General features: G+C 71.4%; 34 protein-coding genes, 1 tRNA gene, 1 pseudogene and 2 CRISPR repeat arrays. Of the genes and pseudogenes, 15 read left to right on the top strand and 21 right to left on the bottom strand.

Annotation, left to right across the window (positions count from 1 at the left end):
* Nucleotides 1-90 precede the first annotated feature (90 nt).
* From AB0E05_RS34325 to AB0E05_RS34300, 6 genes are all read right to left on the bottom strand, one after another.
* On the bottom strand, nucleotides 91-1062 hold the full coding sequence (locus tag AB0E05_RS34325) for a thiopeptide-type bacteriocin biosynthesis protein (RefSeq protein ID WP_361971108.1): 972 nt from the start codon (nucleotides 1060-1062) through the stop codon (nucleotides 91-93).
* Between the two features lie 53 nt (nucleotides 1063-1115).
* Complete coding sequence (locus AB0E05_RS34320; RefSeq protein WP_361971106.1) at nucleotides 1116-2282, bottom strand: lanthionine synthetase C family protein; 1167 nt, start codon at nucleotides 2280-2282, stop codon at nucleotides 1116-1118.
* On the bottom strand, nucleotides 2279-5296 hold the full coding sequence (locus tag AB0E05_RS34315; RefSeq protein ID WP_361971104.1) for a lantibiotic dehydratase: 3018 nt from the start codon (nucleotides 5294-5296) through the stop codon (nucleotides 2279-2281). Before AB0E05_RS34315 ends, AB0E05_RS34320 begins: the two co-directional genes overlap by 4 nt.
* A gap of 62 nt (nucleotides 5297-5358) precedes the next feature.
* Nucleotides 5359-5520 carry an FxLD family lanthipeptide gene (locus AB0E05_RS34310; protein WP_361971103.1) on the bottom strand — a complete coding sequence of 54 codons (162 nt, stop codon included), beginning with the start codon at nucleotides 5518-5520 and terminating at the stop codon, nucleotides 5359-5361.
* 75 nt (nucleotides 5521-5595) lie between these two features.
* Nucleotides 5596-6846: a methyltransferase, FxLD system gene (gene fxlM / locus AB0E05_RS34305; protein WP_361971101.1), complete on the bottom strand. Its 1251-nt coding sequence runs from the start codon at nucleotides 6844-6846 to the stop codon at nucleotides 5596-5598.
* A gap of 276 nt (nucleotides 6847-7122) precedes the next feature.
* A complete protein-coding gene (locus AB0E05_RS34300; RefSeq protein WP_361971100.1) occupies nucleotides 7123-7635 on the bottom strand; it encodes an ATP-binding protein in 513 nt (170 codons plus the stop codon).
* Nucleotides 7636-7751: 116 nt separating this feature from the next.
* On the opposite strand from AB0E05_RS34300, the pseudogene AB0E05_RS34295 reads away from it, so the two are divergent.
* Nucleotides 7752-7973, top strand: a pseudogene (locus tag AB0E05_RS34295) (helix-turn-helix transcriptional regulator); the annotation flags it as partial.
* Here the strand turns inward: AB0E05_RS34295 and AB0E05_RS34290 are convergent.
* Nucleotides 7911-8129 (bottom strand): hypothetical protein, encoded by a 219-nt coding sequence (locus AB0E05_RS34290; RefSeq protein WP_361971120.1) that lies wholly within the window; start codon nucleotides 8127-8129, stop codon nucleotides 7911-7913. The pseudogene AB0E05_RS34295 and the gene AB0E05_RS34290 sit on opposite strands and share 63 nt — an antisense overlap.
* Before the next feature lie 75 nt (nucleotides 8130-8204).
* On the opposite strand from AB0E05_RS34290, the gene AB0E05_RS34285 reads away from it, so the two are divergent.
* Together AB0E05_RS34285 and AB0E05_RS34280 are read left to right on the top strand one after the other, a co-directional pair.
* Nucleotides 8205-9218 carry a hypothetical protein gene (locus AB0E05_RS34285; RefSeq protein WP_361971118.1) on the top strand — a complete coding sequence of 338 codons (1014 nt, stop codon included), beginning with the start codon at nucleotides 8205-8207 and terminating at the stop codon, nucleotides 9216-9218.
* Nucleotides 9215-10099 carry an aminoglycoside phosphotransferase family protein gene (locus AB0E05_RS34280; protein WP_361971098.1) on the top strand — a complete coding sequence of 295 codons (885 nt, stop codon included), beginning with the start codon at nucleotides 9215-9217 and terminating at the stop codon, nucleotides 10097-10099. The genes AB0E05_RS34285 and AB0E05_RS34280 overlap by 4 nt, the downstream gene beginning before the upstream one ends.
* 36 nt (nucleotides 10100-10135) lie before the next feature.
* A CRISPR array of direct repeats spans nucleotides 10136-10695; the repeat unit is 29 nt; unit sequence GTTGCGAACCCTCCAGGGCTGATGACGAC.
* Nucleotides 10696-10980: 285 nt separating this feature from the next.
* Here AB0E05_RS34280 and aspS read toward each other — a convergent pair.
* From aspS to AB0E05_RS34255, 5 genes are all read right to left on the bottom strand, one after another.
* Nucleotides 10981-12291 (bottom strand): aspartate--tRNA(Asn) ligase, encoded by a 1311-nt coding sequence (aspS, locus tag AB0E05_RS34275; RefSeq protein WP_361971096.1) that lies wholly within the window; start codon nucleotides 12289-12291, stop codon nucleotides 10981-10983.
* 366 nt (nucleotides 12292-12657) lie between these two features.
* Nucleotides 12658-12852, bottom strand: coding sequence for a hypothetical protein (locus AB0E05_RS34270; protein ID WP_361971094.1), 195 nt, complete (start codon nucleotides 12850-12852; stop codon nucleotides 12658-12660).
* Nucleotides 12853-13137: 285 nt separating this feature from the next.
* Nucleotides 13138-14856, bottom strand: a complete 1719-nt coding sequence (locus AB0E05_RS34265) for a mobilization protein (protein ID WP_361971093.1) — start codon at nucleotides 14854-14856, stop codon at nucleotides 13138-13140.
* A complete protein-coding gene (locus AB0E05_RS34260; RefSeq protein ID WP_361971091.1) occupies nucleotides 14853-15194 on the bottom strand; it encodes a plasmid mobilization relaxosome protein MobC in 342 nt (113 codons plus the stop codon). The genes AB0E05_RS34265 and AB0E05_RS34260 overlap by 4 nt, the downstream gene beginning before the upstream one ends.
* A gap of 702 nt (nucleotides 15195-15896) precedes the next feature.
* A complete protein-coding gene (locus tag AB0E05_RS34255) occupies nucleotides 15897-16952 on the bottom strand; it encodes a hypothetical protein (RefSeq protein WP_361971089.1) in 1056 nt (351 codons plus the stop codon).
* 369 nt (nucleotides 16953-17321) lie between these two features.
* Here AB0E05_RS34255 and AB0E05_RS34250 point away from each other — a divergent pair, with 369 nt between their 5' ends.
* Nucleotides 17322-17522, top strand: coding sequence for a helix-turn-helix domain-containing protein (locus AB0E05_RS34250; protein ID WP_361971087.1), 201 nt, complete (start codon nucleotides 17322-17324; stop codon nucleotides 17520-17522).
* Nucleotides 17519-19030, top strand: a complete 1512-nt coding sequence (locus tag AB0E05_RS34245; RefSeq protein WP_361971085.1) for a tyrosine-type recombinase/integrase — start codon at nucleotides 17519-17521, stop codon at nucleotides 19028-19030. Before AB0E05_RS34250 ends, AB0E05_RS34245 begins: the two co-directional genes overlap by 4 nt.
* A 148-nt stretch (nucleotides 19031-19178) precedes the next feature.
* Nucleotides 19179-20050: direct repeats of the CRISPR family, unit length 29 nt; unit sequence GTTACGAACCCTCCAGGGCTGATGACGAC.
* Between the two features lie 574 nt (nucleotides 20051-20624).
* Here AB0E05_RS34245 and AB0E05_RS34240 read toward each other — a convergent pair.
* Nucleotides 20625-20700, bottom strand: a tRNA-Arg gene (locus AB0E05_RS34240).
* Between the two features lie 310 nt (nucleotides 20701-21010).
* Here AB0E05_RS34240 and AB0E05_RS34235 point away from each other — a divergent pair.
* The 9 genes from AB0E05_RS34235 to solA all read left to right on the top strand — a co-directional run bounded on the left by AB0E05_RS34235 (nucleotide 21011) and on the right by solA (nucleotide 32369).
* Nucleotides 21011-22603: a dynamin family protein gene (locus tag AB0E05_RS34235; protein ID WP_361971116.1), complete on the top strand. Its 1593-nt coding sequence runs from the start codon at nucleotides 21011-21013 to the stop codon at nucleotides 22601-22603.
* A gap of 5 nt (nucleotides 22604-22608) precedes the next feature.
* Nucleotides 22609-24495: a GTP-binding protein gene (locus AB0E05_RS34230; protein ID WP_361971083.1), complete on the top strand. Its 1887-nt coding sequence runs from the start codon at nucleotides 22609-22611 to the stop codon at nucleotides 24493-24495.
* A 164-nt stretch (nucleotides 24496-24659) separates the two neighbouring features.
* A complete protein-coding gene (locus tag AB0E05_RS34225; protein ID WP_361971114.1) occupies nucleotides 24660-25115 on the top strand; it encodes a single-stranded DNA-binding protein in 456 nt (151 codons plus the stop codon).
* Between the two features lie 437 nt (nucleotides 25116-25552).
* Nucleotides 25553-26935, top strand: coding sequence for a Cys-Gln thioester bond-forming surface protein (locus AB0E05_RS34220; RefSeq protein WP_361971081.1), 1383 nt, complete (start codon nucleotides 25553-25555; stop codon nucleotides 26933-26935).
* Nucleotides 26936-27264: 329 nt separating this feature from the next.
* A complete protein-coding gene (gene ettA / locus AB0E05_RS34215; RefSeq protein ID WP_361971079.1) occupies nucleotides 27265-28929 on the top strand; it encodes an energy-dependent translational throttle protein EttA in 1665 nt (554 codons plus the stop codon).
* A gap of 59 nt (nucleotides 28930-28988) precedes the next feature.
* Nucleotides 28989-29435, top strand: a complete 447-nt coding sequence (locus tag AB0E05_RS34210) for a thioesterase family protein (RefSeq protein ID WP_361971077.1) — start codon at nucleotides 28989-28991, stop codon at nucleotides 29433-29435.
* Nucleotides 29432-30145, top strand: a complete 714-nt coding sequence (locus tag AB0E05_RS34205) for a hypothetical protein (RefSeq protein ID WP_361971075.1) — start codon at nucleotides 29432-29434, stop codon at nucleotides 30143-30145. Before AB0E05_RS34210 ends, AB0E05_RS34205 begins: the two co-directional genes overlap by 4 nt.
* A gap of 136 nt (nucleotides 30146-30281) precedes the next feature.
* Entirely contained in the window at nucleotides 30282-31061 is a 780-nt protein-coding gene (locus tag AB0E05_RS34200) for an IclR family transcriptional regulator (protein ID WP_361971073.1), read from the top strand.
* Nucleotides 31062-31232: 171 nt separating this feature from the next.
* On the top strand, nucleotides 31233-32369 hold the full coding sequence (solA, locus tag AB0E05_RS34195; RefSeq protein WP_361971072.1) for an N-methyl-L-tryptophan oxidase: 1137 nt from the start codon (nucleotides 31233-31235) through the stop codon (nucleotides 32367-32369).
* Between the two features lie 34 nt (nucleotides 32370-32403).
* On the opposite strand, the gene AB0E05_RS34190 is transcribed toward solA, so the two are convergent.
* Nucleotides 32404-32808, bottom strand: coding sequence for a globin (locus AB0E05_RS34190; RefSeq protein ID WP_361971070.1), 405 nt, complete (start codon nucleotides 32806-32808; stop codon nucleotides 32404-32406).
* 132 nt (nucleotides 32809-32940) lie between these two features.
* Between AB0E05_RS34190 and AB0E05_RS34185 the strand changes: the two genes are divergently transcribed.
* Nucleotides 32941-33930, top strand: a complete 990-nt coding sequence (locus AB0E05_RS34185; RefSeq protein WP_361971068.1) for a methyltransferase domain-containing protein — start codon at nucleotides 32941-32943, stop codon at nucleotides 33928-33930.
* A 75-nt stretch (nucleotides 33931-34005) separates the two neighbouring features.
* Here the strand turns inward: AB0E05_RS34185 and AB0E05_RS34180 are convergent, their stop codons facing one another.
* From AB0E05_RS34180 to AB0E05_RS34150, 7 genes are all read right to left on the bottom strand, one after another.
* A complete protein-coding gene (locus AB0E05_RS34180) occupies nucleotides 34006-35334 on the bottom strand; it encodes an FHA domain-containing protein (protein ID WP_361971066.1) in 1329 nt (442 codons plus the stop codon).
* Between the two features lie 74 nt (nucleotides 35335-35408).
* Nucleotides 35409-36785 (bottom strand): VWA domain-containing protein, encoded by a 1377-nt coding sequence (locus AB0E05_RS34175; protein ID WP_361971065.1) that lies wholly within the window; start codon nucleotides 36783-36785, stop codon nucleotides 35409-35411.
* A 104-nt stretch (nucleotides 36786-36889) separates the two neighbouring features.
* Nucleotides 36890-38605: a protein phosphatase 2C domain-containing protein gene (locus AB0E05_RS34170; RefSeq protein WP_361971063.1), complete on the bottom strand. Its 1716-nt coding sequence runs from the start codon at nucleotides 38603-38605 to the stop codon at nucleotides 36890-36892.
* Nucleotides 38606-38608: 3 nt separating this feature from the next.
* Entirely contained in the window at nucleotides 38609-41269 is a 2661-nt protein-coding gene (locus AB0E05_RS34165; protein ID WP_361971061.1) for a tetratricopeptide repeat protein, read from the bottom strand.
* The gene (locus tag AB0E05_RS34160) at nucleotides 41266-42549 is read right to left on the bottom strand and encodes a hypothetical protein (protein WP_361971112.1); all 1284 of its coding nucleotides are present in this window, start codon (nucleotides 42547-42549) and stop codon (nucleotides 41266-41268) included. Before AB0E05_RS34160 ends, AB0E05_RS34165 begins: the two co-directional genes overlap by 4 nt.
* Nucleotides 42550-42622: 73 nt before the next feature.
* A complete protein-coding gene (locus tag AB0E05_RS34155; RefSeq protein WP_361971059.1) occupies nucleotides 42623-43654 on the bottom strand; it encodes a glutamate ABC transporter substrate-binding protein in 1032 nt (343 codons plus the stop codon).
* 37 nt (nucleotides 43655-43691) lie between these two features.
* On the bottom strand, nucleotides 43692-45005 hold the full coding sequence (locus tag AB0E05_RS34150; RefSeq protein ID WP_361971110.1) for a hypothetical protein: 1314 nt from the start codon (nucleotides 45003-45005) through the stop codon (nucleotides 43692-43694).
* Nucleotides 45006-45567: the final 562 nt, after the last annotated feature.

Here is a 45567-nt window from a genome sequence, read left to right as displayed (position 1 = left end):
CACAGCCATCTGGCACAACTGGACCACCAACGCCAAGATCAAACGCTCTCTAATCGCTTACGACCACTGACAGCATTCGGACTCATTCATCTAGGTTGTGCAGTCGGCGTCAGAGCTGAGAGTCGCTTCCCTGGCGGCCCTCGCCAGGAGCCCCTGCTGCTCCGACGGCATGCCCATCCTGTTCCAGTGGAAGAGAACCAGTCGTTCCACGACGCTACGTATCCCTCGGGCAAGTTCCCCATCATCCCGCGCAGCCCCAAGGCACTTCCCGCACTCGGAGAAGTCCCTCAACCACCCTTCAACCTCAGCCAGAGGTCCGTTCACCCCCACAAGGCCGCCCGTCGCTCCGGTGTCGAGCAGGAGCAGTCTGCGAACGGCGGGTCGCAGCACCCTGAACTGTTCTCCCAGCGCATCACTCGGAACAGGGCGGCTCTGTTCCACACGCCGCCATACATCGCCTTGCTCCGCCCACTCCAGACCTGCGCCGCGCATCAACGCGCTGAGGAGCAGCAGGGAAAGCTCCCTCCGGCCAAGCGAAGGGTACTTGGGCGCCCCCTCTATGCGTCGACCGGCGTGGTCCAACAATGCGCGGCTGTCCGCGTGGAAGAGACGGTGGGCCACCTCCATGCCGACTGGGCCGCCGAACGCGTACGTCTCGGGCTCGTAGATCGACTCCCGCCACCCAACGGCAGCGTCGGCGGTCACCATGGCGTCGAGCGCCGAGGACATCAGGGCTCTCACCGAATCTGTGGAGGTCGAGGGTCCGGGGCGTACGCGGAAGCGCCAGCAGGGGGACTTCCGGACGAACCACCACGCCGAGATGAGGCCGTCGGACTCTGCCTGGCGAAGGTGGGGCCACAAGCCGGTGACCACAGCGTGCTCGGCCGCGTGCCAGTCGCTGAACTGCACTTGCACCTGGTACCAGTCCGGCCTTTGACAGGCGTCCAGCGCGGCCCACCCCGCGGACCTGTAGAGGGCGACTGCGTCCTTGAGGCACCGCGGGCTCAGACACGCTCGGGCCGCCGCGACGTCGATGGACGTGCCGCCGAGGACTGAGAGCACTGCTCTTTCGACTTCGTGGGGCGACGGCTGCACAGCGCCCTCCTCCGGTGCCGTCAGGTGATCAACAGGCAGGTGTCCCAGTCCGAGGTCGGGACGGCCGTCGGGGCGGTAGCCAGGGCGAGCGCGACCCCGGTCGGGCCACCGAGGAACCCCTCAGTACGTGCTGGCTCCTGCTCCAAGAGCAGGCTGTGCAGCCGAGCGATGGGGGCGGCGAAGGCGCCGGGCGGGGCGTCCTGCGCGGCGCGACGGGCGATCTGGAGCAGGCCCGCCGTGCCGTGACACAGGCCGGCGTCCTGCACTCCGGCCAAATGCGCCGGCTCGGTGAAAGCACGGACGAGCACGCCCTCGGCCATGCGTTGACGTTCGGCGTCACCTACGGCCAGGGCGGCGAGTTGCTGCGCACGGGCCAGGCCGGAGGATCCGTAGCACCACGACGGCGGAGGGGAACCCGAGCCGGCGACGCTGCCTACGCGGTGCTCGGGGAGGGTGAGCCAGCGCGGCCACCAGAAGCCCAGCGCGCCCTCCCCGCGGATGGCGTCCAACCACGCGCAGATCCTGCCGATGGCCTCGGCGTGGCCGTCCACCGTGATTCCCTGGCGCATCGCGAGGGCGAGCAGGGACAGGGGGCCGGCGATGCCGTGGGCCATGCCGACGTTCGCGTGACCGTCGGTGAAGGCGAAGCCGTCCGAAGAACTCACGGTGGGGCCGTGGCCGACCCACCATCCAGGAAGCCGGTCGGGATGGCCGGGCAACGGTCGCGTCAGTCGTACGAGATAGGCCAGGACTTCGGGCAGTCGCGATCCCCGAGGGTCCCGGCGCAGCCAGTAGGCACCGAGCCCCGTCAGGCCGTACAGCACGTCGAACTCCGCCGCCCGCGGCCTCACAGAGCGATCGATCCTGGCGTTCGCCAGAGCCAGGCGTCGGTCCGTCACGGTGGCGACGGCGGCGTCGAGGGTGCTCAGAGCCCTCGCGTAACGATCGGTGCCGCCGGCGGCGGTGTGGAGAGCGAAAGCGACGGCCGGCGCGCCGAAGAACAGGGACGCGTCCTCCCCGGCGAGCAGGCCGTGCGCCGTGACCGTCCGCAGGAGTTCATGGACGGCGGCCCAGTCCTCGGTGCCGTTCTGTGCCCGCTCGATCAGCAGCAGCGCGTCTCCGACCGCTCCCCGGGAGAGGGACTGGGCGCGGGCTGCCGTACCCGCCGCAGCCTCTTCGGTGCTCACGCGCGCCCTCGCGCCCGTTGGGACAACCAGGACAGAGCTGTGGCGCGGGTGAGCCTTCGACACTGCCGTTCGCACTCCTCGTCGATCCCGAAGACCCGGATGTGGTGCATGTGGAGGAGGGAGGCGAGTACGGAATCCGGGTCCAACTCGCAGGCGGATTCGAGCTGGAGCCGATAGCTGCGCAGGGCGCCCCGACGTTCGGCCCACGCCGTGGCGACGTCACCCGGCACCCCACCGGGCACTACGAGTCGACGAGCCTCCATCAGGCCGGCCCTGGAGAGCGCCGGCCCCGTGGCACGGGTCAGATGCCGGGTCAGCCAGTGCATTCCGGACTCGGTGTCGCCGACGAAGGCGGTGGTCAGATCGACCAGACTCGCGGCGGTCGCGGCCTGCCGGTGGAGACCGTGGCCGGGGGCGAGTTCGGCGACGGCGGCCACGGAGTCCGTGGCGAAGGCCGCCTCGGCGGCCGACATGACCGAGCCGGTTCCGTATCGACCGTTCTCCGGGTAGTACGTGTCCCACTGGAGACGGCTGGCGACGCCTTCGCCGCGCAGCGACTCCACCCAGGCGGTCACGTGCTCGACGGTCTCCCCGAAGTTCGACGACGCGTCGAGACGGAAGCGGAGGCGTAAGTGGGGGTCCGGGTCCCGGTAGCGGACGAACCACCACTCGGGCGGCTCGGCCCATGCCTCGAAGAGGCGAGGCAGGTGCGTGACCAGAAGGGACTCGACACGGTCCGGGTGGCCGTACACCTTCGCGTACGCCCAGGTCCCGCGTCCCGGAAGGTGCCCGTCGGTGTTGCTCGCCGTACGGACGGCAGGCGGGGAGGGTGCGGGTGGTCGGGTGGAGGCGAGCGCCAGCGTGATCTCGTGGGGACGCCCGTCGAACCAGCCGTACGCCGTCGCCTCCGGTGCCTCGTGCAGGGTGGCGTGTCCGGCGCGCGCCAGCTCGTCGCGTACGAGCCGGCGGTGGTCGTCCCGGCCCAGGTCCAGGCGGAGGCGCTGGTCGGAGTCGCCGAGGAGGACGTCGTCCGGCACTTGGTACCGAGCCCGCCAGGAACGGAAGCCCGCCCAGCCGGATTGCTCGGACAGATCGGCCGCGGACATGCGCCAGCGCGCGGCGGAGAGCACGGTACGGCCGTGCCGAATCCGGGGGAGATACGGGAGACGGCCGGCCGCTCCCCACGAGAAGGGCGCGAGGACGGCGGCCCTGGAGCGCGGGACCTCGTACAGGAACCGCACCAGAGGGTGGGTCACGTTCGTCAACTGGACGGCGTTGAAGACGGCCGGCTCGACGGCCCGTCCGTGGGCGAGTGACACGAGGGACAAGCCTTCGGCGTCGCCGCGCACCGCCAGGTCGTCCAACGCCATGCCCTCGTGGTGCTCGGCGAGGGAGATGACCTCGGGCAGTACGAGGGGCGCCCGGCTGACGTTCTCGGTACGCGGCCACAGGGGAGGGCTGGAGAGCTGCGCACGCACCGCGTCCCTGCTGATCGTGGGCAGCGTGGCGTACGTGGAGGTGAAACGGTCGTGATCCGTTCGGTCGAGAAGGTCGATGAAGCGTCCCGTCATGGTTCCCGCGGCCAGGGAGAGCCCCTTCGCCACGAGTTGGAACGCTCCCCGGTCGAGCGCGGTCCGGGAGGGGGACCGCAGGTGGAAGCAGAACTCCACGTGGGCGGGCAGCCGTTTCGGAGGGCCGACCGAGAGGCCGTCGAGGTCGTGGTCGGCGAGGACGACCTCGCGGGTTCCCTCGGCGGTCGCCCGCTGGACCAGCGCGAGGACCCGCTCGTCCTGTTCGGTGAGGTGGGCGTCGGGCTTCTCCAACACCGACCCTCGGTACCCGGCCGGGAAGCCGAGCCCTCGGCCCGGGTCGGTGAGCTCCCGTACGGGGACGACCGCACCGGGGCCGTACCGTTCCAGGAACCGACCGTGGTAGTCGCGCCACACGGGCGGGCCGTACGGGAACGGGCTCAGCCGGACGATGGCGCCCATCGCGCGCTCGGCCTCGCGCGCCACCTCTTCGGGTAGTACGAGATCGCAGTCCAGCCGCAGGTCCACGGCAAGGGGTTGTTCGACGACGCGGCTCAGGGAAGCCATCTGCCTGGCTGCCGACGCACGGTGCTCAGCTTGCGCGGAAGAAGCTGCACGGTTGTGGCGCGCGAGCGACTCCTGGATCTCGTGGAGGCGGCGTACCGGTTCCGCCACCGTTGGGATGGTGTCCGCCTGCACGGAGGTCAGTTGCTCTGTGATCGCCCCGAGGGCGTCCGTGACCGTCATGGCCGGTCGCAGTCCAGTGACCAGGACCCGGTGGGCGACGAGTTCAGCGAGCAGCTTCTCGACGACCGACGACGGCACTCCCGGATACTCCGCGGCGATCTTCTCCAGCAGGGCGCCGGCAGGCAGCGGCGTTCGAGCGGCGTCCAGCGCGATGTCGACGGCCCGGGTACGGCGCAGGCACACCTCGGCCGGTCCGTCCCCGTGGGCCGGAGGCCGTTGTTGATGGGGGACGACGAGCTGTCCATCGCGGACGAAGCAGGTGGTGTCGGCCATGACGGACAGGCGGCGCAGCAGCTCGGGGGCCGCCTCCAGAGCGGTGACCACGTCCGACAACCAGACCGCGTCGGCACGGGCGACGGCGTGGTGCTGGCCGCCCCAGCGCAGGGAGGTACGGGGACCGAAGCGCGCCGGGGCGACACCGGCGAACAACCCGAAGGGGGTGGCCCGGTGCCGCGTGCGCAGGAGGTACCGGGCGAGTGCGGCACCGGCCCTTCGGATCTGCCGAGGGCGCTCGACCTCTCCGTCGCATATCGCGTCGACACGGCGGGCGAGGACCGGGCTCGCGAACGCGACGGCATCGGCGAAGGGCCGGTCTCCCCAAGCTGCCTTGAGCCACTCGCGCCACCGTTCCGCAGTCTCCTGCGTGTCGTTGGACAGGGCGAGCGGCGGTGTGGAATCGCCTTCCGGAACGTGGGTCGTCGCGCGGACCAGGAGGGCATCGGTGGATCGGTACACCACGTCTCCTCTCAGGAGGAACGGGGCTGGTGCCCGGGCCGGCCGGCCCGGGCACCAGTCGGGGTTCAGCCGCTCACACAGGTGCTGTTGGAGCAGGCGCTCTCGCAGGTGCTGGTGCAGTTGTCGCTGGTGTCGTTCATCAGCTCGGGGATGATCCGGCCCTGTTCGACGACGCTGATGTCCAGGTCGAAGTCCGACGGGGACAGTGCTGTGGTGCTGGCTTCCATCTCGGGTTTCCCTTCCTTGGGGACATGGGTGGTGTGGTGGTGCTGCTCTCTCGGCCCTCGCGCAACGGGACGTCGTCAGGGCCAGGAGACGGTGACTCGCGTGTGTCGCTTGTCGATCACGCGGCCGGCGGGGAGAAGTTCGTCCGGTGTCCCCGCGGGGTGGGCTTCGATGCGTGCTCGATCCGAGCGGTGTTCCTGGTCCCAGGTCCGGATCTCCTCGGCCAGCCGCTCGGCGACATCTTTGGCGTGCGGCCCGTGTCCGTACACCCCGAACTCGAAGAGGGTCCGCTCCTCGTCCACCGGCCGTACGGTCCGGTAGGCGAAGCTGTCGCCGACGGCGAGCGTCGCCACGCCGATCGGGGAGACGGAGGCGACGATGCCGCGCGTGCGGGCGCCGGGCTTGGCGCTGAGGAGCGTGAAGTCGTCCAGGGCGGTGGCCAGCCACAGGTCGAGGTTGTCGTTGGGCTCGTAGCCGCCGATGGTCACGCCCGTCCACACTTCCGTGCGCGGTTGGTGCAGGGCCTTCCGGAGGAGATGTGCGTCGAGCTGCTGCCCGTCGTCCAGCTTGAGCGTGACCTCCTCGCCGGCCGCTTCGTGGAGCAGGGCGAGTCGCATCCGGTTCTCACCGACGCCCTGCATCGGGACGAAGCCGCACAACTCGTAGTCCCTGCTGACGAGGTGATCTCCGACCCGGTCGAAGGTGACCGACCGCGTGAGCCCCCGCATCCGCAGCGGGACCACGATCCGTCCGCCCTCGGCGAGCTGCTCCACCCACGCGGGTGGAACGTCCCAGGCGCCCACGGTGACGACGATCCTGTCGTACGGGGCGTGCTCCGGTACGCCTCCCTCACCGTCGGCCAGGACGACCTTCACGCGCTCGTAGCCGGCCCGGGCGAGGAGCCGTTCGGCGCGACCGGTGATGTCCGGATCGATGTCGGCGGTGGTCACCTGGCCGTCGGCGCCGACCAACTCGGCGATGTACGCGGCGTTCTGCCCGCCCGAGCCGATCTCCAGGACTCGATCGCCGGGTCGGATCCGAGCCTGCTCAAGCATCATGGCCTGGACCCGCGCCGCGGAGACGGAGCTGATGTCGACGCCGTCCTCGTCCTTCTTGGTGACCAGGGCGTACTCGGCCGCGTATGCCTTCTCCAACGGCGCCTCGGGCGCGAAGACGTGGCGCGGGACCTTGCGGAGCACGCCCTCGACCTCAGCGGTGCGGACGGCTCCGAGCTCCCGCAGCTTCTCGATCATCTCCTCACGGAGCCGTTCGACTTCCACGGCGGGCGGGTGAGCGGCGGGTTCCGTCAAACGGGGCAGATCGGACACCTGGTGTCTCCTTCTTCTTGCTCGTCAAGCGGTGTGCAGTGGCCGGTCGAACGACGTCGGGGGGAGACCGAGCAGAGTCACCTTCCCTCTGTGCCCGACCGCGGTTGTCCTGCCGTTCGAGCGCCAGGATCCGTCGTTCCTGACGCGGACGACCGACGACCCGGGGAGCGTGTCCGGCCGTCTTCGAGGGGTCCCGCGCGGCTGGAACGCGTACTGCAAGGTGGTCAAGGAGGCGGGGCATTCCCTCCGTGGCCGGGGGGAGAGGCAGCGACATGCTCAGCAGCGTTCCTTCCCGAGCGGTGGTGCCTCGGTCTCCGGATCCGGGCAGTGGAACCGCGCCCAGACGTCCTTGCCGTCCTTCTTCACCGAGACGCCGAAGCCGTCGGCCACCGATTGGACCAGGAGCAGCCCGCGCCCGTCCTCGGAGGCGTCGTCCAGTTCGTGGGGCTCCGTCGGCGGGGTCGTGTCCGCGTCGGTGACCACCGTGACGAGGGCCTCCGGAATCCGCACGATCAGCAGCGTGGCGTTCTTCGCCGTGGCGTCGCGCGGATCCACGGCGTGGTCGAGGACGTTGGCGAGCAGTTCGGTCACCACCAGGACCACCCGGTCGGGGAGGTCTCCCAGATGAGCGGTTCCCCACAGCTCCAGATGCGCCGCGACGATCGAGCGGACGACGCCCAACGCACTGGGCGTCAGGGCCAGGTCTATGGACAGGCTGCCGGAAGCGGTGGACGTCCGAGCGCGCACGCTCGGCGGCGACAGCGGCGTCGCCGTGGGAAGCTCGGCCATCCTGGTGCACTCCGTTCCGTCAGGAGCACAGCACCGAAGGTTGGTTGCGGTGTGTACTGGACTGGAATCAGTGAGCCACCATTCAGTCAGTCCGACGCAGGAATGTGCAGATCCCGATGCCGAGGGTTGCGCACCTCGGCATCACGACTCGGGGCAGAGGTATGCCACAACCGGAGAAGAAGCTGAATCCCGGGGGTTCCCCTCGGAACTGGTACGGGACAGAACTGCGCCACCTGCGCAAGCAGGCCCGGCTGTCCGCCCGTCAGTTGGGCCGATTAGTGCAGGTCAGCGATGACGTCATCCTCCAGATCGAGCACGGGAAGTATCCCCATTGCCGCCTCGAACTCGCCCGCTCGCTGGACGAGGTCCTGGAGTCCGGAGGCGTACTGGAACGCGCCTGGGAAATGGCCTTCCGGAAGCCGGACGCCGAGGAAAGGCACGCCGATGCCGAGGAACACCGGCCGAACGCCGGTGACCAGGGCGTTCAACGGCAAGAAGGGCGCATCCTGGGGAGAGCCGTCTCGTCTGCCCCGCTTGCCCCGCCTGCTTCGAACGGGAGTCCTGAGCCAGTGGATCGCCGCGTCTTCCTCTCCGCCAGCACCATGGCGGCCCTCGCCCCGCTCGACCTCGCCCGGATCGTCGCACCGACGACGCCCTACGAACTGCCGTCCGCCATCACCCCCGTACACATAGACCAGATCGTCGCCGTCGCCGCGAACCTCAGCGTCTGGGACAACCGCTTCGGCGGCGGCGGGCTGATCGGCGAGATGGGAAGCCGCGCGCTGGAGTGCGCGGTCGGCCTGCTCTCGGTCCCCTGCCCGGCCGGTTTGCGGACCGAACTGCTGACCGCCGTGGCACGACTGGGCATGGTCGTCGGCGCGACGCGCTTCGACGCACACGCGCAGGACGACGCCAGAGTGGCGTTCAAGGTCGCAGCCGACTGCGCCGAGGAGGCCGGCAACTGGCACCTGCGTGCCAAGACGTACTCCTTCCTCGCCCGCCGGGCCGTCTGGATCGGAGATCCCGACGACGGCCTGACGCAGGCGGAGAAGGGGCTCGTGCGCGCCGACCGGATCACGGCCACCGAGCAGGCCATGCTGCACACGGCCCGCGCCAGGGCCTTCGCCAGGATGCGCGACGTCCAGGCGACACTGTCCGCGGTGGGTGCCGCCGACGAAGCCTTCTCCCGGTCCCGCCCGCAGGAGGACCCGCCGTGGATGGCGTACTACGACGCGGCACAACACGCGGGAGACACGGCCCACGCTCTCTTCGACCTCGCCCTCGCCGGGCAGGACCCGGCAGAAGCGGGCAAGCGGTTCCAGCGCGCCGTCCGAGGCCACGGCGATGCGTACGCCCGGTCACGCGCTCTTTCACGGACGAAACTGGCTTCGTTGGTCATGGCCAAGGGGGACCCGCGCGAGGCGGCGGTCATCGGGCATCGAGCACTCGACGAGTCGGGCCGACTCACCTCCCGCCGGGCGGCCGACGACCTCCGCGAACTGGCGCGCCTCGCCGGCAGGCACCCCAAGATCGGGGAGGCGACCGACCTGAGGGACCGGATCGCGGCGGCGCTGCCCGTATGACGATCACAGCTCCCTCTGGGCGCACGGTCTTGGAGGAGGCGTGCTCCACCGTCGGCCTTCGGGCCGAGGGCGCCGAAGCGCTACGGATCGCCGAGAACCAGGTCTGGCGCATCCCCGGGCGTGTGGTCGTCCGTATCTCCCGGCCGGGGCAAATGCGGGCGGCCGAACGGGAGGTACGCGTGGCCCGGTGGTTGGCGGGCAACCGGGTGCCCGTCGTCCGACCCGTGGACGTCGACCAACCGGTCGAGGCGGCAGGCCATCCCGTCACCTTCTGGGAGGAACTTCCGTCACACGAACCCGGGACCGTGATGGACGTGGTCGCCGTACTCAGACAGATCCATGCCTTGGCTGCGCCGACGGACTTCGAACTGGGCCGACTGGACCCGTTCGTCCGACTGAAAACCCGCATCGAGGGCGCGCGAACGCTCTCGGCAGACGACCGTGCTTGGCTGGAGGCCCGGCGTGTGGATCTCCGAGCCGGCTGGGCTGCTCGGCCTCCCGGCAGCCCGGAGTGTCCTGTCCACGGGGACGCCTGGGTTGGCAACGTCGTGCGCACGGCTGACGGGCTCACGCTGATGGACCTGGAGCGGTTCTCCGTCGGTCCGCCGGAGTGGGATCTGGTGTCCACCGCGGTGAAGTTGCGGACGACGGGGTCGATCACGGCCGGGGAGTACGCGGAGTTTTGTCGGGCTTACGGGGTGGATGTCACCGAGTGGGAGGGGTACTCACTCCTCGCGGGCATCAGGGAACTCCGCATGGTCACGTATGCGGCCTTCCACGCGGCGAGGCACCCGGAGTGGGCGGCACAGGCGCAGCATCGGGTGGACTGCTTGAGGGGGCGGGGCGGGCCTCGGCCGTGGCGGTGGCGGGGGATCATGTAGGTCCTGGTTGTTGGGGGTGTCGCTTGTGGGGTGTTGAGGGTGAGCCCTCCGGGGCTGATGACGACTACGACTGCTGGCACCACGGCAGGGCGCGTGATGCAGTTGCGAGCCCTCCAGGGCTGATGACGACCGGACACCCGGGCGTGGCCCGCGCCGACAACACCGTGTTGCGAGCCCTCCAGGGCTGATGACGACGGACTCCGTCCCTGTGCACGCCTGCCCCGGCCCCGAGTTGCGAGCCCTCCAGGGCTGATGACGACGACACCACGAGCACACTGCTCGAACTGGGGGACATGTTGCGAGCCCTCCAGAGCTGATGACGACAGGTCGCCGAGGTGGTCGCCACCACCGTGGCCAGCCAGTTGCGAACCCTCCAGGGCTGATGACGACTCGCCGCCCTCCACGTCCGCGCCCACCCCTCCAGATCCGTCTGCCTGTTGCGAACCCTCCAGGGCTGATGACGACTGCCGCGGACACCGTGGCGGGCGAGATCGCCCGCACGTTGCGAACCCTCCAGGGCTGATGACGACGGTACGTGCTGCGGAAGGCATCCCTCGCCCAGAAGATGTTGCGAACCCTCCAGGGCTGATGACGACCCGAGGGTAAAGTCGCAGGTCAGGGTCCATTGCGGACCTTCTCGGAAGGCCATTTTTGCAGCGACTCGACGATGATGCATCTGCGCAGGTCAGAAGGTTCATTGAGCGTGTGCTGGTCCTGGGCCACGCCCCAGGACCGTTTGCGGGCAGCCTGGGCCTGCTGGTCGCGGTGCCAGGTGGTGGCGAGTTATACCAGATGGGGCGGAGGCTCACTAGTGCGATCAGCGGCAGCGCGTCCCGCGACACAGACGGTATTCCATGTCGCGGGACGCGGTCCGCCGCTGGTTACGGCGTGAGCCGGTTCGGGCCGCGGAAGAGGAAGGTCGCTTCGCGGATGGAGTCCAGGCCGAGCATGACCATCAGGACACGGCCGAGTCCCATGCCGAGTCCGCCGTGCGGCGGGCAGCCGTACCGGAACGCGTTCAGGTAGTCCTGGAGCGGCTCGGCGCTCATGCCCTTCTCTGCGGCCTGCTTCAGCAGTGAGTCGTAGCGGTGTTCTCGCTGGGCGCCGGTGGTGACCTCCAGTCCCTTCCACAGAAGGTCGAAGCTCAGGGTCACGCTCGGGTCGTCGGCTGGCCGCATGTGGTAGAAGGGCCGGATGCCGACCGGGTAGTGCGTGATGAACACGAACTCGTGGCCGGTGGCCTCCTGGATGTGCGCTGAGATGCTGCGCTCGCCTTCGGGGTCCAGGTCCTCCTTGATCCCCGCCGGGTCCCAGCCGCCCTCGCGCAGGATCTTGTGCGCCTCGGCCATGGTGATGCGGGGGAAGGGCGTGGTGGGGACGGTGACCTCGACGCCGAAGTGCTCGGCAATCGCCTCACCGTGCGCGTCGGCGACCTTCGTGATCGCGTGGGCGAGCATCTGCTCCTCGAACGCCATGACGTCCTCGACGCCGTCGATCCAGGCGAGTTCGACGTCGACGCCGGTGAACTCGGTGGCGTGCCGGGAGGTGAACGACGGCTCGGCGCGGAAGACCGGCCCGATCTCGAAGACCTTGTCGATCCCGGCTGAGATCGCCATCTGCTTGTAGAACTGCGGCGACTGCGCCAGGTAGGCGCTGCGGTCGAAGTAACCGAGCTCGAACACCTCCGCCCCGGACTCCGAGGCCGTCCCCATGAGCTTGGGGGTGTGCATCTCCGTGGCGCCCTGGGCGTACGCGTACTCGCGCATTCCCTGCTCCAGCGTGGTCTGCACAGCGAACATCAGCTGGGCGGCGGGACGCCGGCGCACGTCGAGGAAGCGCCAGTCGAGCCGTTGCTCCAGGCCGGTGTGCTCGTCGATCGGCAGCGGGGTGGCGGCCGGGTTCAGGATCTCGACCGCCTCGGGGACGATCTCCAGGCCGCCGAGCTTGACCTGGGCGGCGTCGACGACGCGGCCGGTGATGCGGACGGCGGACTCGGGAGTGAGGGCTTCGAGCAGGGCCTCCAGCGGCCCGTCGTCGCGCTTGTGGGTCACCTGGACCAGACCGGTGCTGTCCCGCACGATGACGAACTGCATCTTGCTCTGTAGGCGGAGGGTGTTCACCCACCCGCAGACGGTGATGGTGTGGCCGACGTGTTCTCGCAGGTCGGAGACGTGTACGCGGCTGTGGATCATTTCGGTCCTCCGAAGGACGTCGTCATGATCCCTTGGGAGTGCGGGCGAGAAGGGCAACTCGCGGTACCACCGCACTTTCGCCGCCACCAGGTGGCGGCCTCGTTCGGACCCGGTCACGGGGGTCGGCCGGCGGGGCATTGGGCCACCGGATGTGGCCATTCCTCCCCGCGCTCAGGAGGGTCTTCACCTCGGAGCGCAAGACCGCCTTCCCAGCTACCGGCGGCTCTCTCTGCTCGCGTGATCCTCGGCTACTTGTCTCCGTCAACGCGTTGCCCAGCAGGATACGGATCCCGCGCCCACGCCGGCAATTACATACGGTCGGGGAGCGACCCAGCTGTATTCGTATTGGTGTCTCTGCTTACGTGCTCAGCCCTCGCGTGGGCGGAACTTGTCGGCGCCTGTAGCGATGATGCCGCAGAGTCGGTCGTATTCGAGGAGGTCCTCGTCGGTCATGAAGGGGACGAGGGCTTCCGGGTGTTGGATGGCGTACTTGTGCAGGATCTCGGCGAGTTCGTGCGCGGCTGCCGCAGCTTCGGTTCCTGCTTTCGGGGTTGTGGACATGGACGTCGGCGGCTTGGAGTTCTTCGATGGTGGCGTCACGGACGATGGCCTGTTCTTCCTCGGTGAAGAGGCGTCCGTCGAGGTGGCGGAAGACGAGTGAATCTGCAGGGCGCTCGAAATCGGTGTCGAACAGCAGGGCCATCACGTGAAGGCGAGGGGTGGAGGCGGGCACGGGGAGTTCTCCTTGACAGGGCGGGCCGGTTTCGGTGCGTTCATGGTCCGGAGAATCCCCGGTGTGCCCAACCGGGGATCGTCGGCTACCTTTGGCGGCTCGGATTTCGCGGTTCAGCGTTGTCGCGGGGAAGTATTTGTGGGCCTGGTCCCGATTTGCGCCACTCGTTTCGGCGAGGTAACAACGCGGGTGCCGTGGGCGCGCTGGCCCTGGGAGTTCTCGGGATCTGCGGGGAGGTCTGCCATCCGCCGTAGCCGCCACACGAGCACGTCGCCGATCTGGTCCGCCGATTCCAATTCCCGTCGCCTGGCGGCTTCGGTGAGCAGGGTGGTGGGGTTGTGGCCGGCGCTCTGGGCTTCGTTGAGGGTGGCGGCGAGGGCGGGCCAGCCGGGTTCGGTGAGGATTCGGTCGGCCAGCTCGGGCAGGGCTTGGCGTACGGCGGTGGCGTGGTGGCGCTGCCAGGCTGGGGCCAGGCGAGCGCCCCGTTGGTGGAGCAGGGCCATCGGGTGTTCGGCGGCGGCTTGGTAGGCGGCGCGGAGGTGTTCGGCGGCCTGTTGGGCGGCTTCGGCCTGTTGGGCGTGCTGCTTCTTGGCGTGCCAGTGTGCGGCGGCGGTGATCAGGAAGATGAGCATGTCGAGCGCCATGGCCGTGGTGGCGCTGTCCTCGCCTCGGCCGAGGGCTGGGCCGCTGTGGACGAGGTCGCGGGCGGCTTGGCGAAGGGCGTGGTCGTGGCCGCGTGCGGCGCGGGTGTGGGAGCGGGAGGCGCGCTCGAACGCGGTGGCGGCTGCTTGTAGTTCGTGGCGGGTGTGGGCGGCGGAGGTCTGGGCGAGGGCGTCGAGGACTTCTCCGGTGGCAGCGATCTGGGCGGCGATCACGTTGTCGTTGCCGTGGTCGATGACGAGCAGCGCCTGCCAGGCGGCGTTGGTGGCGTGTCGGCGTGCGGAGGCGGGTCCGGTCGCGGACGGCAGGGCCGGCTGCTGGGTGGTGTCGTCCGAGGTTGGGGTCCAGCGTTCGCGGATGTGGGGCAGGGAGAGGTCCGGGGCGAGCTTGGAGCCGGAGTAGAAGACGGGTTCGCCCTTTGCGTTGCGGTCACCGGGGAGGGCGACGGTGTAGCCGAGGGTGTCGCCCGACGGTGCGATACGGCGCCGGGTGAGCAGGCCGGCCGTGGCGAGGCGGTCGAAGAACTCGTCCTCGCTCGCCGTGCCGGCCACCGAGCGGCGGACCGTCTCGCGCAGTTCCTCGCGTGGGGTGCGCTGCCGGCGATGGCGGTCGGCTTTGTGGCGTTCCGCGCTGGTGGGGCGCTTGGCGGCGGTGCCATCGCCCGGCGTGACCCGGCGCAGCCCGTAGTCGGCTTCGACGTGGCGGGCCTCGGTTTGGGCGCGGCGGGCTTCGTTGTTCAGGCGGGGCCGTCGTCCGTCGTCGCGGACGAGGGTGGCGATGATGTGGATGTGGTCGTCGGCGTGCCGGACGGCGGCCCACCGGCACGCTGTTTGGTCGCCGTCGGGGGCGATGCCGGTGGCGGCGACCATGCGACGGGCGATGGCTGCCCAGTCCTCGTCCGACAGGACCGGGTCCTCGGGCGCGGCCCGCACCGACAGGTGCCACACGTGCTTCTTCGGGCGTCGGCCGGCGGGCAGGGCGTTGACGGGCTGGTCGAGCAGTCGCTGGAGCTGCTTGTGGGTGGCCTGCGGGTCGCGGCCGGGGTCGGGGGTGAGCGGGTCGAAGGCGGCCACCAGATGCGGGTCGGTGTGTTCCTCGTGGGTGCCGGGGCCGTAGAGGTACCGGATCAGTCCGATCGTCTCGCTGCCCCGCTTGTGGATGCGGGGGATCACGCCGGGGCACCGCCGTCGCGGTGGGCGAGCAGGGCATCGGCGGCATCCTCCATACGACGGGCCGCGCCCAGGACGACCTGAGCGGTGGCGTCGAGGTGGGGTGCGTCGGCGCCGGAGTTGAGGGCCTTGGCGACCTGGTTGAACAGGCCATGCATACGTCCCAGATGCCGTCGGGCGGCGAACAGCTCGTCGATGACTTCGCGTTCGGTGGCGATCTCTGCGGCGGTGCGGTTCAGGTCACGGGCGGCCTTGTCGACGGCGTAGGCGAGGAAGGAGGCGTTGGTCATCTGACACTGGGCGGCTGCGTCGGTGAAGCGCTTGAACTCAGCGTCGTTCATCCGGCAACTGGGCTGGTTCAGACGCTTGCGGTGCGTCGGCTGTCGGGCACGCTGACGACGCCGTGAGAGGGACTCGGCCGGCCGTTCCCCTCCAGACTGCGGTCCGCCCTCGGCCGCTGCCTGCCGACCCGGTGCCCCCTGGCGCCGGGCTGCTCCCGCCACCCCCGGGGCGGGAACTTCGGGAGCATTGCTCCCGGGACAACTTGCTCCGCCCGGGGCAGGGAGGTGGATCGCCAGGGCGGGGTCGGGGTGCTGGTCGGGCTCATCGTGCATGTGGTCTGTCTCCGTCAGGGTTCGTTGAAGAGGCGATGTTGGGGCTGATGGTGAGCGGGATTGGTCCGCGGAGCCGGCAGAGGCCGTTCGTGGTTCCGGACCAACGACGTGATCGGCGGGTGCGGGAGCATGATGGTCCGGTCCGGAGAGTTGGTCCGCGGTCCGGAGAATGATGGTCCGAGTCCCGGGACCAGGCTTCAGCTGGCCAGAGAAGCCGCGCTGACCTGCGCAGAGTCTGGTCCGCACGGACTGGTCCGGTCCGCGCGGACCACATGGGTACACAGCCGTACGCACGTGGTCCGGGACCATCTGTGTGGACCGGCCGTCGACTTGGTCCCGGACCAGGCCGTGTGGTCCCCAAGCCCGGTCCGGGACATCCGGGGCGCGGTCCCGGACCGATTCCGGTGGGGACCGACGAGAGAGCGGTCGTCAGTCCTCCGGTGGCGGCTCCATCGGGATTCCGAAGGACCCCGTGGGTGGATTCGGGTTCAAGAACGGAACGTGAGCGTCGGGGCTGGGGCGCGCCACGCCCCTGTCCTCGGTTGGCGCGTTGACGATCTCGTTCACCAGGCTGGGAAGGACGTGTGGTTGGAGACCCTTCGTGCGTAGCCGGCCCAGGGCCTTGCGCAACACCTCGGGTTCGAAGCCTTCGTTCAGCAAACCGTCCGTCCGCCGCTCCAACTGCTTGATCACCTCACGGGGCGGTGGCTGGGCGCAGTCGGCCGCGTATTCGGCGACAAGGTTCTTGGATGAGGCGGGGGAGGGGCCGGGCGCGGGCGCAGGGCGCCCCGTAGGAACAGATCCAGGATCCAAGATCCTAGATCCAGGCAGTGAGCCCTCACTGAGGGCTCCGTGAGCTGGTGGTGAAGTCTCATGGAGGCCCGCTTGACCTGCGAGTTCTCTAGCTGGTGAGGCCGTGCCCTCTTCTGGGGCGGCGGGGCCTCGGGCGGGCGGCGGTGCAAAACGCGTGTGGACTCCGGTCGTGACCGCGCCGGGCGGAGAATCGGGCGAATCCGGATGAGTCGGCCCTCCGTGAGGGCTCACTGAATGGCTGGTCGTGTCGCCATTCGCACGGGGTGAGAAGGCCGTGCCGTCGGCGGGGCACCGGGGTGACCGGCACCGCCCACAGTGCTGCGCGGTCTGGTGCGCCGGACAGCGGGGAAGCCGCGACTCGGACGGGCGGTTGATCTTCTGGTGTCGATCCCAGGTGACGATGTGCAGCCACGTGCGTCCGTCGCAGCCGGTGTACCGGCAGATCAGCCCGGTCTCGGCGAGCTGCCGCAGATCCTCCTCCACATCGGTGGCGGTGTGATCCGGACGCAGGGCCCACAACCGGCCGGTGATGATCGCGGCGTTGTCCCGGAAGCGGCCGGAGTCGTCGGCCTGGGTGAGCAGGCCGAAGAACGTCAGTGCGGCGGTCACGCTCACCGAGGCGAGGTCTTCGGACTCAAAGGCTTCGGGCTTGATGGTCCGTATTCGGGACAAGGCGGAAACATCCTTACCCGGCGGGCGAGACCCGCCGTTTGTCAAGGGGAATCGAAGGGGACAGAGGGACGACAACACAGCCACACCCATCCCTGGAAGTCCAGACCTATCTCCAACGGCAGAAAGGTGGGTGCGGCGTCATGGGGATGTCGAAACGGTAGGGCACGATCCCCGGCTGCCGAAATCAACGGCTTCGAAAGTGGTTTGGACTGACGCGAGGGGGCGCCTTATAGCACTGGATCCCCGGTTAGCGAAACCGGGGATCCTCCCTACCGTTGGTGGAGTACGAGCAGATCAGCCGCCCGATGCTCAGGCCGGACACTCGGTCCACCGTGCGGCGATCGCCACTCCCGAACCCCGAGGAACCACTTGACGCTTCCCATCCGGCGCCTCCCTGACAAGCTCACCATCGACGAATTCTGCGCCGACCTGGCGATCTCCCGATCGACCTTCTACGACTGGCGGAAGAAGGGAACGGCCCCACGCTGCATACGCATTCCCAACGGGGCCCTGCGCATCCGGCGTGCCGACTACGAGAACTGGCTGACCGACCGCGAGGAACGCGCGTGAACAACCGGTTCTTCAAGGTTCGCTTTTACGCCACGGAGGTCTACCAGGGAAAGCGCAAGACCAGCTACACCGTCCGTTGGTCCGTCAACGGAAACCGCCATGGCCAGAGTTTCGCGACGAACGCGCTCGCCGAGTCCTTCCGCGCCACTCTGCTCGTGGCCGCGAACAACGGCGAGCCCTTCGACCCGGGCACCGGCCTACCCGTGTCACACACCCCGCCCGCCGCCGAGGCCACCTGGTACGAGTTCGCCCTCCAGTACGTCGACATGAAGTGGCCGCGCATCTCCGCCAACAACCGCAAGAACACCGCCAAGGCCCTCACCAAGGCCACCCTCGCCCTGCTCCGCACCGACCCGCCGGACCGGTTCGACCCGGTCGAGGTGCGTCGCGCACTGCGCGAGTACGCCTTCAACAAGCACCGTCGCGACGAAGCCCCGCCCGAGACCCGCGTCATCCTGGCCTGGATCGCCCGCAACTCCCTCCCCATGAGCGCCTGGGAGGACGCCAAACGGGTCGATCGGGTCCTCCACGCGCTGGACACCCTCCTCGACGGCAGCCGTGCCGCCGCCAGTTCGACCAAGCGCGAACGACGCATCCTCAACGTCGTCATGAAGTACGCCGTCCGACAACAGGTCCTCACCGCCAACCCGCTGCCCAAGGGAAAGGACAACGACACGACGGCCAAGGTCACCTCCGCCGTCGACAGACGCTCCCTGCTCAACCCCACCCAAGTCGCCGGTCTCCTCGCCTGGATCGCCGACCGGCCCCGTACCGGCCACCACCTCCAAGCCTTCTTCGCCACCCTCTACTACGCCGGGCTGCGCCCCGAGGAGGCCGTCGCCCTCCGGGTCGACGTGGCCACCCTGCCCGCTGACGGCTGGGGCGAACTCATCGTCCACACCGCCGAACCCGAGGTCGGTAGTCGTTGGACCGACGACGGCCAAGTCCACGAGACCCGACACCTCAAGGGCCGTGCCGAGGGCGACACCCGCGTCGTCCCCGCCCACCCGGCACTCGTCGCGACCCTTCGTGACCTGATCAAGGAGGACGGTCTGAAGCCCGGAGACCTCCTCTTCCCCGGCGAGAAGGGCGGGCTGCTCGCCGGATCCGTCTTCCGCCGCGCCTGGAACAAGGCCCGCAAGGCCGTACTCCCACCCCACGCCCACGCCTCGCCGACGGGCAAGCGCGTCTACGACCTCCGCCACACGTGCTTGACGACCTGGCTGAACAACGGCGTCCCACCAGCCCAGGTCGCCGCCTGGGCCGGCAACAGCGTGCCCGTGCTGCTCTCTACCTACGCCCGCTGCGTGACCGGTCAGGTCGCCGAACTTCAGCAACGCGTCGAAGGTCCCCAACGGCTCCCTGAGACCTCCCCGACGCAGACAGGCCCGCCTCGAAACTCCGGGAGGACCTCAGGAAGAACAGCCGCCACGAGCCGCCCCCAACCCGGCCTCCCGGCCGTCCTGAGGGGGCCTTCGCCCGGGCGAGCTCGCCGGCCTAACCGCTGAATGCTTCGGAACGGCGAGGACGCCCCCTGTACGGGGGGCCAGTGGCCCCACGGCGGAATCTCGAAGTTGCGGCCAAGCTCTGAGGAGGCGTTTGGCCGTGCGGGCGGCTGATGACGGCCTTCGCCGTCTTCCACAATGATCCGGTCGCTTTGCGAACCCTCCAGGGCTGATGGCGACTCGTGGACCAGTCCAAGTACTGGGCGTTCAAGGTTGAGTTACGAACCCTCCAGGGCTGATGACGACGGACGGCGTCGGCCTCGTCACCGCCTTCGCACACACGTTACGAACCCTCCAGGGCTGATGACGACAGGAGGAACAGGCGTTCCTCGCCGCCCGCCGCGCGGGTTACGAACCCTCCAGGGCTGATGACGACCTCCGACCTGATGGCCGCCCACCCCGGCCGGACGCGGTTACGAACCCTCCAGGGCTGATGACGAGCGGCGCCCGGGCCTACGTCCTGCTCGACGGTGTCGGGTTACGAACCCTCCAGGGCTGATGACGACTTGGACCTTCACGGCGGGCAGGGCGGCGTACGGGGGTTACGAACCCTCCAGGGCTGATGACGACGGCGTGCTGCCGGGCTGATGGCCGAGTCGATCATGGGTTACGAACCCTCCAGGGCTGATGACGACATCGCAATGCTCAGGACTGGCGGGCGATCGAGACGCGTTACGAACCCTCCAGGGCTGATGACGACGTGGAGTTGAGGCCGTTGCGGAGCACCGGCAGCACGTTACGAACCCTCCAGGGCTGATGACGACCCTTCGGTGGGGTGCTTGTGCTGCCCTTCGCCGCCGTTACGAACCCTCCAGGGCTGATGACGACGCGGAAAACGGTCTCGTGCGCCGGCCGGTAGAAGTCGTTACGAACCCTCCAGGGCTGATGACGACATCAGCACCCGACCTGTCCAAGCTGCTGCGCGCCACGTTACGAACCCTCCAGGGCTGATGACGACCGAGGCAGGCGAGTGGAGGACGGCCGCGGTCAAAGCGTTACGAACCCTCCAGGGCTGATGACGACCCGAGGGTAAAGACGCAGGTCAAGGTCCACCACGGCCCCTCCCAGAAGGCCATTTTTGCAGCGACTCGACGATGGTGCATCTGTGCAGGTCAGAAGGTTCATCTAAGCCTGCTGGCGCTGGGGTGCGGACCCAGGAGCATGGCCCAACTGCCCCCAACACGAAGCATTCACCATCGCAGAGGTCCCTGCAGTCCTGACCGCCATGGCCGCCCTCGTCCGGCTCCGCACCGACCCGCCGGACCGGCTCGACGCCGTCACGTAAGTCGCCCGCTGCGCGAGCACGCCTTCGACAAGCTCCGTCGCGACGACACCCCACTCGACACCCGAGCCGCCTCCGTCGTTGACCGGCGGCCCCCGCAACGGCTCCCGAGACCCGCCCAACACGGAGAGACCCGTCCCCAAACTTCGGGAGGATTTCGGGAAGAACAGCCGCCACGAGCCGTCCCCAACCACCCGCAGCCGGACTCCCGGCCGCCCCGAGGACGACTCCACCTGAGTCGTCACCAGGCACTCACCGCGCTCGCCAAGCGCATCTGACCAGCAAAAACGCCCTCCCGTAACGGGAGGGCGCCAGTGGCGCCCCCGGCAGGACTCGAACCTGCGGCCAAGCGCTTAGAAGGCGCCTGCTCTATCCACTGAGCTACGGGGGCCGGGTGGTGGTCACGGGTAAACGGAGCGTGAGCGTCCGTGGCCGTGCCGGGGACAAGGATAGGGCTCCCGTCGCCTTGACCCCGTTGCTTCGCCTGCGTGGCTCGATGTGGAGGTTCGGTGAAGCGAACCGATAATCGCAGGCAGGTGCGATTCCTGCATCGCTTTTCGCGCCTCTTCTCGCGGGTGTTGTGCACTCGTTATGCCTGCGCCCCACTCATCCCCTCTGTCCCTTGTGTCCGATCGGCGCGCAGGCGCGGTCATACGCTTCAAAATGGCGCAAAAATTGGGCATTCTTCGCATGTGGTGACCTTGGATGCACGGCCTCAGCTGATCGACGCCCTGACCGCCCTCCGTGACCGTGTCTCTGCCGTGCGTCTTCCCCTGCCGTTGCCCGGGGCGCCGCGGGCACGGCAGACGCGGGACGAGTTGTTGGCGCAGCTCGACGACTACCTCGTGCCGCGGCTGCGGGACCCGGCCGCGCCGCTGCTCGCCGTCGTCGGGGGGTCGACGGGGGCCGGGAAGTCGACGCTCGTGAACTCGCTCGTGGGGCGGCGGGTCAGCGAGGCGGGGGTGCTCAGGCCGACGACGCGTACGCCCGTGCTCGTCTGCCACCCCGACGACCAGCACTACTTCTCCGGCGCTCGGGTGCTGCCGCAGCTCACCCGGGTGTGGCTGCCGCACCAGGAGGAGACCGACGAGGGCGGGGCGCCCCGGGGGGCGGGGAGCGAACTGCGGGTGGAGAAGGCGTCCTCGCTGCCGCGGGGGCTCGCGCTGCTCGACGCGCCGGACATCGATTCGCTCGTCGTGGAGAACCGGTTGCTCGCCGCCGAGCTGATCTGCGCGGCCGACGTGTGGGTGATGGTGACCACCGCGTCCCGGTACGCCGACGCCGTGCCGTGGCACCTGCTGCGTACCGCCAAGGAGTACGACGCCACGCTGATCACCGTGTTGGACCGGGTGCCGCACCAGGTGGTCACGGAGGTCTCCCGGCAGTACGCGGCGCTGCTGACCAAGGCCGGGCTCGGCGAGGTGCCCCGGTTCACCATCCCCGAGCTGCCGGAGTCCGCCGGCGGCGGCAGCGGGCTGCTCCCCACGACCGCGGTCGCGCCGCTGCACGCCTGGCTGGCGCACCGCGTGCAGGACCCCGCCGCACGCCAGCAGGCGCTCGAACGCACCGCGACGGGCGTGGTGAACTCCCTGAACGCACGGATGCCCGCGTTGGCTTCCGCCGTCGCCGGGCAGTACGCCGCGACCGTACGGCTGATGGGGGCCGTGGAGGAGGCGTACGACAAGGAGCGCGCGCGGCTGGACAAGCAGCTCACGACCGGGGCGGTGCTCTCCGGGGACGCGCGCACGCGGTGGCGCGGTTTCCCCCGCGACAGCACGGCGGGCGAGGTGCTGGACTCGCTCGCCGGCAGCCTGTCGGCGCTGGTGCAGTGCGCCGTGGCCGCCGCAGAGGAACGCGTACGGGAGGTCTGGCGCAGGGACGCCGCCGCGGGCGGGGTGGCGTCGGAGCGACGACCCGACCCCGAGGCGACCGAGCGGATGGGAATGGCCGTCCGACGGTGGCGGCGGGAGCTGGAGGAACTGGCCGACGAAGAGGTGCGCGGGCTCGAACTGAACCCGGCGCCCGACCCGGAGACCGTGGCCGCGCTGCTCGCCGCCGCACTCCTGGGCGGGCGGCGCGCCAAGGGGGCGGGCGAGAGGCTTGCGGAGCGCATTGGGGCACGGGGTGCATTGAGGTTGCGCGACCGGGGCGCCGAACTGCTGGCGGGCTGCATCGACTCCGTACTCAACGGCGCGCGGGACGCCCGCCTCGCGCCCCTGGACGCCCTCGACGTGTCGCCCGAGCCGCAGGCCGAGCTGATCGCCGCGCTGTCCCTACTGCAGAAGGTGAGGTGACGGCGATGACCGCCATCATGGAGGGCGACGGGAAGAAAGAGGAGCAGGAGGGGGAGCGGTGCTGGGACGACGGGCTGATCGCGCGCCGCAAGCCCGGATCGGACGTCGAAGTCGCCGACCCCGCCGCCGTCGACGTGACGGACGACGACTGCGTCGGCACGGGCGAACGAGCAGATGAGGGGGCGGCGGACGACGGGGTGGAGGTCCTCGTCGGGGCCGATTACGGCCGGCCCCTGCGCACCCGTCTCGAAGCGCTGCGCGAACTGGTCGGCCTGTCCCGTACGCGGCTGGAGGAGGGCTCGCTCGCCGAGGCCGGGCGGGTGCTCGACGAGGCCGTGGCACGGCAGCGGTTGTCCGCCCGGCACACCGTCGTCGCCATCGCGGGCGCGACCGGAAGCGGCAAGTCCACCCTCTTCAACGCGTTGGCCCAGGTGCCGCTGTCGGAGACCGGGCTGCGCCGGCCCACCACGTCGGCGCCGATCGCCTGTAGCTGGTCGGAGGGGGCCGCGGGGCTGCTGGACCGGCTGGCCATCCCGCCGCGGCTGCGCCGTCGGCCGCTCGCGGGCGGCGCGGAGGAGCTGTCGGGACTCGTCCTCGTCGACCTGCCCGACCACGACTCGGCGCTGGTGAAGCACCGGGAGCAGGTGGAACGGGTGTTGGCGCTGGTGGACGCGGTGATCTGGGTCGTCGATCCGGAGAAGTACGCGGACGCCGCGCTGCACGAGAGGTACCTGCGTCCGCTCGCCGGGCACGCCGAAGTCACCTTCGTGGTGCTCAACCAGGTCGACCGGCTGCCGGGTGAGGCCGCTGACCAGGTGCTGGACGATCTGCGCCGGCTCCTCGACGAGGACGGCATGGCGGTCGGCGAACACGGCGACCCCGGCGCCACGGTGCTCGCGCTCTCCGCGCTGTCGGGGGAGGGGGTCGACGAACTGAGGGAGGCCGTCGGGAGCTTCGTCCAGGAACGGACGGCGGCGGCCCGCCGGCTGTCCGCCGACGTGGACGCGGCGGCCCACGGTCTGCGTGCGGCGTACGTCGCGCACGGCCGTACGGGTCTCGACGAGCGCTCCCGCGAGGACTTCGCGGCCCGGCTCGCCGAAGCGGTGGGGGCGGAGGCGGCCGGAGAGGCGGCCGAGCGGGCGTGGCGCCGGCACGCGGGGCGGGCGTGCGGGACCCCTTGGCTGCGGCTGTGGCGCTGGTACGAGCGCAAGCGGGTGCCGGGCGGTGCGCCGCCCTCGTCCCCGGTGCCGACGGAGGAGGAGCTGACGGCCCGGCAGCGGGTGGAGCAGGCGGTGCGCACGGTAGCCGACGAGGCCGCCGCGGGGCTGCCCGCGCCCTGGGCGCAGGCCGTACGCGAGGCTGCGGTCCGCGGGGCGGACGGGCTGCCGGAAGCCCTCGACGAACTCTCCGTACGGGAAGCGGCCGTCACGGCGAAGAGGCCGCTGCGGCCGGCGTGGTGGCCCGCCGCCGTGCTGGCGCAGGCGTCGATGACGCTGGTGCAGATCTACGGCGGGCTGTGGCTGGTGGGGCAGATCGTGGGGGTGCTGGAGCCGGGGCTCATCGTGCCCGCGCTGCTGATGCTGGCCGGGATCGTCGGCGGGCCGCTGGTCGAGTGGGCGTGCACGGTGGCGGTGCGGGGGCCGGCGCGGCGGTACGGGCAGGACGCCCAGCGCCGGCTGCGGGAGGCGGCTGCCGCGTGCGGTCGGGCGCGGGTGCTCGATCCCGTCGCGGGGGAGCTGATGCGGTACCGGGAGGTGCGGGAGCAGTACGCGACGGTTGCCGGCCATGCGCGTACGGGGCTGGGGGGAGCGCGGGGCGTCAGTGGCTCGGGGAGCGGAAGGGGAGCGGGTGGTGTTCTGGGGGTGACGGGGTTTTCCACAACTCCCCGGTAGTCCACAGGCTTCGGCGGGGTTCTTCCATCGGATCCACCATGGAGTTCCGGTCGTCGCGGTGGGCGAGGAGCCTGCGGAGCGCGGACGGCGTGGAGGGAACGACCGGAGTAAACGGAAGCCCGGAAGGGCTGGACGGCTGGACGAAGACGGGGGAGGTGGCCGTCGTGCACGACACGATGGTGACGGTGGTGGGCAATGCCGCCACGGCGGTGGAGTACCGGGAGTCGGCCCACGGCGCGATGGCGCGGTTCCGGATCGCGGTGACGCCGCGGCGCTGGGACCGGCAGCGCGAGAGCTGGGCCGACGGGCCCACCAGTTTCTACACGGTGGTCGCGTGGCGCGGGCTCGCGGCGAATGTGGCGGGCTCCGTGTCGGTGGGCGATCCGCTGGTGGTCCACGGCCGGCTGCGGGTGCGCGAAGGCGATCGGGGCGGAGACGGAGCGGATGGTGCATTCGGGGCGTACGGCGAGGCGCGGGAAGGCCCCCGGGAGGGGCCGCGGCGGACCTTCGTGGACATCGACGCCGTCGCCGTGGGACACGATCTGACGCGCGGCACTTCCGCATTCCGACGCGTGGTGAAGGTGGCGCCGAAATCGGATATTCCGGAAGCGGTGTCATGAGAGCGGGATGGGGCGTCGATGGCCCCTCGTCGCCCCATCACCTCGTTCACCTGGCGTTTGTCGCTTCCTTGCCCGCCACTTCCCTGCCGCTGCCGCACCGGCCCTGACCTGCGGAAGCCCAGGAAACGGGCGGAGTGGTGGCCAGGGGAGTCAGGGAGATTTGTCGACTCACTTAGGGGGGTGGGTAGTTGGTGGGGCCATCGGTGATAACGATTCCGATTCGGAATGGTTGTATGACGGTACGACGGGGATCTGCGGGGGTCGGTGTCCATAGGATTCCCCGGTACTCACGGGGCACTTGAGTCAGTAGGCGAGGTTCCCTCCCCACACGCATCATGTGAAAACCTCGCCCGGAGGGGAATTCTGTGTTTGCCAAGTTCTCTGCGCCCGCTGGGCGTGGACGTTCCACCGCCCGTCGCATCGCCGCCGTCACCGCGGTGACCGGACTCGTTGCGACGGGTGCACTGACCGGCGCGGGTGCGGCCGTCGCCAGTGAAGGTGACCGGCATGTCAACGGCACCACGGCCAAGCTCGTCGGCCTGAAGATCCACGACACCGCCCTGCTGCACTACCCGGGCGACAAGCAGCCGGTCCGGATGCCCGCGGGCGTCTTTGAGCTGTCCGCAAAGGGCGGCGGCACGTTGAAGACCTACTGCATCGACCTCCACAACCCGACCCAGGACGGGGCTGACTACCAGGAGACCTCCTGGGACCAGAGCACCCTGAACAAGAACGAGAACGCCGGCAAGATCCTCTGGATCCTGGAGAACTCGTTCCCGCAGGTCGACAATCTGACGGAGCTGGCCGAGAAGGCCGGCGCCAAGAAGCTCACCGAGAAGACCGCTGCCGCCGGCACCCAGGTCGCCATCTGGCGCTACTCCGACAAGGTGGAGGTCACCGCCGCGGACGAGGACGCGGAGAAGCTGGCCGACTACCTGGAGGAGAAGGCGAAGAACGAGGCGGAGCCGGGGGCTTCCCTTGAGCTCGCCCCGAAAGCGGTCTCCGGCAAGCCCGGCGGGCGCATAGGTCCGGTCACCGTGACCACGAACGCCGCCCAGGCCACGCTCACCCTGTCCCTCGAGGCGGCCGGCGCCGGCGTCAAGGTCGTGGACGCGGCTGGCAAGCCGGTCACCGCTGCCGCCAACGGTGCGAAGGTGTTCTTCGACGTCCCCGCGGAGGCGGCCGACGGGTCCGCGACGCTGACCGCGCAGGCCGCGACCCCCGTCCCGGTGGGTCGTGCCTACACCCCGCTCGTCGGCACCAGTCAGACGATGATCCTGGCGGGCTCCAGCCAGTCCAACGCGAAGTCGATCGCCTCCGCGACCTGGGCCAAGACCGGCCCCGTGCCTGCGGTCACCGCGAAGGAGAACTGCGACAAGGGCGGCGTCGACGTCACCGCCAGCAACAAGGGCGACTCCCCCTTCACCTTCACGCTCAAGGGCACCGAGCACACCGTCCCCGCGGGTGGCTCCAAGACGGTGACCGTCCCGGTCGGCGAGGACCAGGCGTACGACATCACCATCACCGGGCCGAACGGTTTCAAGGAGACCTTCAAGGGCGTCCTGGACTGCAAGACCAGCGCCCCCAGCCCGAACCCGAACCCGTCCTCCCAGCCCACCCCGGCCTCGGCCGGCGGTAGCACCGGCGGGTCCGACACCTCCGGGGGCGCCACCTCCGGCTCCTCCTCGAAGGACAACCTCGCCGCGACGGGCGGCTCCAGCGCCACCCCGGTCATCGCGGGCGTCGCGATCGCCCTGGTCGCGCTCGGCGGCGGCGCGGTGTTCTTCCTGCGCAGGAAGAAGGCCACCGCCGGGGAGTGAACGCTCCTGAGCGCGGAGTGACACCGCGCTGAAGCAAGGCTGAGGCGAGGCCGAAGCAAAGTGAGGCCCCGGGCGCCCATGGCACCCGGGGCCTCACCCGTGCCTGTGCGCCTGTGCCTGTGCCTGTGCCTCTACCGTGCCCGGGCTCGTACCGTGCCTGTGCTCGTACCGTGCCTGTGCTCGTACCGTGCTCGTGTCCCTCCCGCTCACCGGGCCCGCGCGGGGTGTGGGGTGCGTCCGGGCGGGGGTTACCGGTTTCCGTCGGGGGGCGGCCGTACGGCAAGATGGGTGGTATCTCTGCCCACCACTTATCTGCCGGACGGTTTCTCTTGGCTGAGTACATCTACACGATGCGCAAGGCGCGCAAGGCGCACGGCGACAAGGTCATCCTCGATGACGTGACGCTCAGCCTCATCCCCGGCGCCAAGATCGGTGTGGTCGGCCCGAACGGTGCCGGTAAGTCCACCGTCTTGAAGATCATGGCGGGCCTTGAGCAGCCGTCGAACGGCGACGCGTTCCTGTCGCCCGGCTACACCGTCGGCATCCTGCTCCAGGAGCCGCCGCTGGACGAGTCGAAGACGGTCCTGGAGAACGTCGAGGACGGCGTCGCGGAGATCAAGGGCAAGCTCAACCGGTTCAACGAGATCGCCGAGCAGATGGCGACCGAGTACACCGACGCCCTGGGCGAGGAGATGGGCAAGCTCCAGGAGGACCTGGACCACGCCAACGCCTGGGACCTCGACGCCCAGCTGGAGCAGGCCATGGACGCGCTAGGCTGCCCGCCCGGCGACTGGCCGGTGACCACCCTGTCCGGTGGCGAGAAGCGCCGTGTCGCGCTCTGCAAGCTGCTGCTCGAAGCCCCCGACCTGCTGCTCCTCGACGAGCCCACCAACCACCTGGACGCCGAGTCCGTGCAGTGGCTGGAGCAGCACCTCGCCAAGTACGCCGGCACCGTCGTCGCCATCACCCACGACCGGTACTTCCTCGACAACGTCGCCGGCTGGATCATGGAGCTGGACCGCGGCCGGGCCATCGGCTATGAGGGCAACTACTCCACCTACCTGGAGTCCAAGCAGGCCCGTCTCAAGGTCGAGGGCCAGAAGGACGCCAAGCGCGCCAAGCGCCTGCGGGAAGAGCTGGAGTGGGTCCGCTCCAACGCCAAGGGCCGCCAGGCCAAGTCCAAGGCCCGCCTCGCCCGTTACGAGGAGATGGCGGCCGAGGCCGACAAGATGCGGAAGCTGGACTTCGAGGAGATCCAGATCCCGCCGGGCCCCCGCCTGGGCAGCATCGTCGTCGAGGTCAACAACCTCAGCAAGGGCTTCGGCGAGAAGCTGCTCATCGACGACCTGAGCTTCACCCTCCCGCGCAACGGCATCGTCGGCATCATCGGCCCCAACGGCGCCGGCAAGACCACGCTGTTCAAGATGCTCCAGGGCCTGGAGGCGCCGGACGCCGGCAGCATCAAGGTCGGCGACACCGTCAAGATCAGCTACGTCGACCAGTCCCGCGCCAACATCGACCCCAAGAAGACGCTGTGGGCCGTCGTCTCCGACGAGCTGGACTACATCAACGTCGGCCAGGTCGAGATGCCGTCCCGCGCCTACGTCTCCGCCTTCGGCTTCAAGGGCCCGGACCAGCAGAAGCCCGCGGGCGTCCTCTCCGGCGGCGAGCGCAACCGACTGAACCTCGCGCTCACCCTCAAGCAGGGCGGCAACCTGCTCCTCCTCGACGAGCCCACCAACGACCTCGACGTCGAGACGCTCTCCTCCCTGGAGAACGCGCTGCTGGAGTTCCCCGGCTGCGCCGTGGTCGTCTCCCACGACCGCTGGTTCCTGGACCGGGTGGCCACCCACATCCTCGCGTACGAGGGCGACTCCAAGTGGTTCTGGTTCGAGGGCAACTTCGAGTCGTACGAGAAGAACAAGATCGAGCGGCTGGGCCCGGACGCGGCCCGTCCGCACCGCGCCACGTACAAGAAGCTCACCCGAGGCTGAGCCGACAGCAAGCGACCGCCACCGGGCGGCCGAAGGACAGAAAGCGGGAACCGTCACCCATGGCTCGGCACATATACAGCTGTCCCCTCCGCTGGTCGGACATGGACGCCTTCGGCCACGTCAACAACGTCGTCTTCCTCCGCTACCTGGAGGAAGCGCGGATCGACTTCATGTTCCGGCTCCGGCCGAAGGACGGCTCCCCGTCGTTCTCCGGCGGCTCGGTGGTGGCCCGGCACGAGATCGACTACGTGCTCCCGCTGGTCCACCGGCACGAGCCGGTGGTCATCGAGTCCTGGGTGACCCGGATCGGCGCCGCATCGCTCACCATCGCGTACGAGATCAAGGACGCGGAGGGCTCGTCCCAGGTCTACGTGCGGGCCTCCACCGTCGTGGTCCCGTACAACCTGGAAGCGGGCCGTCCGCGTCGGATCACCGAGGAGGAGCGGTCCCACCTCCGTCGCTACCTGGACGGAGCGGACTCCGACGAGGGCGTGCTGGTGGCATGACCACACCCGTGCAGAGCCTGCACTTCGCCGACGCGAGGGAGGCGGAGGACCTCACCGCCTTCCTCGCCCGGCTGCTCCACTACGACCGTGCCGCCGCCGTCCGCCTCCAGGCCGGCGGACCGGACGGGGAGCCCCGACCGAGCCTCGCGGTCTTCGGCCGCCCGCCCTCCTTCGAGGTGCTGGCGATCCGCACCGCCCGGCTCGGCACCCCGATCGCCCTGGACTCCACCGTTTCCGCAGGTGAACTGCTGGAACGCGTCCAGGACGTCGGATTCACCCTGCCCGCGCCCGTCACCGGACCGCCCTGGGCCGGCGTCCTGCCGCCCCGCGGCGGCTGGCGCGAACTGCCCGGCCTCCCCGACGTGCCCCAGATGCGCGAACTGGTCGCCGCCGCGGTCGCCGAGTTCCGGCGCCGGGACGAGGCACTGCCGCCCGAGCGGCGCACCCGCGCCGAGCGGGACCGCATCGGACGGGAGATCTGGTCGCGCGAGGCGGCGCCCACGCCCCTCCCGCTGCGCGCCGTGCACGCGGCGCACTCCCTGGGCTTCCTGCGCCCCGGCGCCCCCGTGGCGCTGCTCACCACCGCGCCTGCCACCCCCACGGCCCCCACGTCCGGCGCCTGGCTCCGGCTCCGTACGCCCTTCGGCTCCGTCGCCGTCCGGGCGAACGGCCCCCGGGTGCTCAGCGTCACCCCCACCCGCCCGGGGTGACCGACGCCACCTCGAAGAGGCGTCGCCCGACCGCTTGACCTGCCCGGGAACGGGCAGGAGCGCAGGGCACGACGCACCGCCCGGCGCCCGTACGCGGTGCCGGCGACCACGGACCGGTGAGGGAGCAGGGGCGAAGATGGCGAGGGATGGCGAGGGGCAGCCCAGCGCCGTGCAGTCGGTGGACCGGGCCGTGAGCGTGCTGGAGAGCCTGGCCCGACGGGGCGAAGCGGGCGTCACGGAACTCGCCGACGAGCTGGGAGTGCACAAGTCGACCGCGTTCCGGCTGCTGGGCGCCCTGGAGAACCGTGGCCTCGTCGCCCAGACCCGGGACCGCGGCAAGTACCGGCTCGGCGCCGGCATGCTGCGCCTCGCCGGCGCCGCGGCCCGCCGCCTCGACGTCGTCCGCGAGGGCGTGTCCCTCTGCCATGAACTCGCCGCCGAGATCGGTGAGACCGTCAACATCGCGGTCCTCGACGACGACGCGGCCGTCAACGTGGCCCAGGCCCACGGCACCGCCGCCGTCACCTCGTGCAACTGGATCGGACGCCGCACCCCCCTGCACGCCACCTCCAGCGGAAAGGTGCTGCTCGCGCACGCCCCCGCCCCCGTACGGGACCGGGTCCTCGCGGCCGGGCGTCTCGACGTCTTCACCGAGCACACCGTCACCTCGCCCGAGGCCCTCCGCCCGCTGCTCGACGAGGCCGTGGAGCAGGGGTACGCCGTCGCCGTCGAGGAGCTGGAGCTGGGGTTGAACGCGGTCGCCGCGCCCGTGCGCTCGTACGACGGGACGGTGATCGGGGCGCTGAGCGTGTCGGGGCCGGTGTACCGGATGGGCGAGGACGCGCTGCCCGCGGCGGCGAAGCGGGCGGTGACGGCGGCGGACGAACTCTCCCGCCGGATGGGATACGCCGACTGAGACCGGCTGGGGCGCCTGCCGGGCCGTCGTGCCCTCCCCGCCGGCCCGCCGGAGCCCCATTGCCCGTCGCGCACCCCGGTGAGAAGGTGGCGCCACCGGCCGTGGACGGACGACCCGCGGACCGAACGGCTACGCAACGCGGACCGCACCACACCACGGGAGCGAGGCGGCATGGCGTACGACGTGATCGTCATCGGGCTCGGCGGCATGGGCAGCGCCGCAGCCGCCCACCTCGCGGCGCGCGGCGCACGCGTCCTCGGCCTGGAGGCGCACCGCCCCCTCCACGACCTGGGCTCCAGCCACGGCGGCTCGCGCATGACCCGCCGCTCCTACTTCGAGGACCCCTCCTACGTACCGCTCCTGCTGCGCGCCTACGAGCTGTACGAGCAGGTCGAGCGGGACACCGGCCGCCCCGTCGCCACCCTCTGCGGCGGCCTCATGATCGGTGCGCCCGACTGTCGCACCGTCGCCGGAGCGCTGCGCTCCGCCCACCAGTGGGACCTGCCGCACGAACTCCTCGACGCGAAGGAACTGCGCCGCCGCTTCCCCCTCTTCACACCCGCCGACCACGAGGTCGCCCTGTACGAGACCGCGGCCGGCGTGCTCCGCCCCGAGGAGACCGTCGCCGCCCACCTCGAACTCGCCGCCCGGCACGGCGCCGAACTGCGCTTCGAGGAGCCCGTGACCCGTTGGGTGCCGTACGGGGACGGCGTCTCGGTCCGCACGGCGCTCGGCACATACACGGCGGGGCGGCTGGTGGTCTGCCCGGGGGCGTGGGCACCCGAACTCCTCGCCGACCTGGGGGTGCCGCTGACCGTGGAGCGGCAGCTCACGTACTGGTTCCAGCCCGACGGCGGCACCGGGCCCTACCTCCCCGGCCGCCAGCCCGTCTTCATCTGGGAGGACGCGGCCGGCGCGCAGAGCTACGGCTTCCCCGCGCTCGACGGGCCCGAGGGCGGCGTGAAGGTCGCCTTCTTCCGCGAGGGCGAGGTCTGCACGGCCCGGACCGTCGACCGGACCGTGCACGACCACGAGGTCCAGGACATGGCGCGGCACCTGCGTCGTCACCTCCCGACCCTGCCGGGCACCTTCCTGAAGGCCGTGACCTGCCTGTACACGAACACGCCCGACCAGCACTTCGTGATCGGGCGGCACCCGGCGCAGCCGGAGACCACGACCGTGGCCTGCGGGTTCTCAGGGCACGGGTTCAAGTTCGTGACCGTGGTCGGCGAGATCCTGGCCGATCTGGCGCTGGAGGGGGCCACCCGGCACCCCATCGCGCTGTTCTCCCCGGAACGGACGGCTTAGGGTCTTTCGTTCGGATCTTGCAAACGAAAGGGCCCTAGTCGGCCGTGTTGATCATCGAGGCGGCGGCGTACGTCATGTAGTTCCACAGCTGCTGCTCGTGCTCCGGCGCCAGCTCCAGCTCGTCCACCGCGTCCCGCATGTGCTTCAGCCAGGCGTCGTGCGCGGCGCGGTCGACCTGGAACGGCGCGTGCCGCATCCGCAGCCGGGGGTGGCCGCGGTTCTCGCTGTAGGTGCGCGGACCGCCCCAGTACTGCATGAGGAAGAGCGCGAACCGCTCCTCGGCCGGGCCGAGGTCCTCCTCCGGGTACATCGCCCGCAGCAGGGGATCCTCGGCGACGCCCTCGTAGAAGCGGTGAACAAGGCGACGGAAGGTCGGCTCGCCGCCGACCTGCTCGTAGAAGGTCTGTTCCTGAAGGGTGCCCCGCGGAATCTCGTTCACCCGTCCATCGTCTCAGATGACCGGGACGAGGACCGGGGTCCTAGGACCTCCGGCCGGCGGGCCGACCGGGCCGGCGGGGCCGAGGGGCGGGGGGTGCTCGCCACCGGCCCGGCCGCGCAGGACAGTGGAGGCATGGGGACGTACCTGGAGCCGTACACCGAGCCCGCCGACGAGGCCCGCCGCTCCCTGGTGCGCGCGATGGCGGCGGACGGCGGGCTGGCCGACCCCGCGTGGCGGCTCGCCTTCGAAGAGGTGCCGCGGCACCTGTTCGTGCCGTACTACTACGTCCCCACCGGTCCGGGCGAGTACGAGCGGCTGTGGTGCGAGGACCCCGACCCGGCCCGCCGGGAGCGGTGGCTGCGCGGGGCGTACCACGACGGTCCGCTGGCCACGCGGGTGCGCGACGGGGTGCTGCTCTCCTCCAGCAGCCAGCCCTCGGTCATGGCGCGGATGCTGGACGCGCTGGACGTGCGGTACGGCGACTCCGTCCTGGAGATCGGCGCCGGCTCCGGCTACAACGCGGCGCTGCTGTGCCATCGCGTGGGGGAGGCGCACGTCACGACCGTGGACGTCGATCCGGAGATCACCGAGTCCGCGCGGGTGCACCTGGCGGTCGCCGGCTACCGTCCGGCCGTCGTCACCGGCGACGGCGCCCGGGGGGTGCCGGGGCGGGCGCCCTTCGACCGGATCGTGGCGACCTGCACCCTGCCGTCGGTGCCGCACTCCTGGCTGGCCCAGTGCCGCCCCGACGCGCGGATCGTGGCTCCGCTGTCGACGGGCCTGATCGCGTTGCGGGTACGGGACGACGCCCGGGGCCGCTTCGCGGAGGGCCGCTTCTTGCGCACGCCGGCGTACTTCGTGCCGCTGCGGGGGGCGGCGGGGGCGCCGCGGGTGGGTGTGGCGGGCCTGCCGAGGGAGGTCCTGGACGACGACCTCTTCCGCTTCCTGCTGACGCTGACGGCGGGCAGCCTGGACCCGCGCGAGGCGCTGTCCTTGTGGAAGCGCGAACACCGTCCGTTGCGGGACCGCTTCGGGGTGACGGTGGGTGCGCGGAGGCAGTGGGCGTGGCTGGACGACCCGTCGGGCCCGTACGCGTGGGAGCTGGGGGGCGGTGGGGGGTGAGGTCACCCCGCCGGGAAGCGGCGGGACGGCAGATCGCGTGCTGGGGGCGCCGCGTCGTGGCGCCCCCAGCGGGCATCAGGCGTGGCGGATGGTGATGGTGGTCCAGGCGCCGACGTGGACGCGGTCGCCGTGCGTCAGGGGGATCGGGACGTACGGCTGGATGGGCTCTTCCGCGCCGTTGAGCGTCGTGCCGTTCGTGGAGTTCTGGTCCACGACCGCCCAGGAGCCGTCGGGCTGCTGGACCAGCACCGCGTGCTGGTGGGAGACGCCCGGGTCCTCCGGGGGCACCGACAGGTCGATGTCGGGGGCCTCGCCCGTGGACTGGCGGCGGCGGCCGATCGTCACCTGGGTGCCGGTGAGCGGCAGCTGCTGCTCGGGGGAGTACGCGGGGAGCACGAGGCCGCTCGCGTCCGGGCCGCTGCGCTGCATCATCGCGAGGAAGTACTCACGGTCGGGCCCGATGACGGCCGTCCAGGTGCCGGGGCCCGGCGCCGGCTGCTGCGGGCCGCCGAACGGCGGCGCCTGTATCGGCTGTTGCTGTTGCTGTTGCTGTTGCTGTTGCGGGGGCGGCGGGCTCAGCGGCCAGTCGTCCGCGGCCGGCCCCGCACCCGGGTGCACCGGCTGCTGCTGCGGGGGCACCTGCTGCGGGAACGCCGGCGGCGGGGGCGACTGCTGCACGCCGGCCGAGCCCTGCGGGAAACCGGGCGGCGGGGGCGGCGGGGGCTGGTGTCCCTGCGGCGGACGCGAGCCCTGGAAGTCGTACGCGTCAGGTGCACCCGGGGCCTGAGGGCCGGGCGCCTGGGGACCCGGAACCTGGGGACCCGGGACGTGTGGCCCAGGACCCTGCGGCGCCGGCGTCTGCGGCCCGAATCCCGTCGGACCGGGACCCATCGGGCCGGGACTCACCGGACCGGGACCCATCGGGCCGGGGCCGGGAGCCACCGGGCCAGGGCCGGGCTGTCCGGGCATCGGCGGTGCCGGCGGGAACCCGCCCGCCTGCGGACCGGGGCCGGGACCCTGCTGACCGTGGCTCTGCGGGCCGGGACCTGGAGGAGCCGGCGGAGCCTGCGGCGCCGGGCGGTTGGTGAAGCCCGCCGGGAGGTTCAGACCGGGCGGCGGTGTCGTCGCGACCGGCGTGTACGACGTCGCCTTGTTCGTCACGAAGTTGAACCGGCACTCCTCGCAGAACGGCGCCATCGCCTCGCGCGGGGTGCGGCACTGCGGACACAGCTCCGCCTGGGCGGTGGCATGGGGATCCCCGGCCGGCGGGAAGCCGTACCCCGGCTGCGGCGGAGGCGGCGGGGGCACGGACCCCGGCGCGACGCCGGGACCGGCCATGCGCTGGCCGCAGACGTCGCACCAGTCGTCGGCGCCCGACTGATGACCGTTCGGGCAGGTCGGCATGGAGGCGCCGCCCCCTCTCCTCGTCCGGCCCGAGGGCCGCTGTTCGATACGTGGCCGTCGTCGACGACCCGCCCCTACTTCTTGACGCGGACCGTCTTCGTGGAGCGCGTTTCGAGAGTCATCTCGTCGGCGTCCGCGACCTTTGCTTTGAGTCGCACAGTACCTGTCGCCGCATCGACCACGTCCACCACCTTCGAAAGGAGTTTCGCAGTGTCCGCGTTGCCGGAGGCCGCCGCCAACTGCACCGCGCGGCCCAATTTCGCCGTCGCGCCGTCGAAGTCCCCGGACTTGCGGGCGTCTAGTCCGGCGCGGATCGCCGCCGCCAACTCGGCCTGTCCGGTGTAGTGCGCGACCTGCGCGTTGATCGCCGTGGAGGCCGCCAGGTCGTCCGTCCACACGGCCCGCACCAGCCCCTGGCCGAGCACCTGCGGCGTCCCGCCGTCCGCGGCCGGGACGATCAGCGAGGCGCGGGCCGCCAGCATCTCGTGGCCCACGCCGGCGTCGGGCACGCGCACGCAGACGTGGTAGTCGCGGGACTCGTCGCCCCACGAGCCCGTCGGATAGTCCCCGGCCCGGGGGCCCGCTTCGGTGCGGCGGTCGGTCAGGTCCTCGACGGCGGGTGCGACCTGCTTGACGAAGACGACCTCCGCGCCGACCGGCGTCCACAGCCGCAGCGCGACGTCCGCGACCTCCTTGCCGAGGGCTTCGGTCATCATCGACGTGAAGTCGGCCGCCAGGTGGGTCGGGTCCGCGACGATGTCCGCGGTGCCGAGGAGCGCGGAGGCGATCGCGGTGACCTCCTGGACCTCCCAGTCCGTGCCCACGCCCCGAGCGTCGCAGGTGAACCGGCCCGCGACCGCGTCCAGCGCGGCCCGCAGGTCCTCCGGTGACTCGTGTTCGTTGCGGCCGTCGGTCAGCAGGATGCCGTGTCGGATGCGGCTGGCGGCGTCCGCGAGCAGTTCGTCCGTCAGCCGCAGCCAGGTGCCGATGGCGGTGCCGCCGCCCGGCGTCAGTCCGCGCAGGGAGCGTACGGCGGCGGCCCGGGTCCGGGCGTCGGCGACCGCGAGTCCGCCGTCGCCCGGGAAGACCTCCTTGGCCTCGTGCGTCCCGGCGACGACCGCGAACTCCACCCCGTCCGGCAGGGTGTCGATCGCCGCGGCCGTCGCCTGGCGCGCGTTGCGCAGCTTCGTCGGCGGGTAGTCCATCGAGCCCGAGCAGTCGACCATGATGACGACGGCGGCGCCCGGGGCGGGCGTGGGTATGCCGGTCGGCGAGGCCGAGGCGCCCGCCAGCGGGGTGCCCCCGCCCGTGCCGCCGCCGGTGGAGGTGACGGTGACGATCGCGCTCACCTCCCGGCCGTCCTCCGGCAGGAACTCGTTCTGATAGACATCGACGGAGAAGTCGGAGAAGACGGATGACCGGGGCGCCTGCGACGTGGAGAAGTTGGCCATGTCAGGGACTCCTTGGAGGCTCCATGCGGGACACGGTGGGACACACGGTGATCACGCTGTACTGAGGAGGCGGTGCGGTCACGTCACGTCATGGCCGACCGACCTCACGGTTCGACGGAGATCGGCAACACCGCCACGGTGACGTTGTCGTGGCCGCCGCCGTCGAGGGCGTGCCCGACCAGCACGCGGGCGCCGTGCAGCGGGCGTTCGGCGGCGTCGCGGGGCACCGCGGCGGCCATGTCGTCGGCGCCCTCCGCGTAGTTCCACAGCCCGTCCGTGCAGACCACGACCACCCCGGAGCGGTCCGGTCGGAAGACGGCGGTGTGCGGGTCGAGTTCGTACGCGTCGGCGCCGAGCCAGCCCGTGATCGCGTGGGCCCGCTCGTCCGCGTACGCCTCCGCCTCGCTCATCAGGCCCGCCGCCACCATCTGGGCGGCCCACGAGTCGTCCTCGGTGAGCCGGGCCGCGGGGGCGCCGCGGTCGTCGGGCACCCAGTACGCGCGGCTGTCGCCGACCCAGCCGACGATCAGCAGCCCGCCCGCCGACACCGCGCCGACGACGGTGCACGCCGGGGCGTTCTGCTGGCGGTGCTGGTCCTGGTCGAGGGCGTCGCCGCCGGGGGCGGGCGCGGCGAGGGCGTTCACCGCGGCGGCGGCGTCGACGATCGCCTCCCGCATGGCCTGTTCGGGGTGGACCCCGCGCGGCAGCGCCGCCGTCAGGGCGTCACAGGCCGCACGGGACGCGGCCTGTGACGCCTCGTCGGGGCGGGTCGCCGACGACACGCCGTCGCAGACGATCGCCACGACCGCGGGCGAACCGTCGGACAGCGTCGCGGTCGAGATCGCGAACGCGTCCTCGTTGCGGTGGTGGCGCAGTCCGCGGTCGCTCACGGCGGCCAGCGGTCCGAGCTCCTGCTCCAGGTGGTCGCGTTCGCGCGGCTGGGCGTGTCCGCAGTTCTCGCAGTAGCCGTCGGTGTCGACCCGGCCGGCGCGGCACGCCACGCACCAGGCCGTGCCCTCGGCCCGCGGGTCGGGACCGTCCGGCGACGGCGGCTGCGGCGGCTGCCCGGTCCCGGACGACGGCTGGTGCGGCACCGGTTCGCCGGCGTCGGACGGCTCCGGCGACGGCTGCTGCAACTCGTAGTCCCCGCCGCTGCGTTGCGGTGGTCCCTCGCCGGCCTCGGCGCGCGGCCGTACGTCCGCCTCGACGGCGGCGTCCGGCAGGGGCGCCTGCCCGTACTCCGGGTCGAACGAGGGCACGTCGGATCCGCCACTCACGCCCGCACCGCCCGCCGGTGCGTACTGCGCCGCCGGCACCCGGCCCGGCGCGTCCGGCAGCACGTCCCACGCACTGGGCGCGGAGGGGTCGCGCGGCGGCCCGGCGAGGTCGGCGAGGGCCGCGAGACGGGACCGCGGCCGTACGGGCTCCGCGGCGCCCGCCGCCCCGGCGACCGAGGGGTCACCCGCGCCGCCACCCGTGCCCGTGCCCCGGGCGCCGCCGACCGCAGCGCTCACCGGGTCGCCCTGCGGGTACGCGGCAGGGCCGCCGGCCCCCGCCGGCCGGGCGTACGACGAGGTGGCCGAGGCCGCCGGCGCCGGTTGTGCCGCGCCGGCACCCGGCGACGACGGCGTCACCTGTGGCGGGAGCCGGTGCGCCGCGGTGTTGATCGGCAGGGTCGGCCGGTCGGACCCCGGCGGGCGACCGGCGGCGCGCGGCAGGCCCGCACCGCACCTGCCGCAGAAGCGGTCCTCGATCTCCACGGCTTCGCCGCAGCCGGGGCAGGAGACCGCCCCGGTCGGCTGTTCGTTCTGCGACGACATCGATCACACCCACGTCCGGGGGCGGAAGCGATTGGCACGCTCCACCAGATCCACGCGCTCCTCGCCGCGTTGGGCGAGCCGGGCGAGCACCCGGTACGAGCGTTCCAGCCCGAAGCGCAGGCCCCGTTCGTCGAGTTCGCAGCCGAGCAGCGCGCGGGGCGCGCCGTCCGGACCCGCGGTGCTCGCCGAACTCGTCGGGGGCGGTGGTGCTCCGGGACTTCCGGAGATTACCCAGTCCAGCGCCGTACCGAGTACTTCCGTGGTCAACCGCTCACCGCGGACCGCGTCGAGGCCCGCCTCCCGCAACGCCGTCACCTGCGCCGCTGCCGCCGACAGGTCGTCCAGCAGGGGGTCCAGCGCGGCGCGCCGGCGCAGCCGGGACCGTACGGCCGCCACCCGTGCGGCGGTGTAGTGGATGGACGCCTCCGGCACCGACTCCAGGGTGCGCACGGCGCCGGCGCGGTCGCCCGACGCGAGCTGCACCCGGGCCAGTCCGAACGCGGCGCTCACATGGCTCGGGTCCGTCGTCCACACCAGGCGGTAGTACTCGGCGGCGTTGTCCAACTGGCCCAGCAGTTCGGCGCACACGGCGAGCGCCAGCTTCGGCGCGGACTCGCCGGGGAAGGCGTCGTACACCGCGTCGAAGGAGAGGGCCGCTGATGCCAGTCCCCGTTCGTCGCCGGCGACCAGCGAGACGAGGCCGCGGTACCAGATCACCCGCCAGTCGTCGGCGTGCTGCCGCTCCACCTCCGTCAGCACGTCCTCCGCCGCGGCGGGCTCGCCCGTCTCCAACCGGGCCCGCACCTCCCGCAGCCGGGTCCCGCGCGAGGCGACGGGGACCGTGGCCAGCGCGGCGACCAACTCGGCGGGGGCCGCGGCCAGCAGACCGGCGAGGAACCCGGCGTTCGGGTCGTCCGCGTCCACGTGCGGGGCCGGCAGCGCCAGCGCCACCGCGGAGGTGTCCAGGGGCGCGAGACGGGGCGCGAGCCGGGCGCCGAGCGCACCCCCGGCAGCCGCACCCTGCTGGAGCGCACCACCGGGCCCACCCTGACGGGGGATCGCCGCACCCGTCCCCGTGCCGGCCGGCGCACCGCGTCCGAACGCGCCCCGGGGCACCGGCCGTGCGCCGAGCGCCGACACGTCGTCCGCCGAGGCGGCGAACAGCTCCGTGTCCGCGACCTTCACCTCCGGCCCGAAGAGCGTGGACAGCGCCGGCCGGGGCCGCCCGGTCTGGAGCGCGACGACCTCCCTGAGCACCCCCGTGAGCTGCTCCGCCATCTCCTGCGCCGACGAGAACCGCCGGGTGGGGTCCGGGTCGGTGGCCCGGACCAGGAGCCGGTAGAAGGACTCGTACGTCCGGAAGACCTCGATGTTCTCCGGGTCGGGCAGGGAGTCCACGAACACGTTCGTGTAGCCCTGGAAGTCGAAGGTCAGCACCGCGAGGGTGCGGGCGACCGTGTACAGGTCGGAGGCGACCGACGGGCCCTTCTCGGCGACCTCCGGGGCCTGGTAGCCGATGGTGCCGTAGATCGCGGACTCGTCGTCGTCCATCCGGCGCACCGCGCCCAGGTCGATCAGCTTCAGCTGGTCCTGCTGCTGGATCGCGTTGTCGACCTTGAAGTCGCAGTACAGCAGGTTGCGGCCGTGCAGGTGGCCCAGGGCCTCCAGCGCCTCGATGCCGTACGCGCAGGCCTGCTCGACCGGCAGCGGATCGCGCTTGCCGCCCGCGTCGCGCCGCTCGTTCGCCAGCTCCTTCAGCGACTTGCCGCCGACGTACTCCATGACGATGTAGCCGTCGAGGGAGCCGGTGCGCTGGTCCAGGTGCTCCACGAAGTTGTAGATGCGGACGATGTTGGCGTGCTCGATCTCGGCGAGGAACCGCCGCTCGGAGATCGCCGCCTCCATCGCGTCCTGGTCACCGGTGTCGAGGAGGCCCTTGAGGACCACCCAGCGGTCGGAGACCGCCCGGTCGACGGCGAGATAGACCCAGCCGAGCCCGCCGTGTGCCAGACAGCCCACGACCTCGTACTGGCCGTGCACGACGTCCCCCGCCTCCAGCTTCGGCACGAAGGAGTACGGATGCCCGCAGGAGGTGCAGAAGCCCTCGGTGCGGCCCGGGCGCTCCCCGCGGGCCCGGCCCACCGGCGCACCGCAGTCGGAGCGCGAGCAGAACCGCTTGCGCTCGGGCACCTCGGGCACCTCCATCACCGCGGAGCGCGGATCGGGGCGCGGCACCTCCGGCACGCTCACCAGGCCCGCGCCCAGCCGCCCGCGCCCCGACGCCTGCCCGGTCGAGCCGGAGGAGACCACCGAGACCGAGACCGTACGGGACGCGGCACCGGCGCCCGTCACCGTGCGCGACAGCCGCCCCGACACCGAGCGGCGCGAGGACGCGGAGCGGGAGGTGCGGGAGCTCCGGGACGCGCCGCGGGAGGAACGGGACGAGGCGCGCGAGCCCTGGGACGCGCGCGAGCCGCGGGCGGACGCGCCGGCGCGGGCCCGCGAGCGGGCGCTGCCCGTGCCGCCGGCCGCCACCACCGGCGCGAGACCGCAGGCGTCGCAGTACAACTCGCCGCCGCCCACGTCCTCGTACGCGCCGTCGCACTCGGGCCGCTGGCACCGCCTGCCGCCGTTCTTCCCTCTGTTCACGTGCGTTTCGCTCATGCCGTCCCCCCGCCGTCGACGGAGCCCGGACGTCCGGGCTCCGCGTGCGTCAACGCCTCCGCCACCGCCGCCTGGTAGCGCAACACGGCCTGGTCGGCGACGCGCAGGTCGCACGGGGCGCTCCACAGCATCCGACGGGCCGCGTCGTACCGCTCGATCAGCAGTGGGTCCTCCACCAGGCCGTGCCGGGCCGCCTTCGCCTTGTACGCGTCCAACCGGCCGCGCAGCTCGGCGCGGACCGCGAGCGGCGCGGTCACCGCCGTCAGGGACTCCCGGGCGCGCAGCAGTTCGTCCTCCGCCTCCCGCTCCAGGGACTCCAGCAGCGGGGACAGCCGGTGCCACCGCGAGTGGCGGCGGTGGTCGGCGGCGGTCACCAGCCGCTCCTGGAGCACCGTCGGGGGCCCGCTCACCGCCGGCACCTCGGACGCGGCGATCTTCGCCAGGACCTCGCCGCGGGCGGCCCGCGCCTCGGCGAGGGTGCGGTCCGCGCGGGACAGCACGTCCCGCAGCCGCACCAGCCGCTCCTCGGAGTCCTGCCGGACCTGCAACACCGCTTCGATCTCCCGGCGGACGTCCTCCAGGGCGCGCGCCGCCCGGTCGTAGCGGTCGGTGTCCGGGCGGCCCCCGCCGGGCGCCGACGACAGTGGCGCGGGCCGCCAGAACGCCAACGGGTCGGAGACCACCTGGACCCGCAGCGTCACCAACTCCTGGGTGATCGCCTCCAGTTCGTCGCCCGAGGGGTGCTCACCGGGGCGCACGCCCACGGAGTGCGCCAACGACCGGGTGCGTTGCAACTCCGCCGACAGCAGGTCGATCCGGGCCGGCAGCGCCGACCACACGGCGTCCGCCGTCACCACCATGTTCAGCGACGTCGCGTACAGCTCGTTCATCCGCTCCACCAGGCCGGCGAGGGTGAACCGTTCCGACAGCTTCGCCTCACCGCCCGGCGGGGCGGCCTCGCCGGCCCGGTGCGCCACGGTGACGCTGGGGCCGCGCAGCCGCTCCGTCAGGTCCACCAGGTCGTCCCGGCTCGACCAGCGGCGCCGGGCCCGGACCTCCCGGATCCGCGTCAGCGCGTCGCTGTACGCGTCGAAGTACCCCCACAGCAGGGCGATCGCCTGCTCGGTCGCGGCCCAGCGGTCCTTGGTGACGCCCGTCAGCTCGGCGCCCTCCAGGAGTCTGCGGCCCGCGTGGTCCTGGAGGGCGAGCAGGGAGGTCTCGATCGCCTCGTGCTCGGAGCCCAACCGGGCCAGGGCACGGTCGACCTCGTCCCGGTCCATCACCGTCTCAAAGAGCCCGTCTCCTGAGTCGGGGAAGGATCCAGCGACGCCCATCGATCACCTCTTTCGTCGGTCAGTCGGAGCGATATGTGGGGGCGGGGGCGGCGGTCATGTCGGGCAGGTCGGCCTTCAGCCACTTCTCGTACGCCTGCTTCCACGCGACCGGGCGGTACTCCTCCAGGACCTTGTTGATCCGGCGCACCAGGTCGTCCTTGCCGAGCCTGGTCGCCACGCCGTAGTACTCGGTCGTGAAGGGCTTGTCGCCCTTCAGCTCGACCGCCGGGTCCTGGGCCGCCTGGCCGGCGGCGAGCGCGCTGTCGGTGACGACCGCGTCCACCAGGCCCTGCTGGAGGCGGACGAGGCAGTCGAGCTGGTTCGGCACGGTCAGCACGTCCGCGTCGCCGGGCCGGCCGTCGTGCTCGTCCTGGAAGACGGCGCCGAAGGAGTTCTCCTTGAGCGCCTCGTTCGCCGTGGAGCCCTCGGCGGTGCACACCCGCTTGCCCTTGAGGCTCTCGTCGTACCCGGTGACGTCCGATTTCTTGGGGGCCAGCACCTGCTGGCCGGACTGGAAGTACGCGGTGGAGAACGCGACCTGCTTGATCCGGGCGCAGTTGATCGTCATCGTGCGGACCACGATGTCCACGGTGCCGTTGTTCAGCGCGGGGATGCGCTGGTTCGTCGGGATGGCGCGGAAGATGACGGCGTCCTTCTTCTTGCCGAAGAGGTCCTTGGCGATCGCCCGGGCGAGGTCGATGTCGAAGCCTTCGAGGGCGCCGTTGGTGGGGTTGCGGTAGCCCCAGCGGTAGCTGTTCTGGTCCACGCCGACGAACAACTTGCCGCGTTTCTTGATGGCGGCGATCGTCGGGCCGTCCGCGGACGACGGCGTGAGGGACGCCTCGGGCGTCTCGCACTCCTCCGCCGCGGCGCGCGTCACCGGCGTCACCCCGCTCTCGGGGGCGCCCGCGGACGAGATCGCCGCGCCCGCGTCCCGCGACAGCGGCAGCAAGGTGGCGGCGGTCGCGGCGCAGGCCACGGCCATGGCGACCACGCCGCCCCAGCCGCGCGGACTGAACCGCCCGGCGCGTCCGGTGTCCTTCACTCCCATCACGCCCCTCTCACCCTTTCACCGGCGCCGTCCGACGTCACCGGTACTCCGAAAGCCTGCGGTTGATCCCGAGGACCGCGCCCAGCGCCCCCGCCACGCCGAGCACCACGGCCCCGACCGGCAAGACGCTCAGAGCGCCCCGACCGTTCTCCGCGGCGCGCGTGAACTCGCGCTGCTCGTGCGCCAGCGCATCGTCCAGCGCGGCGTCCACCACGTCGAAGGACTCTCCGGTCGAGCCCTTCGTCCCGATGACCTTCTCCACCGCTTGCTCGTACTTGCCGTCCCGGTCCGTCTCGCTCACCTGCCGGTGCAGCTTCTGCCAGTCGTCGACGCCCTTGGCCGCCGACTCGACGGGGCGGCGCCCCGCGGCGTCGTCGGCCAGCCGCTGGGCCCGGCCGAGATCGTCGACCAGTTCGCGCACGTGCTGGGCGTACTCCGTCTCGTACTTGTCCTGCTTGCCGTCGTCCGTGAGCACCGCGCCCCGGGAGACCAGGACGAGGTTCTCATTGGCCCGCGCCTTCAAGGAGCTGATCCGGGCGTCGTTCAACACCTTGAGGGACTGCTGCCCGCTGGACTGCGCCTCGCCCAACTGGGCCGCGGCCACGGTCTGCGCGACGACCAGCCACAGCAGCACGACGGCGCAGGCGGCGGTGGCCGCGAGCAGCCCGTGGTTGAAGACCCGGTTCGTCCGCAGGAAGTTGCGGCGCTGCGCCCAGCCGAGCGCGGCGAGCGCGGTGAGTCCGACGAGCACGGACAGCAGCGGCCAGGAGCGGGCGTCCTCGTCGTCCCGGTCGAGCCGGGCCGTCTCCGCGTCGTACAGCTTCTGCGCGGCGGGCAGCAGCACCTTCGTCATCTGCTCGTTGGCGAACCGCAGATACGCACCGCCGAGCGGCAGGCCCTGACGGTTGTAGGCGCGGGCGGTCTCGATGTGCCCGGTGTAGACCGGCAACTGCTCGTTGAGTGTGGCGATGTGCCGACCCGACTCGCTGCGGCCGTCCGCGTGCGTCGCGGCCTTCACCAGCAGCTGGGAGGCGCGGGCGACGTCCTGCTCGTACCGCTCGCGCACCGCGCGGGGCTCCTTGACGGCGCCGGCGAGGAAGCCGCTGGAGGCGGCGGTGTCGGCGTCCGCGAGGGAACGGTAGACGAGCGCGGCGTCCGCGCTCAGCGGCTGGCTGCGCTCGACGACGTCGTCGGCGGCGCCCGCGCGCTGCGACACCTCCAGCGCGGTCACCGCGCCGAAGGCGAGCACCAGCGCGGCGAGCACCGCCCCGATGACCTGGAGCCGGCCGGGCTCGGTCGTGGCGGCGGCGCGGAGCTGGGCGGCGGCGTCGGCGAGGGTGCTGGGCGGGATGCGGGGGTCGCGCGGGGCGCGACTGCTTCCCGCTCTCGGTGTGTTCTGCGTGCTTGGAGTGCTCGGCGCGCGCCGCGTGTTCGACGCGCTGTGCGTGCTCGGCGCGCCTGACGTGCTTGGCGGATGTGTCACGAGACCTCCCCCTCGGTCGCTGACGACGGTCCGCCCCCCGGCGGTTCGGGGGACTTCCCCCGGCCAGCAGTATGGCTGCGATGGCCGACGAGCACAGCCGCCTTGACTGGATCTTGCACCACCACCCCGCGACGGTGCCCCTGCAAGGGCCACCACGCCCGCCGGCTTCGGTCCGGTTTCCCTCGACGTGCGCTGCGCTTGTGCGGCCAGACGTGCGCGCCGTTCCCCTGCGGGAGCGTTGCTCTCTGTGGCCCGTTTCCGGAGCCCCAGCACCCCTTGACTACGCGCCGTGCGGCGAAGTGTCGTTCGTCGGCTACAACCCGGTGGGTGGCTGTTCGCGCAGTTCCGCCCCCTACGCCCAGCTTGATCCTTAACGTCTGGCCTGGTCGCGTGGTCACTCTTTGGAGTGATCGCAGGGTATGAGGGCGGC

The organism is Streptomyces sp. NPDC048057 (assembly GCF_040653095.1).
In the GTDB taxonomy this organism is placed as follows: Bacteria; Actinomycetota; Actinomycetes; order Streptomycetales; family Streptomycetaceae; genus Streptomyces.
This window is presented reverse-complemented; position numbering and strand designations above follow the sequence as displayed.

What these genes read in the sequence shown, in the direction of transcription:
- AB0E05_RS34310 (WP_361971103.1), bottom strand. Translation starts at nt 5,520, where the DNA reads ATGGAAGCCAGCACCACAGCACTGTCCCCGTCGGACTTCGACCTGGAC.
- AB0E05_RS34300 (WP_361971100.1), bottom strand. Translation starts at nt 7,635, where the DNA reads ATGGCCGAGCTTCCCACGGCGACGCCGCTGTCGCCGCCGAGCGTGCGC.
- AB0E05_RS34280 (WP_361971098.1), top strand. Translation starts at nt 9,215, where the DNA reads ATGACGATCACAGCTCCCTCTGGGCGCACGGTCTTGGAGGAGGCGTGC.
- aspS (WP_361971096.1), bottom strand. Translation starts at nt 12,291, where the DNA reads ATGATCCACAGCCGCGTACACGTCTCCGACCTGCGAGAACACGTCGGC.
- AB0E05_RS34270 (WP_361971094.1), bottom strand. Translation starts at nt 12,852, where the DNA reads ATGTCCACAACCCCGAAAGCAGGAACCGAAGCTGCGGCAGCCGCGCAC.
- AB0E05_RS34260 (WP_361971091.1), bottom strand. Translation starts at nt 15,194, where the DNA reads ATGAACGACGCTGAGTTCAAGCGCTTCACCGACGCAGCCGCCCAGTGT.
- AB0E05_RS34230 (WP_361971083.1), top strand. Translation starts at nt 22,609, where the DNA reads ATGACCGCCATCATGGAGGGCGACGGGAAGAAAGAGGAGCAGGAGGGG.
- AB0E05_RS34210 (WP_361971077.1), top strand. Translation starts at nt 28,989, where the DNA reads ATGGCTCGGCACATATACAGCTGTCCCCTCCGCTGGTCGGACATGGAC.
- AB0E05_RS34205 (WP_361971075.1), top strand. Translation starts at nt 29,432, where the DNA reads ATGACCACACCCGTGCAGAGCCTGCACTTCGCCGACGCGAGGGAGGCG.
- AB0E05_RS34200 (WP_361971073.1), top strand. Translation starts at nt 30,282, where the DNA reads ATGGCGAGGGATGGCGAGGGGCAGCCCAGCGCCGTGCAGTCGGTGGAC.
- solA (WP_361971072.1), top strand. Translation starts at nt 31,233, where the DNA reads ATGGCGTACGACGTGATCGTCATCGGGCTCGGCGGCATGGGCAGCGCC.
- AB0E05_RS34185 (WP_361971068.1), top strand. Translation starts at nt 32,941, where the DNA reads ATGGGGACGTACCTGGAGCCGTACACCGAGCCCGCCGACGAGGCCCGC.
- AB0E05_RS34180 (WP_361971066.1), bottom strand. Translation starts at nt 35,334, where the DNA reads ATGCCGACCTGCCCGAACGGTCATCAGTCGGGCGCCGACGACTGGTGC.
- AB0E05_RS34175 (WP_361971065.1), bottom strand. Translation starts at nt 36,785, where the DNA reads ATGGCCAACTTCTCCACGTCGCAGGCGCCCCGGTCATCCGTCTTCTCC.
- AB0E05_RS34170 (WP_361971063.1), bottom strand. Translation starts at nt 38,605, where the DNA reads ATGTCGTCGCAGAACGAACAGCCGACCGGGGCGGTCTCCTGCCCCGGC.
- AB0E05_RS34165 (WP_361971061.1), bottom strand. Translation starts at nt 41,269, where the DNA reads ATGAGCGAAACGCACGTGAACAGAGGGAAGAACGGCGGCAGGCGGTGC.
- AB0E05_RS34160 (WP_361971112.1), bottom strand. Translation starts at nt 42,549, where the DNA reads ATGGACCGGGACGAGGTCGACCGTGCCCTGGCCCGGTTGGGCTCCGAG.
- AB0E05_RS34155 (WP_361971059.1), bottom strand. Translation starts at nt 43,654, where the DNA reads ATGGGAGTGAAGGACACCGGACGCGCCGGGCGGTTCAGTCCGCGCGGC.